Annotated in this window: 44 protein-coding genes, 3 tRNA genes and 1 pseudogene; 35 read left to right on the forward strand and 13 right to left on the reverse strand. The window is 71.6% G+C overall.

Going from position 1 to position 57671, the window contains the following annotated elements; translation table 11 throughout:
• Together ACSIH6_RS21165 and ACSIH6_RS21170 are read left to right on the forward strand one after the other, a co-directional pair.
• Positions 1-615, forward strand: a pseudogene (locus ACSIH6_RS21165) (STM4015 family protein); the annotation flags it as partial.
• A gap of 153 nt (positions 616-768) precedes the next feature.
• Positions 769-1743 carry an STM4015 family protein gene (locus ACSIH6_RS21170; protein ID WP_435110044.1) on the forward strand — a complete coding sequence of 325 codons (975 nt, stop codon included), beginning with the start codon at positions 769-771 and terminating at the stop codon, positions 1741-1743.
• Positions 1744-1791: 48 nt separating this feature from the next.
• On the opposite strand, the gene ACSIH6_RS21175 is transcribed toward ACSIH6_RS21170, so the two are convergent.
• On the reverse strand, positions 1792-3270 hold the full coding sequence (locus ACSIH6_RS21175; RefSeq protein ID WP_435110045.1) for a hypothetical protein: 1479 nt from the start codon (positions 3268-3270) through the stop codon (positions 1792-1794).
• A gap of 400 nt (positions 3271-3670) precedes the next feature.
• Between ACSIH6_RS21175 and ACSIH6_RS21180 the strand changes: the two genes are divergently transcribed.
• Together ACSIH6_RS21180 and ACSIH6_RS21185 are read left to right on the forward strand one after the other, a co-directional pair.
• The gene (locus ACSIH6_RS21180; protein WP_435110046.1) at positions 3671-3898 is read left to right on the forward strand and encodes a hypothetical protein; all 228 of its coding nucleotides are present in this window, start codon (positions 3671-3673) and stop codon (positions 3896-3898) included.
• Between the two features lie 254 nt (positions 3899-4152).
• Positions 4153-6336: an NB-ARC domain-containing protein gene (locus ACSIH6_RS21185; protein ID WP_435110047.1), complete on the forward strand. Its 2184-nt coding sequence runs from the start codon at positions 4153-4155 to the stop codon at positions 6334-6336.
• A gap of 195 nt (positions 6337-6531) precedes the next feature.
• Here the strand turns inward: ACSIH6_RS21185 and ACSIH6_RS21190 are convergent, their stop codons facing one another.
• A complete protein-coding gene (locus ACSIH6_RS21190; RefSeq protein ID WP_435110048.1) occupies positions 6532-8259 on the reverse strand; it encodes a hypothetical protein in 1728 nt (575 codons plus the stop codon).
• A gap of 355 nt (positions 8260-8614) precedes the next feature.
• On the opposite strand from ACSIH6_RS21190, the gene ACSIH6_RS21195 reads away from it, so the two are divergent.
• Both ACSIH6_RS21195 and ACSIH6_RS21200 read left to right on the forward strand, forming a co-directional pair.
• On the forward strand, positions 8615-9238 hold the full coding sequence (locus tag ACSIH6_RS21195) for a DUF5956 family protein (RefSeq protein ID WP_435110049.1): 624 nt from the start codon (positions 8615-8617) through the stop codon (positions 9236-9238).
• 171 nt (positions 9239-9409) lie between these two features.
• Positions 9410-10456 carry an STM4015 family protein gene (locus ACSIH6_RS21200; protein ID WP_435110050.1) on the forward strand — a complete coding sequence of 349 codons (1047 nt, stop codon included), beginning with the start codon at positions 9410-9412 and terminating at the stop codon, positions 10454-10456.
• A gap of 123 nt (positions 10457-10579) precedes the next feature.
• Here ACSIH6_RS21200 and ACSIH6_RS21205 read toward each other — a convergent pair whose 3' ends face one another.
• Both ACSIH6_RS21205 and ACSIH6_RS21210 read right to left on the reverse strand, forming a co-directional pair.
• Positions 10580-11434, reverse strand: a complete 855-nt coding sequence (locus tag ACSIH6_RS21205) for a hypothetical protein (RefSeq protein ID WP_435110051.1) — start codon at positions 11432-11434, stop codon at positions 10580-10582.
• A 274-nt stretch (positions 11435-11708) separates the two neighbouring features.
• Positions 11709-12875: a DUF695 domain-containing protein gene (locus tag ACSIH6_RS21210; protein ID WP_435110052.1), complete on the reverse strand. Its 1167-nt coding sequence runs from the start codon at positions 12873-12875 to the stop codon at positions 11709-11711.
• A 208-nt stretch (positions 12876-13083) separates the two neighbouring features.
• Here ACSIH6_RS21210 and mnmA point away from each other — a divergent pair, with 208 nt between their 5' ends.
• The 7 genes from mnmA to gatA all read left to right on the forward strand — a co-directional run bounded on the left by mnmA (position 13084) and on the right by gatA (position 22842).
• Entirely contained in the window at positions 13084-14172 is a 1089-nt protein-coding gene (gene mnmA / locus ACSIH6_RS21215; protein WP_435110053.1) for a tRNA 2-thiouridine(34) synthase MnmA, read from the forward strand.
• Between the two features lie 213 nt (positions 14173-14385).
• Positions 14386-14994: a DedA family protein gene (locus ACSIH6_RS21220; RefSeq protein ID WP_435110054.1), complete on the forward strand. Its 609-nt coding sequence runs from the start codon at positions 14386-14388 to the stop codon at positions 14992-14994.
• A 58-nt stretch (positions 14995-15052) separates the two neighbouring features.
• Entirely contained in the window at positions 15053-16096 is a 1044-nt protein-coding gene (locus ACSIH6_RS21225; RefSeq protein WP_435110055.1) for a methionine synthase, read from the forward strand.
• Between the two features lie 40 nt (positions 16097-16136).
• Complete coding sequence (gene ligA / locus ACSIH6_RS21230; protein WP_435110056.1) at positions 16137-18536, forward strand: NAD-dependent DNA ligase LigA; 2400 nt, start codon at positions 16137-16139, stop codon at positions 18534-18536.
• A gap of 309 nt (positions 18537-18845) precedes the next feature.
• Positions 18846-20894, forward strand: a complete 2049-nt coding sequence (locus ACSIH6_RS21235) for a putative bifunctional diguanylate cyclase/phosphodiesterase (protein ID WP_435110057.1) — start codon at positions 18846-18848, stop codon at positions 20892-20894.
• A 146-nt stretch (positions 20895-21040) separates the two neighbouring features.
• A complete protein-coding gene (gene gatC / locus ACSIH6_RS21240) occupies positions 21041-21340 on the forward strand; it encodes an Asp-tRNA(Asn)/Glu-tRNA(Gln) amidotransferase subunit GatC (protein ID WP_017566322.1) in 300 nt (99 codons plus the stop codon).
• Between the two features lie 2 nt (positions 21341-21342).
• Complete coding sequence (gene gatA, locus ACSIH6_RS21245; RefSeq protein ID WP_435110058.1) at positions 21343-22842, forward strand: Asp-tRNA(Asn)/Glu-tRNA(Gln) amidotransferase subunit GatA; 1500 nt, start codon at positions 21343-21345, stop codon at positions 22840-22842.
• A gap of 267 nt (positions 22843-23109) precedes the next feature.
• Here the strand turns inward: gatA and ACSIH6_RS21250 are convergent, their stop codons facing one another.
• From ACSIH6_RS21250 to ACSIH6_RS21270, 5 genes are all read right to left on the reverse strand, one after another.
• The gene (locus tag ACSIH6_RS21250; protein WP_435110059.1) at positions 23110-24372 is read right to left on the reverse strand and encodes a thioester domain-containing protein; all 1263 of its coding nucleotides are present in this window, start codon (positions 24370-24372) and stop codon (positions 23110-23112) included.
• A 782-nt stretch (positions 24373-25154) separates the two neighbouring features.
• Complete coding sequence (locus tag ACSIH6_RS21255; protein ID WP_435110060.1) at positions 25155-26093, reverse strand: Clp protease N-terminal domain-containing protein; 939 nt, start codon at positions 26091-26093, stop codon at positions 25155-25157.
• On the reverse strand, positions 26090-26341 hold the full coding sequence (locus ACSIH6_RS21260) for a hypothetical protein (RefSeq protein WP_150252797.1): 252 nt from the start codon (positions 26339-26341) through the stop codon (positions 26090-26092). The genes ACSIH6_RS21255 and ACSIH6_RS21260 overlap by 4 nt, the downstream gene beginning before the upstream one ends.
• Before the next feature lie 261 nt (positions 26342-26602).
• On the reverse strand, positions 26603-27838 hold the full coding sequence (locus ACSIH6_RS21265; protein ID WP_435110061.1) for a thioester domain-containing protein: 1236 nt from the start codon (positions 27836-27838) through the stop codon (positions 26603-26605).
• 409 nt (positions 27839-28247) lie between these two features.
• Complete coding sequence (locus ACSIH6_RS21270) at positions 28248-29417, reverse strand: thioester domain-containing protein (RefSeq protein WP_435110062.1); 1170 nt, start codon at positions 29415-29417, stop codon at positions 28248-28250.
• A gap of 297 nt (positions 29418-29714) precedes the next feature.
• On the opposite strand from ACSIH6_RS21270, the gene gatB reads away from it, so the two are divergent.
• The 10 genes from gatB to ACSIH6_RS21320 all read left to right on the forward strand — a co-directional run bounded on the left by gatB (position 29715) and on the right by ACSIH6_RS21320 (position 44251).
• Positions 29715-31211 (forward strand): Asp-tRNA(Asn)/Glu-tRNA(Gln) amidotransferase subunit GatB, encoded by a 1497-nt coding sequence (gene gatB, locus ACSIH6_RS21275; protein ID WP_435110063.1) that lies wholly within the window; start codon positions 29715-29717, stop codon positions 31209-31211.
• Between the two features lie 591 nt (positions 31212-31802).
• The gene (locus ACSIH6_RS21280) at positions 31803-34508 is read left to right on the forward strand and encodes a putative bifunctional diguanylate cyclase/phosphodiesterase (protein ID WP_435110064.1); all 2706 of its coding nucleotides are present in this window, start codon (positions 31803-31805) and stop codon (positions 34506-34508) included.
• A gap of 81 nt (positions 34509-34589) precedes the next feature.
• Positions 34590-34835, forward strand: a complete 246-nt coding sequence (locus ACSIH6_RS21285) for a hypothetical protein (RefSeq protein WP_435110065.1) — start codon at positions 34590-34592, stop codon at positions 34833-34835.
• Positions 34816-35472: a hypothetical protein gene (locus ACSIH6_RS21290; RefSeq protein WP_435110066.1), complete on the forward strand. Its 657-nt coding sequence runs from the start codon at positions 34816-34818 to the stop codon at positions 35470-35472. Before ACSIH6_RS21285 ends, ACSIH6_RS21290 begins: the two co-directional genes overlap by 20 nt.
• Positions 35473-35886: 414 nt before the next feature.
• Entirely contained in the window at positions 35887-37647 is a 1761-nt protein-coding gene (locus ACSIH6_RS21295) for an acetolactate synthase large subunit (protein ID WP_435110067.1), read from the forward strand.
• A gap of 20 nt (positions 37648-37667) precedes the next feature.
• Positions 37668-38192: an acetolactate synthase small subunit gene (ilvN, locus tag ACSIH6_RS21300; protein ID WP_150252803.1), complete on the forward strand. Its 525-nt coding sequence runs from the start codon at positions 37668-37670 to the stop codon at positions 38190-38192.
• Positions 38193-38296: 104 nt separating this feature from the next.
• A complete protein-coding gene (ilvC, locus tag ACSIH6_RS21305) occupies positions 38297-39292 on the forward strand; it encodes a ketol-acid reductoisomerase (RefSeq protein ID WP_435110068.1) in 996 nt (331 codons plus the stop codon).
• Between the two features lie 166 nt (positions 39293-39458).
• Positions 39459-41048 (forward strand): phosphoglycerate dehydrogenase, encoded by a 1590-nt coding sequence (gene serA, locus ACSIH6_RS21310; protein WP_435110069.1) that lies wholly within the window; start codon positions 39459-39461, stop codon positions 41046-41048.
• 775 nt (positions 41049-41823) lie between these two features.
• Positions 41824-42888, forward strand: a complete 1065-nt coding sequence (locus tag ACSIH6_RS21315; protein WP_435110070.1) for a 3-isopropylmalate dehydrogenase — start codon at positions 41824-41826, stop codon at positions 42886-42888.
• Between the two features lie 247 nt (positions 42889-43135).
• Positions 43136-44251, forward strand: a complete 1116-nt coding sequence (locus ACSIH6_RS21320) for a branched-chain amino acid aminotransferase (protein WP_435110071.1) — start codon at positions 43136-43138, stop codon at positions 44249-44251.
• Between the two features lie 55 nt (positions 44252-44306).
• Here ACSIH6_RS21320 and ACSIH6_RS21325 read toward each other — a convergent pair whose 3' ends face one another.
• Both ACSIH6_RS21325 and ACSIH6_RS21330 read right to left on the reverse strand, forming a co-directional pair.
• Positions 44307-44705 carry a type II toxin-antitoxin system VapC family toxin gene (locus ACSIH6_RS21325; RefSeq protein WP_435110072.1) on the reverse strand — a complete coding sequence of 133 codons (399 nt, stop codon included), beginning with the start codon at positions 44703-44705 and terminating at the stop codon, positions 44307-44309.
• Entirely contained in the window at positions 44706-44978 is a 273-nt protein-coding gene (locus ACSIH6_RS21330) for a hypothetical protein (protein WP_435110073.1), read from the reverse strand.
• Positions 44979-45286: 308 nt separating this feature from the next.
• Between ACSIH6_RS21330 and cimA the strand changes: the two genes are divergently transcribed.
• On the forward strand, positions 45287-46897 hold the full coding sequence (gene cimA / locus ACSIH6_RS21335; RefSeq protein WP_435110074.1) for a citramalate synthase: 1611 nt from the start codon (positions 45287-45289) through the stop codon (positions 46895-46897).
• Between the two features lie 309 nt (positions 46898-47206).
• Here cimA and ACSIH6_RS21340 read toward each other — a convergent pair whose 3' ends face one another.
• Positions 47207-48025 (reverse strand): DUF3152 domain-containing protein, encoded by an 819-nt coding sequence (locus ACSIH6_RS21340; RefSeq protein ID WP_435110093.1) that lies wholly within the window; start codon positions 48023-48025, stop codon positions 47207-47209.
• Positions 48026-48362: 337 nt separating this feature from the next.
• Between ACSIH6_RS21340 and ACSIH6_RS21345 the strand changes: the two genes are divergently transcribed.
• The 8 genes from ACSIH6_RS21345 to ACSIH6_RS21380 all read left to right on the forward strand — a co-directional run bounded on the left by ACSIH6_RS21345 (position 48363) and on the right by ACSIH6_RS21380 (position 53996).
• Positions 48363-49163, forward strand: a complete 801-nt coding sequence (locus ACSIH6_RS21345) for a fumarylacetoacetate hydrolase family protein (protein ID WP_435110075.1) — start codon at positions 48363-48365, stop codon at positions 49161-49163.
• 90 nt (positions 49164-49253) lie between these two features.
• Positions 49254-50315, forward strand: a complete 1062-nt coding sequence (locus tag ACSIH6_RS21350; RefSeq protein ID WP_435110076.1) for a GDSL-type esterase/lipase family protein — start codon at positions 49254-49256, stop codon at positions 50313-50315.
• A 142-nt stretch (positions 50316-50457) separates the two neighbouring features.
• Positions 50458-51903, forward strand: a complete 1446-nt coding sequence (gltX, locus tag ACSIH6_RS21355; protein WP_435110077.1) for a glutamate--tRNA ligase — start codon at positions 50458-50460, stop codon at positions 51901-51903.
• A gap of 134 nt (positions 51904-52037) precedes the next feature.
• Positions 52038-52109 (forward strand) — tRNA-Gln (locus ACSIH6_RS21360).
• Between the two features lie 51 nt (positions 52110-52160).
• A tRNA-Glu gene (locus ACSIH6_RS21365) sits at positions 52161-52233 on the forward strand.
• Between the two features lie 110 nt (positions 52234-52343).
• Positions 52344-52419, forward strand: a tRNA-Glu gene (locus ACSIH6_RS21370).
• Positions 52420-52639: 220 nt separating this feature from the next.
• The gene (locus ACSIH6_RS21375; RefSeq protein WP_435110078.1) at positions 52640-52903 is read left to right on the forward strand and encodes a hypothetical protein; all 264 of its coding nucleotides are present in this window, start codon (positions 52640-52642) and stop codon (positions 52901-52903) included.
• Between the two features lie 175 nt (positions 52904-53078).
• Positions 53079-53996 (forward strand): helix-turn-helix transcriptional regulator, encoded by a 918-nt coding sequence (locus ACSIH6_RS21380; protein ID WP_435110079.1) that lies wholly within the window; start codon positions 53079-53081, stop codon positions 53994-53996.
• 171 nt (positions 53997-54167) lie between these two features.
• Here ACSIH6_RS21380 and ACSIH6_RS21385 read toward each other — a convergent pair whose 3' ends face one another.
• Entirely contained in the window at positions 54168-54854 is a 687-nt protein-coding gene (locus tag ACSIH6_RS21385) for an IclR family transcriptional regulator (RefSeq protein WP_435110094.1), read from the reverse strand.
• A gap of 153 nt (positions 54855-55007) precedes the next feature.
• Between ACSIH6_RS21385 and leuC the strand changes: the two genes are divergently transcribed.
• From leuC to ACSIH6_RS21400, 3 genes are all read left to right on the forward strand, one after another.
• The gene (gene leuC / locus ACSIH6_RS21390; RefSeq protein ID WP_435110080.1) at positions 55008-56414 is read left to right on the forward strand and encodes a 3-isopropylmalate dehydratase large subunit; all 1407 of its coding nucleotides are present in this window, start codon (positions 55008-55010) and stop codon (positions 56412-56414) included.
• Between the two features lie 25 nt (positions 56415-56439).
• A complete protein-coding gene (gene leuD, locus ACSIH6_RS21395) occupies positions 56440-57036 on the forward strand; it encodes a 3-isopropylmalate dehydratase small subunit (RefSeq protein ID WP_435110081.1) in 597 nt (198 codons plus the stop codon).
• Between the two features lie 349 nt (positions 57037-57385).
• The gene (locus tag ACSIH6_RS21400) at positions 57386-57667 is read left to right on the forward strand and encodes an HU family DNA-binding protein (RefSeq protein WP_013151244.1); all 282 of its coding nucleotides are present in this window, start codon (positions 57386-57388) and stop codon (positions 57665-57667) included.
• Positions 57668-57671: the final 4 nt, after the last annotated feature.

A 57671-nucleotide genomic window follows, 5' to 3' on the forward strand; every position in this document is an offset into this window, starting at 1 on the left:
CCGTTCGTGGCCGCCTTTCCCCGGTTGGAGGAGCTGACCGTGAAGGGTGCAGACGGTGAGCGGGGCCAGCTCGGGCTGCACGTGCCCTCGCACGCCTCGCTGCGCTCCCTCACCCTCCAGAGCGGTGGCCTGCCCGGCCGGGTCGTGCGCGAGGTGGTGTCCTCGGGTCTGCCCGCGCTGGAGCACCTGGAGCTGTGGCTGGGGGTGTGGGACTACGGCGGCGACACCTACCCGCAGGACCTGGCGCCGGTGCTCGCGGGTGAGGCGTTTCCCCGGCTGCGGTACCTGGGAGTGCGCAACGCCGAGGGGGCGGACGGGTGGGTTATGGCGCTGGCCGAGGCGCCCGTCGTCAAGCACCTGGAGGTGCTCGACCTGTCGTTGGGGATCTTCACGGACCGGGGTGGCGAGGTGCTCGTGGACCAGGCCGATGCCTTCTTCGGGCTGCGCGAACTCGACCTGCACCACCACTTCCTGAGTGAGGAGATGGAGGAGCGTGTGCGGGCCGCGTTCGCCGGATCCGGGGTCGAGATCGATCTGTCCGACCGGCTGGAGCCCGACCAGGACGAGGACGAGTACGAGGACGAGCTCTACTACTACACCGCGGTGTCCGAGTAGCCGGACCGCTCACGGCCGGGGCCGGGATGGCCACCGGTGGCCAGCCCGGCCGGGAGTGGCTCCAGGCGCCTCGACCGCTCTCCGCCCGTTTCCGTCTGTCGCCCGCGACTGCTAGGTATGGGGGACATACCCACCCCTCCGAAGGGATTTCCTATGCCCGAACTCACCGAGTTCGCGGGTCTGTCCGTGGTCGAGTTCCCCGCCAGCGGCACGGAGGAGGAACGGATCGAGCAGATTCGTAGACAGGGCGGGGACCCGCACGCTCCCGCCTCCACGGCCTGGCGGCTGCGGTACGACGGCGAGGTGATCGAGGAGTACGTCGCCCGTTTCCTGTCCCTGGTGGACGCCGAGCAGGTACGGGCGCTGGTCATCGGCGACTGGGAAGCCATGGCCGGAGGCCCGGAAGGGTTCTTGGAGTCGCTGATCGCACACGCCGGGTCGCTGCCGAACCTGCGTTCCGTTTTCGTCGGCGACATCACCGGCGACGAGTGCGAGCTCTCCTGGATCACCCAGGGCGACATGGCGCCGCTGCTGGCCGCCTTCCCCCGCCTGGAGGAGCTGACCACGAAGGGCGCCGACGGCGTAGACGGCCCCCTCCACCTGCACGTGCCCTCGCACGAGGCGCTGCGTTCCCTCACCCTCCAGAGCGGCGGCCTGCCCGGTTTCGTCGCCCGCGAGGTGGCGTCCTCGGGTCTGCCCGCTCTGGAGCACCTGGAGCTGTGGCTGGGGATGGAGGACTACGGCGGCGACACCTCCCCGGCGGACCTGGCGCCGGTGCTCTCGGGAGAGGTGTTCCCCCGGCTGCGTTACCTGGGGGTGCGCAACGCCCAGAAGCTGGACGAGTGGATCCCGGTACTGGCCGGGGCTCCTGTCGTCAAGCGTGTGGAGGTGCTCGACCTGTCCCTGGGCTGTCTCACCGACAAAGGCGGTCAGGTGCTCCTCGAACACGCTGACGCCTTCGCCGGTCTGCGCGGGCTCGACCTGCACCACCACTTCCTGAGCGAGGAGATGGAGGAGCGCTTGTACGACGAGTTCGACGGGCTCGGGGTCGACGTCGACCTGTCCGACCGGCAGGAGCCGGAGGAGTACGCCGAGAGCCTCTGGTACTACACCGCGGCGGCCGAGTAGCCGGACCGGGCCGGAGAGCGATCGAAGGAGCCTGTCGGGACTTCCTCCTCACCACAGGTCGTCGAAGAGGCCGCCCCGGTCGTCGTCCTCTCCGGTCTCCTCCTCCGGCTGGTCGGTCTTCCCGCTCTCCTGCGTTCCCTGGGCCTTTTCCGTCTCCGGCACCCCCTGGGCGTCCTGCGCGGGTGGGGCGGCACCGGAAGGCGGAACCACCACTGGAGGCGGCATGACCGCTGTTCCCCACTGCCGTGAGGGTGCGTTCTCCCCGGACTCCCCGGACTCCCCGGACTCCTCGGAAGGCGCAGCGGCCTTTCCCGGAGAGAGTTCCTCGTCCGGTGCCGTCTGCTTGTCCGGAAGGGAGGGCGCTTCCGCCGGTCCCGGCCCGGGAGGCGCGTGGTCCGGAGGGAGCGCCGACGGTTCTCCGGTGGCGGGAGGCTGAGAGCTGGGCTCGGCCGCACCGGCGGCGGGAGGACCACTGGTGGGACCAGACCCGGGATCGTGGCTGGGACCGGAACCGAGATCGGAGCCAGGACCGGGGACGGGGACGCCAGGGTGCCCTTCCGCCGGAGACGGCATGCCCGGTGCGGGTTCCCCCGGGACGGCCGGAGAGGCCTCCTTCCAGGCCTCCCCGTGCTGCGCCGCCTGCTCCGGAGGCACGGAGGGATCAGGAGCCCCGGGTGTCTGCTGGGACGCTTCGTCCGCCGGGGGAGTGCCGTGTCCGCCCGGAGGGGGAACGGGCTCCGTGATAGGCGGGGTGGGGGCGGGGGCTGGAAACGGCAGAGGAACTGCCGGTACTCCCCATGGCGGTGTCGGGCCCTGATACGGGTCGGCGGCAGGTGGGGGAGCGGCGGGGGCGGGTGCAGGAGGCGGCATGGGAACCACCGGTACTCCCTGCGGTGGCGTCGCGTCCTGACGCGGTCTGGGATTGACGGGAGGTCGACGCCGCCGCTGGGCCGCCCACGCCACTTCCTCCTCGACCTGCCTTCTCTTGGTGTCCACCGACTCGACGAGGCTCAGGAGGGCGACCACGGCCAGGACCAGCAGGACCAACCAGTAGCCGGTCTCGTTGTGGCTGTCGATCCGGTACGCGGAGCTGAACACGCCCTGGTCGTGCCCTTGCTCCTGCGCGTCGGCCGCCACCCGCGCGTGCAGGGCCATCTGGTTCGCGATGACCGACACGAAGGCCACCACAGCGCAGCACAGCGCGGTGACCTGGCTCGCGAGCGCGTTCCGCCGCGTCTGGAAGTGTCCGGCGGCGGCGCCGACCAGGATCGCGATCACCGAGAGCACCGGGAGGAACAGGAAACCCGTGCGCAGGTCGTCGAGCTGGGCGCGCGTCAGTTGCTCCCCGTTCGTGCCGGAGAAGTCGGGGTGACCGTTGAACACCATGTCCCAGCCGGTGTAGACCGCTTGCTGGCCGCCGAAGTCGCCTGAGCAGGACACCGTCAGAAAGGGGAAGAAGAAGCAGAGCAGGGCGAGGCCGAATCCGCCAGTGCTGATGTGCCTGGTCGGACGAGGGGATTCCGGCATGTTTTTCCCGTTTTTTGGCGCGGCTACAAGATAATTTACCTTACCCTCCGTGCAAATCCGGCAAACCGGAATGGAGCTTCAAGGAGTGGGGGTGAGAATCCCAGCGGCTTTTCCTCGCCTTTCCGGGTTTTTCCAGGTTCCCGTGCGTTCTCCGGTGCGGTGCGGGTCAGTGCCAGGAGCGGGGGCCGAAGGAGAACTCCGGTCCGCCGGTGGGGGTCTCCGTCCCGCGCTGTACGCCCCGGTCCCGGTGCGGGACGTGCCGCTGGTCGCGCGCCGGACCGCTCCCGCCCCGGTGGGAGGACGTCCGGAGGCGTACCGCAGCACGTCGCTGTGTGTACCCGCGGGCGGGTTGGGCAGTGGGATCCCGGCAGCGGAAAGACACGACACCGAGGAGGCTGTCATGGCTGAGCCCGAGAGCCCGCTCAAGGACAAGAACTACAACCTGGTCTGGGCCGTCCACCAGTCGCTGGAGAACGTCTGGCGCCTGGAGGGCTACATCAAGGACGCCGAGAAACAGGGCGACGACGAGCTCGCCACGTGGTTCCGCCGGATCCAGGAGAACAACCAGAAGGCCGGTGAGCAGGGCAAGAAGATGCTCATCGAGCGCATCAAGAAGGAAAACGGCTGAGGCACCGCGAAAGCGGTTCCACCAGCCGAGGCGGTTGACTCCGCCCCTTCCCTGACCCCGGTGCTGAAAGGCGCCCCCTGTTCCGACGGGGGGCGCCTTCCTGTGTGCCGGAGCTCCACGCGTGTCGGCGCGCACCGGCCCCAAAGCCCCTCCGGGGGTCGGCGCCCCGGGCCGGATCCGGTCACGGGGAACGCCCGCAAGCCCGTCTGTGTAGGGTGACCGCAGGCCGGTCACCCTTCCCACGCAGGAGACGTATGAGCGCCGAAACCCCCGGGCCTCACCAGACGCGTAACTCCCAGCGGGACAACCACGGGCAAACCGTCCAGGCGGACACCATCCACGGTGACGTGAGCATCGTCGTCTCCCCTGACGCGCCCGTGGTCCCCATGCAGGTGGAGTCCCCGACCGCGGACTTCGTCAACCACGAGGGACCGCAGAACTGGGTGCGCGGCCTCCTGGACCCGGACGCGCCCCCCAAGGTCGTGGTGTACCAGGGTCCCCTGGGCATCGGCAAGACCTCCCTCCTGGCCAAGATCGCCTACGCCACCGACTCCTACTTCACCGGCGGCCAGCTGACCTTCTCCTACACGCGCGGACGTCAGGAGGACAGCGGCGCGGCGCTGGCCCAGTTCCTGCGCGCCCTGGGCGTCGACAAGCGCGCGTTGCCCGAGGACCCACGGGACTGGCACGGCGAGTACCGCACCCGCACACGCGGCAGGCGGCTCCTGGTCCTGGTGGAGGGCGCCTGGGAACCCGCGCAGGTGCGCGCCCTGGTCCCCTCGGGCCGCGGCAGCCTGGTCCTGGTCTCCAGGGACGGCCCGGAACTGGGCGAGCTGGCGATCGACACCGGCGCCCGGATCCGCGACCTCGACCCCCTCGGCCGTGACGCCTCCCTGGAGCTGCTGGAGCGCAGGACCGACCACCCCCTGTCCGAGGAGGACCCCGACGCGGTGGGGACGCTGCTCAAGGTGTGCGGCGGCCTGCCCCTGGCGCTGGTCCTGGTCGGCGGTCAGCTCCAGTGCGGAGGGCCCGGGAGCGCGAGGGCACTGGCGGCCCGGATCGGGGGCGCCCGAGGGGTACTGCGTGCCATCGGCGACGACGAACGGAACCTCGACGTGCTCTTCAAGACCGCCTACGACGCCCTGCCCGCCCCGGCCGCCGCCCTCTACCGGGCCCTGGGCACGTGGCCCGGTCCCAGGTTCGACCGGTCCCTGGTCGACGCGGTGCCGGTGGGCGGTGCGGAGGACGCGGGCACGGGAGACGGAGGCACGGGCAACGGCGCTCTGCGGGAGCTGATCACGGCGAACCTGGTCGAGGAGGACCGCGGCGGGCTGCGCTTTCGCCACGACCTCGTCCGCACCCACGCGCGCGAACGCGCCGAGGCCGAGGAAGGCGAAGCCGACCGGCGGCTGCGGCTGACGGGCATGCTCGACGCCTACATGGTCGTCCTGGGCTTCGCCGAGCGGCACGCGCGCGGCGGGCGGCTGCGCGCGGTCGACCTGGAGTCCCTGCTGGAGGGCGCGCGGGACCCCTTCGACGGAACCGGGTCCGCGCGCGAGTGGCTGCTGAGGGAGCGCCCCACCCTGCTGGCCGTCGTCCTGGGCTGCGCCGACCTGGGCCTGCACGACCACACCTGGCGGTTCGCGGAACTGGCCACCGCCCTCTACCTGGACCAGCGCTTCCTGCACGACTGGGCCGCCACCGGTGAGGCCGGTGCCGACGCCGCCCGCGTGCTCGGCCACACCGTCGCCGAGGCCCGCCTGTGCTCGCTGACCACCCGGCCCCTGCTGGACCTGGGGCGCGAGGACGACGCGCGCGCCCGGTCCGTCCGCGCGGTCGAGCTGGCCGAGGACCTCACGGACGACCTGCTCAAGGGGTCGGTCTGGGAGTTCCACGCCCGTTTCCTGGAAAGGAGCGACCCCTCCGCCGCCGTGGAGGCCTTCGACCGCTCGGTACGCCACAACGAGGCCAGCGACAGCCCGTCGGCGGTGCGCGGGGTCGCTCTGGCGATCCTCTTCCGCGGGAGCGCCCGTACCGCGGCCGGGCAGGCCGAGGCCGCGGTCGCCGACATCCGCGACGCGCGCGAGCGGCTGCTGTCGCTGCCGGAGGGGGCGGACGACCGCATGGCCGCGCGGGCCCGGACGGCCCTGGGGCTGGCCCACGCCTCCGCGGGGCGCGTCCGCGAGGCGGTGGCCGAACTCACCGGAGCGGTGGCCGAGTTCAGGAAAAAGGCGCAGGAGTCGGGCCGGGAGGACCTGGGTTACTACGAGGCCGAAGCCCATGAGGCCCTCGCCGACGTGCTGGAGGGCCTGGGCGCCACCGGTGACGCCCGTACCCACCTCGCGGCGGCCGGGCGGCTCCTCGAAGGGCTGGGCAGCCCCCGGGCCAGGGAGATCGCGGCGAGGCTGGCGGAGGGCGGCGGGACCGGATCCCCCTGAGGACGCGTCCGCCAGGAGGTTCTTGATCCGGGCGCACCCTGCCCTGTCCGCCGTGATCTTGTACCTATAGCGAGGTTCGAGCGCCCAACCGCGCTATAAGTACAAGATCATCGCAGGTTAGAACCCCTGCGTTGCACCAGCAACATTTCCGGCCAGGTCGTACTCAGCACCTAAGGGTGGACGCTCCGGGCGGGATCACCTTGGGCCGGATCGCCCTGGGCCGGGGTCCGGGGGGCCGGACGGCGGCAGGGACTCGACCGCGCACTCCTTGGGCACCGAGCCGACCCAGACCTTGACATGGTCGGGGACCTGCGCGGACGAGCGCAGGAACGTGTACACCGCACCCGCGGCCAGGGCGGGCGGAAGCGGCGGCCGGGACCGGACCAGGAACCGGCGCCCGTCGCGCACCACGAGGAGGGTGCCCAGGCTGGTCGCGCAGGCGACCGCCAGAGCGCCCGGGTAGGCCCTCAGCGTCCGCGCGGCCCAGGAGTCGGCGGACGCCGCGCCGTGGTCCGCCTCGCCGGGGGGAGCGTCGCGGCACACCACCGACGCCGAGTTGGCCAGCGCGTCGCGCTCCTCGGTCTCGTAGGCGCACAGGTGGCGGAAGGTCCCGTGCGGTGGGTCGGGGACCGTGCGCGACGCCGCGGGGAAGCGTTCGAGGGACACCTCCTGAGGACCCTCCAGCCGTCCGTGCACCTCGAACGACCGCGGCGTACCGGTCGCCGGGTCCGCCACGGGCGGGGGGAGGCTCCGCCCGGTGTCCTCCCCGACCCGGTCCGACGGACGCGGTTCCAGCCCCAGCAGGCCGTACAGCAGCTCCGTCAGACGCCGCCAGCCCTGCCCCGGGTGGGCGAAGGCGAGGTCGGCGGCCTCGCTGTGCAGACCGGGGCGGTGGCCGTCGATGGCAGTCTCCACCTGGCGGCGCAGGTCCTCCGGGGCCAGCCGGGCGGCGGTCCGGGCCAGCTCCGACACCGCCGTGCCGGGCACGGACTCCGAGCCCATCGCGGCCAGCAGCACGGGGTGGTCCATGGCCGCGCCGTACAGGGTGACGCTGCCGTGGTCGCCGACCACGCAGTCGGCCGCGACCATGGCCGCGCCCCACCCGGAGTGCGGCGGGATGAGCAGCAGGCCCGCGTCCAGCGCGTCGGCGAGCATGTGCCGCACCTGCCAGGGGCTGTGCGCGAACCACACGTTGGGGTGCAGCACGGCCGCGACCCGGTAGCCGTCGTGGGGGAGCGCGCCCAGGAGGGAGCCGGGGAGCAGGGGACGGCTGCCGATCAGCCCTTCGGGGCCCCAGGTGGAGGTCGCGACCACGAGCCTCTGGTCCGGCCGCACGCCCATGTGCTCCCGGTAGCGGTCGCGCATGCGCCGCCCGGCCAGGAGGCGGTCGCGTGCGGGGTCGCCGACGACCACGGCGTGTTCGGCGAGCGGGACGCGCGCGGCCCGCAGCTGTTCGCGCTGGGCCGGGTGGGACAGGACGAGATGGACGTTGTCGGCGTCGTGGAACTCGGGCCGGGGCACCCCGGACAGGCGGACCTCGCCGCTGCGGTGGTCGGGGACGTACTTCTGGAACCCGACGCCGTGCGGCAGCACGACCACGGGGCAGGAGAAGCCGGTGAGGTCGGCGTTCTCGGTGGCGGTGAGCACCAGCGCGGGCTCGACCTCCAGGCGCGACTCCCAGGGGACCAGGCACACCTGGTGCTCGGCGAGCAGCCGCTCGGTCCCGGCGTTGAACGCGGAGGTGCCGTCGTAGGCGAACACGAACAGCACGCGGGTGTCGCCGCGGAACAGGGTGAGGCTCTCCAGGACCCGTACGGCGGAGGTGAACGTGCGGGCGAGGGCCAGCACGACGGGCCCGTCGAAGGTCCGCCAGCGCGGAGCCTCGCCGCCGGAGTTGGCTTGTACGTACGGGGAGTCGGTCAACAGTTGTCCCTACGACCGCCGGGATCTGTGCCACCAGGGTAGTGGGCGGCTTCGCCTCCGTGCCCGTGGTCCGTTTCCGCCCGGGTCGTGGCCGGTCCCCGCGCGCGGCTTCTCCGCCTCGGGGAAACGGGGCTCTGCCCGCCCGTGCCGTGGACGGTCTCCACGCACATGGCCGACTCCACGCACATGGCCGCTCCGCCTCGGGGGAGCGGGCTCCTGTCCCGCAGGGGGAGGCCCTCCGCGGGCGTGGCCGCTCCCGGCCACGCGGCCGGTCCTTCGCCCCTGGTTCCGTGCTTCCACCGCGCGGTACAAACGGGCGAGACGACTCCCGAGATCCCGGGAAAGGGTGCTGTCCATGAGCGACGGGCGTGAAGACGACCGCCGGGCCTCCAGGGCGTGGGAGGAGACCAAGGCGGAGCTGGTCCACTTCCACGTGGGCGGGCGTCGGAAGGACCTGAGCGGACGCTCGTGGTCGGAGTACCCCGTCCTTCCCCGGCCCCCGCACGAGGCGGACACCGGCGAACACCCCGAACTCCGCGGAAGGGCGTTCGTCGAGGTTCCCGAAACCGGCTGGCACGCCCTTGTCGCCTGGGCTATCGGCCCCGAGCACGCCGTCCGGTGCCCGGAGCCGCGGACGCCCTCCCCGGTGCACGTGACCTGCGAGAGCGGTGGCAGGCGCGTCCGGCGGTGGGAGGAGAGGACCCGCACGGACCGGGCGGGCGTCGACAGCGACATCGACGACTTCCTGACGGAGGCCGGGGTGCCGCACCAGCCGTGCGGGTACCGGTGGTTCGCCGAACTGCCCGAGGGGATCCGCGACGGCGACCACCTCTTCGGCTCGTTCTCGTCGCACCTGGCGTCGGTGGGCTCGGACGAGCAGGACCCGCCGGGGATGCGCGGGGCCATGAGGGGCCTGGCCCGGCGCCTGTACGGGGACCCCTGCCGGTCCGCGCCCCCGGACTCGCTCGACGGACCCTGACGGGGGCGCGGGGGCGGTCGTGCGCGGCGCGGCGGAGCGAAACACGGGACGGCGGGGTGCGAGCGGTCGCGCGGGGCCCGCCCCAGGTGACGGCTCCGAGCGTGCCTGTCTGTCGCCCGGGACTGCTAGGCATGGGGAAACCATCCCCACCTCCCCGGAAAGAGAGCCCCCATGGCCGATCTCACCGAGTTCGCGGGCCTGCCCGTGGTCGAGTTCCCCTTCGACGAGGACAAGGAGATACGGGAGGGGTGGGAGGGGTGGCGCCGGGAGTTTCGGCGGATCCAGGAGTCCGCCGGTGACCCGTCCGCCGCCTCCGCCGCCTGGCGGCTACGGATGGGGGGCGAGGACTCGGACGGAGACGAGGGCGAGGAGGCCGCGTACTTCGCCCGCTTCCTGGCCGAGGTGGACGCCGGGCAGGTGAGGGCGCTGATCATCGGCGACTGGTTCGATTCCGGCGAAGGAGGCCTGTACGAGGCCGTGGACCTGCTGGTCGAGCACGCCGACGCGCTGCCGAACCTGCGCTCGGTCTTCGTCGGCGACATCTCCGTCGACGAGTGCGAGCTCTCCTGGATCAACCAGCCCGACATGGCGCCGCTACTGGCCGCCTTCCCCCGTCTGGAGGAGCTGACCGTGAAGGGTGCCGCCAGCGTCCTGGGCGGCGTCCTCGGTCTGCGCGTGCCCTCGCACACCTGCCTGCGTTCGCTCACCGTCCGGAGCGGCGGCCTGCCCGGTCAGGTCGCACGCGGGGTGGCGTCCTCGGGTCTGCCCGCGCTGGAGCACCTGGAGCTGTGGCTGGGGATGAAGGACTACTACGGAGACACATCCCCCGAGGATCTGGCGCCGGTGCTCTCGGGTGAGGCGTTTTCCGGGCTGCGTTACCTGGGGGTGCGCAACGCCGAGAAGGTGGACGAGTGGATCCCGGTACTGGCCGAGGCGCCCGTCACCGAACGTGTGGAGGTCCTGGACCTGTCCCTGGGCGTCCTCACCGACAAGGGCGGTCAGGCGCTCCTCGACCGCGCCGACGCCTTCGCCGGTCTGCGCGGGCTCGACCTGCACCACCACTACCTCAGCGAGGAGATGGAGGAGCGCGTGCGGGCCGCGTTCGCCGGGAGCGGGGTCGAGGTCGACCTGTCCGAACGGCTGGAGCCCAGCTACTTCCCCGGATACGGGGAGAACGCCGAGGGCTACTGGAAGTACTACACCGCGGCGGCCGAGTAGCCGGGCAGCGGGGTGGCCGGACGCCGCTCTCCGCGCGCACGGGGGCGGGCCGCAGGATCGTGGCGGACCCCTGACCTCCGGAGCCCCGCTCCCGGCGCGCACGGCGGGAACGGGCACGCCACCTCACGCGGTGACGGCCTCCACCAGGGCGCTGCGCTCACCGGGCTCCTCGGGGCGCAGCGCCCGGGACACCCCGACCAGGTCGGTGGGCGTGCCCGGCTCGGGGCGCAGGCCCGCCACCGTGCCGTCGTCGAGGTGTGTGCGCAGCTCGCTCGGGTGGCCGTCGGAGTGGTGCACGACCACCGCCTCCTCCCCAAGGTCGCGGCACCACGTGCCGGGGAAACCGCAGCCCGCGCGCAGCGCGGCGTTGGCCGAACGAGTTCCGTCCCAGGTCAGCACGTGCAACGGCGCCCCGTCCTCGTCGCGGTAGGTCAGGCGCAGGCCGCCTTCCACCTCGTGCACCTGGGTCAGTGACCAGCCCGGGTGGTCCAGCACCGCGATGGTCTGCTCGAAGGACATGATCTGCGCGCGCGAACGCTCGTCGGCCGCCCGCGCGAGCACCGCGTCGCCCACGGCGGGCAACGCCGCGAGCAGACCGGCGACCACCGCCACTGCGGGCAGCACCCCCGGCCGCCAGCGGTCGGACGGCCGGTCCACCAGCATCGACGCGCCCATGCCCAGCGTCGCGACGGCCCCGGACAGGAAGGCGGTGTTGGCGGTCGTCCCCCAGGGCAGCGGCATGACCTCCGGGGCCAGGAACGTGACGACCACGGGCGTGGCCATGGCGGTGGCCGTCACCAGCGCGGCCGACGCGGAGGGGTGGTTCACGCCGGACCTCTCCAGCCACTGGGACCCCAGCCAGAACATGAGCAGGATGACCCCGGCGACCACCGGCGCGAGTAGTAGCACCCCCTGGCCCGCGCCGCTCATCGTCAGGGCGCGGGCGGTGTCCCAGACACCCACGGGGAACAGGGACATCAGCGGAGCCCCCACCAGGCACAGGGAGAGGATCGCGCCGACCGCGGCGACCCGAGGCCGGCCCGAGGGTGCTCGTGGCAGCACACCGTCCAAGGCCGCATCATCCTCCCGGCGGGAATGACACGTTACGCCTGTTGTGTCTTGGGAGCCAGGTGTGCAAAGCGGGATTTCGGCTTGACCCCGACGGCCCCGGAGTCGGCGGCGGACCAAGAACCGGTGATCCGTTCCCCTCGCGGCGGTGAACCGCCGCCCCGGCCGATTCCCCCGCTGCGCCCTACTCGCCCAGTTGGCGGCGGAACGGCCTGCGCGCGGCGTTGAACTGCGCCCAGGACGGGTCGAGCTGGCTGCGCAGCTTGACCTCCCCCTCGGACCAGTCCGTCAGCACGGCCTCGAACTCGGGCAGCACACCCGAGTCCGGGTCCAGGTAGTAGCGGTAGTCGCGCCTGCCGCCCACGGTCTGGCGCATGAACAGTGCGCCGTTGCCCCCCAGCACACCCGAGATCCGGGCCTCCAGGTCGTCCAGCGCCGAAGCGGAGGCGCCGGTGGGCAGCTTGTCCTCGTCCGTGTGCGTGTACGGCACGACCACCTGCACGAACAGCGTGAACGCCGGGAAGTCGCGGCGGGTCAGCGGGTGGCGGAGCAGGATCTCCACAGCGCCCTGGAGGGGGATGCGCCCGTGCAGCGTCGCCCAGCCGCCCGAACCGCCGAGCATGTCCGCCATCTGCCGCACCACGGCGGGCATCGACGTGGGCGGCAGCGGGTCCAGCGGCGGCTCGTCCAGCGGCGCCGTCTCGCCGATCCACCGCACCCGGTCGTCCTCGCCCAGCGCCAGCAGGGTGACGTGCTCGGCCACGGCCGCGCGCGTGCTCTCGGGCAGGAACATGTTGTCGGGGTGGTACACGCCCACCTCGATCTTGCCGGTCGCGTGGTCGACCCGCATGGACACCGACACGTGCGACAGGTCGAGCTCGTGGTCGTCCAGGTTGACGGTGGTGGACAGCTGGTCGTGGTCGGCGGGCCGCACCGGCTGGAACAGCCACCGGGAGTCCTCGGGGGCCGAGCGCGCCCAGCGCTCGGACAGGATGCGCGCCTCCTCCGAGCCGCCGGGGCGCAGCGTCAGGGCGTAGGCGGGGCCGTCGGTCAGCCGGGACGGGTCGTCCAGGGCGGCCAGCTGCTCCAGGAGCTTGCCCGGGTCCACGTCGGCCGACAGGTCGAGGTCCTCCAGACCGCTGCTCGGCTTCGGGGCGCGGCCCACCTCCCACTCCATGTCCGGGTGGATCGAGCGGACCAGCGCGGTGACGCGCTCGGACACCTCGGCGGGCACGGGCTGGTCCGACTCGACCGCGCTGGCCAGGGCCTCGCGTTCGGCGGGCCAGGCGTCCCAGAAGGCGGTGACTGAGGAGGTGGAGTCGGCGGAGCGGCGACGACGGAACAGAGCCATGTCCCGATTTTCGCAGAAGCGGACGACCACACTCGCCGTCGCGGCCGGGGTACCGCCCATCGGACGGCTCCCCGTCCCGGGGGCGGCAGCCGAGTCCCCGTGCCGGGCGCTGCCGCGCACCGGCCGGATCTCCCCGTACCCCAGCGCGTGTTCCCGTCCCCCAGCCGGGGATTTCCTGTCCCCCACGAGCGCATACCCTGGACCCACTATGACTTTGCGTGTACTCGCCGCCATGTCGGGCGGGGTCGACTCCGCGGTCGCCGCGGCCCGTGTGGCCGAGGCCGGCCACGACGTCACCGGTGTCCACCTGGCGCTCTCCAAGAATCCGCAGTCCTACCGCACGGGCGCGCGCGGCTGCTGCACCGTGGAGGACTCCCACGACGCGCGGCGGGCCGCCGACGTCATCGGCATCCCCTTCTACGTGTGGGACATGTCGGAGGAGTTCGACCGCGAGGTCGTGCAGGACTTCGTGGCCGAGTACGAGGCGGGCAACACCCCCAATCCCTGTCTGCGCTGCAACGAGAAGATCAAGTTCGAGGCGGTGCTGGACCGGGCCGTCGCCCTGGGCTTCGACGCCGTGGCCACCGGACACCACGTCCGCAAGGTCGACGGGCGCCTGGTGCGCAGCGTGGACGCGGCCAAGGACCAGTCCTACGTGCTGGGCGTGCTCAACGCCGAGCAGCTGGAGCACGCGGTGTTCCCGCTGGGGGACTGCACCAAGGACGAGGTGCGCGCGGAGGCCGAGCGGCGCGGCCTGTCGGTGGCGGACAAGCCCGACAGCCACGACATCTGCTTCATCGCCGACGGTGACACGGCGGGCTTCCTCAACCGGCGCATCGGCGAGCGGCCGGGGCCGATCCGGGACGAGGACGGCACGGTGGTGGGCACGCACAACGGCTCGCACACCTTCACCGTGGGCCAGCGCAAGGGCCTGGGCCTGGGCGGCGCCGCCCACCCGCGGTACGTGCTGTCCATCGAGCCGGTCGACAACTCCGTCACGGTGGGGCCGCGGGCGTCCCTGCGGGTGGACGCCATCACGGGCGTGCGCCCCGTGTGGAGCGGCAGCGAGCCCCTGACCGAGCCGACCGACTGCCACGTGCAACTGCGCGCCCACGGGGAGGTCTACCCGGCGAGCGTGTGGCAGCGCGAGGGTGACGGGGGTCCCGAGCTGATCGTCCGGCTGGCCGAGCCCGCCACCGGCGTGGCCACCGGGCAGGCCGTGGTGGTCTACCAGAGCGACACGGTGCTGGGGTCGGCCACGATCTCCGCCACCTCCAGGACCGGGGCCGCGGTCTGACGGACCGCCCGGCTCGGCGGCCCGGGGGCGGGGGCCGGTGCGGTGACCCGGGGACGGCCTTCCGGGGGCGCTCCGAGGGGCGGTCCGGGACGACCGTCCGGGACCGCGGCGACGGCCGGAGTGGGACGTCCCACCTGGTTCGTTGCCCGCGATCCCTTGCCGAACTTAGGTAAGGCATAGCATAGTTGCGGGGCGAGGTGAGGGGGCCTGCCCATGCCGGAGTTCGATTTCCTCGACGGCCAGCCGTTCTGGATCGTCTACTTCACGCTGCTCGGCGTGGTCCTGTGCCGTGCCCAGGCCACGTACTGGATCGGCCGCGGCCTGGGCGCCGGGGTGACCCGCAGCCGGATGGGCGCCAGACTCGGCCCTCGGCTGGACGCCGCCCGGCGGCGCATCGACCGCTACGGCGCGCCCGTGGTCACCCTGAGCTTTTGCACCGTCGGCGTGCAGACCGCCGTCAACCTCGCCGCGGGCGCCATGCGCATGCGCTTCCCTCGCTACCTCGCCGCGATGTTCGTCGGCTCGCTGATCTGGGCGGGCCTGTGGGGCGTGGTCATCGGCGGCCTGGTGGGCACCTGGTTCTCCCTGTTCCTGGACTCGCCGTGGGCGGCCCTCGGCGTGGCCGCGCTGGCCGCGGCGGTCGTGGCCGCGATGGTGCTGCGATCCCGCCGCTCCCGCACCCCCGACGGAGCCTCCGAGGAGTCAGGGGGCCCCGCTGAGGGGGCCTCCGGCGCAGCCGAGGGCAGGAGCGCCGCCGAGGACGGCGCCGACACGCCCGGGAACGACGGTGCCGCCGACTCCCGCCGCGCCTCCGCGGGTTAGCGTCGGCGTGTCCCGCCGGTAGCGCCCCCCGCCCCTCGTTGCCCTAACCTTGGGCGATGTGAGCGAACAGCACCCCTACCCCTGGCCCGCCGCGTCCTCCACCGGGGTCGGGTCCTGGCCGGGAGAGGACCCCGACGAGGCGATGCGCACCGTCCTCGGCGAACTCCCCGACCTGCCGCACCTGCCCGAGCTGCCCGCGCGCGGCGTCGGCGCCGACATGGTCGGCCGCACCGGCGGCCTCCTGGTGGAGTTCCCCATGGAGGTCCAGCCCAGCGGCTGGCGGGTCGCCGACAGCCCCGGGCGCGACCTGGGCCGCGCGGCCAGCCTCATGTCCTACGACCTCGACGCCCTCACCGAGCACGCCCACGGCTTCACCGGCACCCTCAAGGTGCAGGTCGCCGGGCCGTGGACCCTGGCGGCGTCGGTCGAGCTGCGCAACGGGCAGCGCCTGGTCTCCGACCCGGGGGCCTGCCGCGACCTGGCCGAGTCCCATCTGGAGGGCGTCCTGGCGCACCTGGCCGAGGTCCGCAGGCGGGTCCCCGGCGCCCGGCTCCTCGTCCAGGTCGACGAGCCCTCCCTGCCCGCGGTCCTGCTGGGCGCCCTGCCCACCGCCAGCGGCTACGGCCGTCTGCCCGCCGTCGACCGGGTGCGCGTCGAGGCCGTTCTGCGCGTCCTCTTCACCGCGATCGCCGACACCGGGGCCGTCCCCGCCGCGCACTGCTGCGCCCCCGGCGTCCCCGTCGACCTGTTGCGCCGCAGCGGCGCCCGGGCGCTGAGCGTCAACGCCCTCCTCCTCACCCGCGACCACGACGAGACGGTCGGCACGGCCGTGGAGGCGGGCACCGGACTCCTGCTCGGCGTGGTCCCCTCCACCGACGACGCCGCGCCCGCGCGGGCCGCACGAATGTCGGACCCCGCCGCTACTGTCGATCCTGTTCGCGAGTTGTGGAACCGGCTGGGATTCTCCCCCGACCTGCTCTCCCGCGCGGTGGTCACCACGCCCACGTGCGGGCTGGCGGGCGCTTCGCCCGGCCACGCGAGGGCGGCCCTGAGCGCCTCCCGCGCCGGTGCCCGGGTCCTGCGGGACGAACCCCGAAGGTAGCGCCCGCAGCAGGCGAGCACGAGAGCGAGAAAGGTACCGAGTGAGCGCGCCCGACACCACCACCGACATCCCCGACGAGGTTCGCGCCCGGCACACCGAGCTGTGCCAGGAACTGGACGACCACAGTTACCGGTACTACCTGGGCACACCGGTGGTCTCCGACGCCGAGTACGACGCCCTCATGCGCGAGCTGGTCGGCATCGAGGACTCCTACCCCGCCCTGGCCACCCAGGACTCGCCCACGCAGAAGGTCGGCGCGCCCATCAGCGTCGACTTCGCCGCGGTCGAACACCTGGTGCGTATGGAGAGCCTGGGCAACGCCTTCGACGTCGACGAGCTCAACGCCTGGGCCGACCGGGCCAGCGCGGAGGTGCCCGTCAACGGCTACCTGTGCGAGCTCAAGATCGACGGCCTGGCCGTGGACCTGGTGTACGAGCGGGGCCGCCTCGTGCGCGCCGCCACCCGCGGCGACGGCCGCGTCGGCGAGGACATCACCCTCAACGTGCGCACCATCGGGGTCGTCCCCGAGCGCCTGGACGAGAGCGTGCGCCCCGCGCCCGAGCTGCTGGAGGTGCGCGGCGAGGTCTTCCTGCCGGTGGAGGACTTCGGAAAACTCAACGAGCGCATCACCGCCTCGGGCGAGCACACCCCCTTCGCCAACCCCCGCAACGCCGCCGCCGGGTCGCTGCGCCAGAAGGACCCCCGCGTCACCGCCACCCGGCCGCTGTCGATGATCGTGCACGGCGTGGGCGCCTATGTTCCCGCCGGGGGAAGTGAAAGCGGCGGGAACGGGGTGCGGGACGGCGGCGGGGACGTGGCCTTCACCAGCCAGTCGCAGGCCTACCGGCTGTTGGGGGAGTGGGGGCTGCCGCTCAGCGACCGCTACCGGGTCGTCACCACCATGGACGAGGTCCGCGAGTACGTGGGGTACTACGCGGCCCACCGCCACGAGCCCGCCTACGAGATCGACGGCATCGTCATCAAGGTCGACGATTTCGCCCTCCAGCGGCGCCTGGGCTCCACCAGCCGCGTCCCGCGCTGGGCGATCGCCTACAAGTACCCGCCCGAGGAGGTCACCACCCGCCTGCTCGACATCAAGGTGGGCGTGGGCCGCACCGGGCGCGTCACCCCCTACGGCGTCATGGAGCCGGTGGTCGTGGCCGGTTCCGAGGTCGAGTTCGCCACCCTGCACAACGCGCGCGAGGTCGAGCGCAAGGGCGTCCTCATCGGCGACACCGTCGTGCTGCGCAAGGCGGGCGACGTCATCCCCGAGATCGTCGCCCCGGTGCTCGACCGCCGCGACGGCACCGAGCGGGCCTTCGCCATGCCCGAGACCTGCCCCGAGTGCGGGACCACGCTCGGCCAGCAGAAGGAGGGCGACGTCGACCTGCGCTGCCCCAACGCCCGTTCCTGCCCCGGCCAGCTGCGCGAGCGCCTGTTCTTCGTGGCCAGCCGCAAGGCCCTGGACATCGAGGCGTTGGGCTACGTGGCCGCCACCGCACTCACCCAGCCGCTGGAGCCCGCCCAGCCGCCGATGCGCGACGAGGGCGACCTGTTCGACCTCACCGTCGACATGCTGCTGCCCATCCGCACCCACGTGCTCGACCCCGACACCACCGAGCCCAAGACCGATCCCAAGACCGGCGAACCCAAGGTGGTGTCCTTCTTCGCCAACAAGAAGGGCGAGCCCAAGAAGACGGTCGAGAAGCTCTTCGAGCAGCTGGAGGAGGCCAGGTCCAAGCCGCTGTGGCGGGTGCTGGTGGCGCTGTCCATCCGGCACGTGGGCCCGCGGGCGGCCGAGGACCTGGCCCGCCACTTCCGCTCCATGGACGCCATCCGCGCGGCCAGCGAGGAGGAGCTGGCGTCGGTCGACGGCGTCGGCCCGACCATCGCCGCCTCCATCCGCGAGTGGTTCGCGGTGGACTGGCACGCCGAGATCGTCCGCAAGTGGGCCGACGCCGGGGTGCGCATGGAGGACGAGGACGACGGGTCCAGGCCACGCCACCTGGAGGGGGTCACCGTCGTGGTGACCGGGTCCCTGGAGGGCTTCAGCCGCGACGGGGCCAAGGAGGCGATCGCCGAGCGCGGCGGCCGGGCCACGGCGTCGGTGTCCAAGAAGACCGGGTTCGTGGTGGTCGGCGACAGCCCCGGCTCCAAGTACGACAAGGCCGTCAAACTGGGGGTGCCGGTCCTGGACGAGGAGGGCTTCCGCGTCCTGCTGGAGGCCGGTCCCGACGCGGCCGCGGTCAAGCGCATCAACCCCGCGCCCGAGGAGCTCGGGGTCGAGGACGCCCCAGGGACCACCGGGCCCGAGGCCGAGACCGAGGCCGGGGCCGGGACTGGGCCCGAGGCGGACGCCGTCTCCGGAACAGCCGAAACGCGAGCAGCCGAAACCGCCGCCGATACCGAGACGGCGGAGGCTGTCAGGGGCGACACCTGAGGAAGGCGGACCGCAACCGCTGACCACGGCCGCGGGACCCGGGGCGTACCGGGCCCGCGGCCGTGTCGGACCCGCATACCTTTTTGGGGATCTCTCACCACACGCGGCCCCGCCTTGGTTAACTGATAGTTCCTGGCAAGCGACAGTTGGTGACGAAACCACGTAAGGTGGACGGTAACGCACAGGATGCGGGTGTATCCAAAACCAGGATTCGGTCATGAGGGGTGGCCGGGTGCTGGGAACCCCGAGCAGGAGCGGCGGCACCGTCCGGCGCCGCCGTACTCCGCGGCCCCCTCACAAGGACCAGGCATGAAGGATCCCAACAGCACACGGGACATCGGTCCCCGGGTCGGGACACCGCTCTGGCTGTACATGCTGGGCGCCACGGCCGCCGGGGCGGTCCTGCTGGTCGTCTCCGGCCTCGGGCTGGGGACGGGCGAGCTGCGCGCGCTCGCCGTCGAACCGCTCATCTGGGTTCTGCTGTGCATGATCGTCCTCGGCGAACTGCGCCCCCTCTCCCTCCCGGGCCAGGCACCCGGTGACGGCGTGCCCACCTCGCTGCCCTTCTCCCTCGCCCTCGTCATCCTCCACGGCCTGCCCGTGGCCGCCCTGGCCCAGGTCGCCGCCACCGCGGTCTCCGGGTTCGCGCGCGGCCACGCCCCCCACCGCATCGCCTTCAACGCCGCCCAGTACACGCTCTCGCTCGGCGTCGCCGACGCCGTCCTGCGCCTCCTACTGCCCGGAGCCGTCCAGGGCACGTGGCTGCCCGCCGCGGGCGAGCTCCTGGCCGTCGCCCTCGCCGGGGCGGGCTACTTCGCGGTCAACCGTGTCCTGGTCCTGTGCGCGGTGGCCATGCACGAACGCGTCCCCCTCCGGCAGGTCATGTCCAAGGGCCTGGCCCAGCAGGTGCACGTCAACGGCGTTCTGCTCAGCCTCGCCCCGCTCGTGGTCGTGGCCGCGACCCACTCGGTGCTCTACGTCCCGCTGTTCGCCCTCCCGCTCGGCGCGCTCTACACGAGCGCCATGCTGTCGGTCAAACGCGACCACCAGGCCAACCACGACGAGCTCACCGGCCTGGCCAACCGCAAGCTCCTCACCCTCCGCGCCCACGAGGAGATCGCCCACGCCCAGCAGCGCGGCGGCAGCGTCGGCCTGCTCCTGCTCGACCTCGACCGGTTCAAGGAGGTCAACGACACCCTGGGCCACCCCACCGGCGACCGCCTCCTCCAGACCGTCGCGCGCAGGCTCACCCACAGCGTCCGCCCCGGAGACCTCGTCTCCCGCCTGGGCGGGGACGAGTTCGCCGTCCTGCTGCCCCAGGTCCGCGACAGCGCCTCCGCGTGCGAGGTGGCCTTCCGGCTGCGCGGCGCCCTCGCCGAACCGGTCCGCCTGGACGGCATGGACTTCGACCTCCAGGCCAGCATCGGCATCGCCCTGCACCCCCACGACGCGCCCGACTTCGCGCTCCTCATGCAGCGCGCCGACGTGGCCATGTACGTCGCCAAGGCCGACCGCACCGGCGTGGAGTCCTACGACCCCGGCAAGGACCGCAACTCCACCGCCCGGCTCAGCCTGTACACCGAACTGCGCCGGGGCCTGTCCGAGGGCGCCCTGGAGATGCACTACCAGCCCAAGGTCGACCTGGGCGACGAACGCCCCATCGGCCTGGAGGCCCTGGCCCGCTGGCGCCACCCCAGCCGCGGACTGCTCGCCCCCGAGGAGTTCATGCCGGTCGTGGAGCAGTCCAACCTGCTGCGCGCCTTCACCGGCCAGGTCCTGGACATCACCCTGGCCCGCGCGGCCCGCTGGCACGCCGAGGGCCTCGACCTGCCCGTCGCCGTCAACCTCGGCGTGCGCGAACTGCTCGACCCCGCGCTGCCCGCCACCGTCGCCTCCGCGCTGCGCGAGCACGGCGTACCGGCCGACCGGCTGGTCCTGGAGATCGGCGAGCACGCGCTGATCACCGACACCGACGCCGCCACCGCGGCCGTCCGCCGCCTGCGCGACCTCGGCGTCGGCCTGTCCCTGGACGACTTCGGCACCGGCCACTTCACCCTCGCCCAGCTCGCCGGGCTGCCCCTGGACGAGGTCAAGATCCACGAGTCCTTCACCGCCCGCCTGGTGGACCGGTCCGACAACGGCCACACCGTCGTCCGCGCCGCCATCGCCCTGGTCAAGGCGCTGGGCATGCGCGCCACCGCCGAGGGCGTCCAGAACGCCGAGCTCGCCCGCGCCGCCCGCGACACCGGCTGCCACGCCGCCCAGGGCCACCACTTCTCCGCGCCGCTGACCGCGCGGGAGGTCGTCGACTGGGTCGCCGCCCACGACGGCGGGACCGCGGCGGGCACCCGCGTCTGACCGGGGAGCCGCCGAGCGGCGCGGGCCCCGTGGAACCCGTGCCGCCCGGCCGCCCGGCGTTCGCGGACCGACCGGCGCCGGGACCGGCACCGGAGCCATAGGATTGGTCCCGATAGTCCTTCCGCCGAAGAAACGGTTCGCATTCCATGACCGCCATCACCCGCGATGAGGTCGCGCACCTCGCCCGGTTGTCGCGGCTGGCGCTCGACGAGAGCGAGCTCGACACGCTCGCCGCCCAGCTCGGTGACATCCTGACCGCCGTGGCCAAGGTGCAGGAGGTCGCCCAGGGCGACATCCCGCCCAGCTCGCACGCCCTGCCGCTGACCAACGTCTACCGCCCCGACGAGGCCAGGCCCGGCCTCGCCCACGACCAGGCGCTGGCCGGCGCCCCGGCGGTGGAGAACCAGCGCTTCCGGGTTCCGCGGATCCTCGGAGAGGGTGAGTAGTGGTGAGCGACGTCATCAGCCTGACCGCCGCCGGACTCGGCGAGGCCATCCGGGAGGGAAGGGTGTCCTCGGAGGAGGCCACCACCGCCTACCTGGACCGGATCGAGTCCGTGGACGGCGAGATCAACGCCTTCCTGCACGTGCGCCGCGAGACCGCGCTGGAGCAGGCCCGCGCGGTGGACGCCCGCCGAGCCGCCGGTGAGGAGCTGGGCCCGCTCGCCGGTGTCCCGGTCGCCCACAAGGACGTGTTCACCACCAAGGACATGCCCACCACCGCCGCCTCGAAGATTCTCGAGGGCTGGCAGCCGCCCTACGACGCCACCGTCACCGCGCGCCTGCGCGAGGCCGGGCTGGTCATCTTGGGCAAGACCAACATGGACGAGTTCGCCATGGGATCCTCCACGGAGAACTCCGCCTACCAGGTCACCCGCAACCCGTGGGACACCGACCGCATCCCGGGCGGCTCCTCCGGCGGCTCCTCCGCGGCCGTGGCCGCGTTCGAGGCGCCCCTGGCCACCGGCACCGACACCGGCGGTTCCATCCGCCAGCCCGCCGCCGTGTGCGGTCTGGTCGGCGCCAAGCCCACCTACGGCGGCGCCTCCCGCTACGGGATGATCGCCTTCGCCTCCTCCCTGGACACCCCGGGCCCGTTCGCGCGCAACGTGCTCGACGCCGCCCTGCTCCACGAGGCCTTCTCCGGGCACGACCCGCGTGACTCCACCTCCATCGACGCCCCGGTCCCGCCGGTCGTGGACGCCGCCCGCCTGGGCGACGTCGACGGACTGCGCGTGGGCGTGGTCAGCGAGCTGGACAGCGACGGCTTCCAGCCGGGCGTGCGCCAGCGCTTCCACGAGACGCTGGAGCTGCTGGAGTCCCTCGGCGCGAAGATCGTGGAGCTCTCCTGCCCGAGCTTCGACGCCGCCCTGTCGGCGTACTACCTCATCGCGCCCAGCGAGTGCTCGTCCAACCTCGCCCGCTTCGACGCCATGCGCTACGGCCTGCGGGTGGGCGACGACGGCACGCGCAGCGCCGAGGAGGTCATGTCGCTGACCAGGGCCCAGGGCTTCGGCCCCGAGGTCAAGCGCCGCATCATGCTGGGCACCTACGCCCTGTCGAGCGGCTACTACGACGCCTACTACGGCAGCGCCCAGCAGGTGCGCACGCTGATCAAGCGCGACTTCGACGCCGCGTTCGAGAACGTGGACGTGCTGGTCTCGCCGACTACGCCGACCACGGCGTTCCCGATCGGCGAGCGCTCCGAGGACCCGATGGCCATGTACCTGGCCGACCTGTGCACGATCCCGTCCAACCTGGCCGGGAACGCGTCGCTGTCGGTGCCGTGCGGCCTGGCCCCGGAGGACGGCCTGCCCGTCGGCTTCCAGATCATGGCCCCGGCCTTGGCCGACGACCGCACCTACCGGGTCGCGGCGGCGGTCGAGCGCGCGCTGACCGAGCGCGACGGCGACCTGCTGGCCCGCAGCCCCTACGCGGTCGCCCGCTAGGAGCCAGCGGCCGCGACAGCGGCATCCGAGCGCCCGCCGTCCCCGGGGAGGGACGGCGGGCGCTTTGTCCACAGGCCTGAACCGGGTCTGGTGCGGCCTCTGCGCGCGGCTCTAACGTGGATATCGGGGGGTCCCCAAGGTCTCCTGGCTTCGTGCTGCCCTCGCCCGCTCCGGCGGTTGCCGTGGGCGCCAACGCCGTGGGCCCGCCCCGGAACTGTTCCGGGACGGGCCCACGGTCACGGCCGCCCCACGGCGGCCGGAGGGGAACTAACCCTCCAGGTCCTGGCTGTTGGCGGCCTTGCGCCTGCGGCTCAGGTAGAGGGCGCCGCCGCCCGCGCCGAGCGCGGCCACACCGGCGGCGACCAGGCCAGCGAGCGCGCCACCGGTCACCGGCAGGGTCGGCTCGTTCTGGTCGTCGGCGGGCTCGGACGGCTTGTCAGCGGGCTCGGAGGGCTCGTCGCTCGGGGTCGGCTCCGGGCTCTCGGGCTCGCTCGGCTCCTCGGAGGGCTCCTCGCTGGGCTCGTCGGTGGGGGGAGGCGTCTCGCCGCCGCCGGTCCAGTCGACCGAGGCCGAGGCGGAAACGGTGACCTCGCTGTCCTCGGCGGTGATCAGGGTCTGGGTCGGCTGGTGCTCCTCCTCGCCCTTGAACAGGCGGCCGGACTGCACGGTGGCCGTGGTCTCCAGGGAGAAGGAGGCGGTGCCCTCCGCCGCGCCCTCCGGAACGGCCATGCCGACGGTGTCACCGTTGTTGACCCTGCTGACGGGCTGGCCGGTCTCCAGGTTGATCAGCTCGACCTCGACACCCTCGGGGGCCTGGACGCTGACCTCGATGCCGTCCTCGTCGCTGGTCTCGACGAGGAACTCACCGATCGTCTCGCCAGGGCTGCCGGAGGCCTCGCTCGGGGTGATGCTGAGCGTGGGCTCGGGCTCCTGCTCCAGCTCCACGGCCTCGTCCACCAGGTAGTCGTAGACCGCCTTGACGCCGTTCGGGTCGTTCGCGGTCACATCGGAACCGTTGCTGAAGTGCCAGATGGCCGCCTGGGTGGCGGCGATCGCCTGCTCGTCACCGAAGTGGCGGGCGTTACCCCGGTTCAGCCCCGCGTTCTCGGCGAGCTGGGCGGCGCTGATGGTCGGGTAGCTGTTCTGGAGGATCCAGTGCACCTTGCCCGGCTCTGCGAAGTCGCCCTTGCCCGGGTAGTTCGCCCAGTCGTCCTCCAGGTACCAGGCGTTGTCCTTGATCTTGGTCTCAAGGTCGATGCAGTAGGCGGTGAGGACGGTGCCGTCCTCCAGACGGAGGTCGAAGAGGCTCGTGCTCTCCATCTCGGTCTTGATCTCACCGCCCTGCTCACGGTCGACCCGTACGTCCGCGCCGGACGCGGCGGTGGCGGGGTACTGGGCGCGGACGGAGCCCTCGTAGGTCTCCACGGGGTCGGCGGAGGCCGGGGCGGCGAGCCCGAAGGCGAGGAGCGCGGCGGCGGAGGCGGCGAGAGTCGCGCGCCCGATGGATTGGGGGAGGGACACGTACGTCACGTCTTTTCCTGTGGGGATGTCACGGTGCCAACCGAGCCGTTCGCCATGACCGTTCGCCGTGCGGCGGACGGTGGCGGTCGGCTGTCGGGGGTGGCCAGGTCAACAGCGGTGTGCGGAGTGCCACGGAAGGGGCGGGGGACCGTCCGGCCGAGGGGACCTCTCCGGCGCGGTCGGTTGCGGGGACGGGCCCGGACCCGAGCCCGGGCCACAGCGGAAAGCTGTTAGCGCCCGTCCGATATTAGCGATATGTCCTGTCCCCTCCAACCCCGTGTCGCCGGGGCCGCGTATCGGGCCCGAAGAGGGCCGAGGGGCGTGCACAGAGAGGACGCCGAGTTCCCGTTCCGGGTTGTCCACAGGCGGGAACCGGATCTGGTGCGGCGTGTTCGCGCAGGTCTAATGTGGATAGCGGGGGTCCCCAGGGGCTCCGGCTCTGTGCTGCCCCGGGCCCGCACACCCCCTCCGCCGCCCGTTCCGCCTTCTCAGAAGGACCGCCGCGCGGCCAGCCGGGCCCCTTCGCGCACGACATGAATTCCCGGAGAACACGTGGCCCCGCCCCGCACGACCGGACGGCTGTCCGCCTCGGACGTCCGGGTTTCCGCCCGCCCCCGTACAGCTCCGCTCGCGTCCACACAGCGGACCGGCCGTATCCGTACGGTCGGACTGCTCGTCCTCGCACGGCTCCGCCCGCATCCGCACGGCGGACCGGCTCCGGTCGGCCGGTCCGCCGTGCGGGCCCCGGACCAAGGCCCCCAGGCTCCCGGCCCCAAGCCCGGCAGGGCCCGCTACGACGCGGCGGCCTGGGCGATGGACTGGGCGTGCCCCCGGAGGTTCTGCCAGGCGATCCACTTGACCACACGGTTGGCGATGACCCGGTGCTTCAGGCCGTTGCGCCAGGCCCGGCGCAGGCGCAGCCTGGAGCGGTCCCCCAGCGGTTCGATGAGGATTCGCAGTGCGCGACCGCTGTCCTCCTGCGTCCAGACAACCTCAAGGCCGGGGACGCTGTGCGTGATCGATTCCCTGACCGCCTCTTCCGTGAGGCTGTTGGTCAGCTCCACGGCACCGTCGTCGAGCTGCCGCGACGAAACGGAGGCCGGGTCCCACTCGCCCCGGCGCTCCGGGTCGCTGACCAGTTCCCAGACCCGTTCGGGCGACACGGGCACCTCAAGGTCGTAGTTCGTGTACTCCCAGCCCTCGGGCGGCTGGTCGGAGGCGTCGGCGCCGTCCGCCGAGGACGGCTTCGGAGGCTGCGGTCTCTCCGCCAGCTCGCCGAGGTCGCGGCGGATCTTGTCGGTGTCCGCGCCCAGCCGGTCCAGCACTCGCCGCACCCGGCCGCCCTCGTCGTCGATCAGCGCCGCGAGCAGGGCCGCGTCGCCCCCGGCCAACGGGATGTCGTACTCGAGTTCCTCCAGACGGGGAGTGAACCGAAGCCACCCCTTCGGATCCTCGCCGGACGGAGCCGGTACGGGTACGTCGACCCCCAGCAGGGCGAGGTCCTCGCGGAGGATCTCGTCGATCGCCGAGCGCGCTTCGGTCAGGCCCACCCCGGAGTCCATGAGCAGACGGGCACCCGGACCGCCGGTGACCAGCACTCCCAACAGCAGGTGCTCGAAGCCGACTTCGGCGTGGCCCGCGCGGGCGGCCTCGCGGCTCGCGGCCCCAGAGGTCGCGATCCGGTCGAAGCCCCTGTTGATCAGGCCCTGTTTCGCCGACGGGTTCGTCATCGTTGACCTCTCTTGCTTTCGGTTGCATCGACGTGGCTCAGCCGTTTTCCGTACTTCTTGTGGACGGCCTGACGGGTCACCCCGAGCGCGGCGGCTATGGAGCTCCACGACTCACCCGACCGCAGTGCCTGTTCGACCTGCCGCAGCTCCAGGGAGTCGACCACCGCGCGCAACGAGGCGACGGCGCGCAGTCCCTGCACGGGGGTCGAGGTGTCCGAGGCGGTGGCCGCCAGCTGTACCGCATCCATGGGTGTCAACCTAGGTTGCGCGCTCTCTCGTTGTCAACCTGGGTTGCGCGACTTCTGTTGTCAGCCTGGGGTGCGCGCGTGTCAGCGCACACCCGCGCGGCAGGCGGGTTCCGGGCCCTGACCCGGCTCCGGACCGCCCCGGCACACGGCCCTCCGCCCACCTTCCCTCGCCGGACAACGGACAACACGAAGGGCCCGCCCCGTGGTCTCCCACGGAAGCGGGCCCTCAAGCTCCACCGTCCTCGGACGGCGGGAGGGGGATTAGCCCTCCAGGTCCTGGCTGCCAGCGGCCTTGCGCTTGCGGCTCAGGTAGATGGCGCCACCACCGGCACCCAGGGCGGCCACACCGGCGGCGACCAGGCCAGCGAGCGCGCCACCGGTCACCGGCAGGGTCGGCTCGTTCTGGTCGTCAGCGGGCTCGGACGGCTTGTCGGCGGGCTCGGAGGGCTCATCGCTCGGGGTCGGCGCCGGGCTCTCGGGCTCGCTGGGCTCGGGGGACTCCGGCTCGCTGGGCTCGTCGGTGGGGGGCGGGGTCTCGCCGCCGTCCACGGTCCAGTCGGCCGAGGCGGACGCGGACACGGTGGCCCGACCGCCCTCGGCGGTGATCAGGGTCTGGGTCGGCTGGTACTCCTCCTCGCCCTTGAACAGGCGGCCGGTCGCGACGGTCGCGCTGGCCTCCAGGGAGAAGCTGGCCTGGCCCGCCTCGGCGTCGGCCGGAACGGAGAAGCCGACGGTGTCGCCGTTCTCGACCGTGCCACCGTTCTCGATGACCTCATCGGTCTCCAGGTCGACCAGCGTGACGCCCTCGGGGACCGACAGGTCGACCGGGATGGCGCTGGCGTTGGTCTCGATGAGGAACTCACCGACGGTCTCGCCTGCGGTACCGGAGGCCGTGCCCGGGGTGATGCTCAGGGCCGGGGCGGGCTCGGCGGTCTGCGGCAGCTCCTTGGCGTTCTCGACCAGGTAGGCATAGACCGCCTTGATTGCGTCGGAGTTGCCCTGCTCCTCGAGGTTCACGCCGTTGCTGAAGTGCCAGATCGCGGCCTGGGTGGCGCCCAGGGCGTCTCCGTTGCTCAGCCCCTCAACACCGGCGTCCGCGCCCAGCTCCTCGGCGCTCAGAGCCGGGTAGGCGTTCTGGAGGATCCAGTGGACCTTGGCGGGCGCGGCGAACTCGCCCTTGCCGGGGTAGTTGGCCCAGTCGTCCTCGCGGTACCAGGCACCGCCCTGGATGTTGGTCTCGAAGTCGATGCAGTAGGTCGTCAGGACCGTGCCGTCTTCGAGCTTGAGGTTGAAGAGGCTGGTGCCGATGGTGCCGCCGCTGGTGGCGACGTCGCTGCCGTCCTCGGCGTTGTCGAGGTACTGGGCGCGGGCGGAGCCCTCGTAGGTCTCTGCGGGGTCCGCGGCCGCGGGGGCGGCCAGGCCGAAGGCCAGGAACGCGGCTGCGGTGGCCGCCAGGCCGGTGCGGCCGACGGTGTGGGGGAGGGAGGAGTTGCTCAAATTGTGTCCCGGTGTGTTCTAGGGGTAACCGGATGGAAAAATGCCTGCCCAGAGGACGACGGGAACCAATGGGACGGACAGCGGTGGCCACGGCGCGACGGTCTCCGGAGAAGAACCGGTGCCGCCTGCTGCGTTCACCCGTTCCGGGGGGTCACCACGTCGGGGTCGGATCGTGGCGCCGTGTGGGGTGGGCGCGATCTTCCGGTGGGGCTCGCTGTGACGCGGGAGCCGGTCGCGCTCGCCGTGGGTGCCAGCGCTCGCCTGATACTAGCGATCCCCTTCGCCACTTCCAAGCTGGTTCGCGGAAAATGTGACCGGATACGGGCAGGAAAAAATTCCTCGCAGGTAGATCCGCATTATGTCCAAAAGCTATGCAACGAAAGCGGGAGTTCCGCGTCCCCGAACGCGGTCAGTCGCGTCGTTTGCGTCCCACGACCAGGATGATCAGGCCTGATACCACCAGAGCCCCCGCGATGATCAGCAGACCGGACAGCCAGGTTCCGGTGACGGCCAGATCATCCTCGGGGATTCGGTCCTCCGCTGTGGGAGATACCTCCTCGGTGGGAACCTCCTCCTCGACGGCCTCGTCGAGGGCGGGGGGGTCCTCCTCCGGCACGGGCTCCGGGCTCGCCCCGGCCACCGGCTCCTCGGTCTGCTCCGGGTGCCACGTGAACGTCGCGGTGGCCGAACTCGTCGCCGAACCCGCCTCCGCGGTCACCAGGGACCGGGTGCGCACGCCGTCCCTGCCGGTGAACAGGCGCCCCTGCGGCAGAGGGAAGTCCCGGCCGTGCAGGTGCAGGGTCGCCACGCCCGCCGGGACCGAGGGGTCCACGTCCAGGAACACCTGCTCGCCGTCGCTCGTCTGCGTGACCTGCTCTCCGTCGGCGTCGACCAGCCACGACGCCGGGGCGCCGCGCACCGACACCGACACCGGCTCCGCTCCGGAGCTGTGCACGGTCAACGGCCCCAGCGGCTCCTCGGGGGCGACCGCCTCCACGTGGGACGGCGACACCGCCAGAGAGCGGGAGGAGGTGTTGTCCGCCGCGGACGCGCTGCCCTCCAGCAGGTGGCCGTACAGGGCCATGACCGCCGGGTCGTTGGCGGCGGGGTCCGGCTGCACCCCCTCCAGCACGTGCCACAGGGCGGCCTGGGTGCCCGCGATCGCCCGGGCCTCGTCCAGCTGGGACAGGTCCGATCCCTCCAGCAGGGACTCCATGCCGACCGCCGGATAGGAGTGGGAGACGATCCAGTGCGCCCTGTCGGCGGGATCCGTTTCCTGTGGGGTTTCGGTCCACTCCGGAACGTCGGACCACGCTGACTCCACGTAGGCGGCGTACGGCTGGACCTCCTCGTCCGCGGTCACCGTGTAGGCCCGGACCGAGGCGTGCTCGGCCACACGCAGACTGAACAGCGCCGTGTCGACCTCCCGGCCGTCGGCGAGCACGAGCAGCGCGCCCGCGACGGGGTCGCGGTCCACGCGTGAGAAGTCGTCGGCGCTGGCCGCCGGGGCACCGAGCAGGGTGCCGATCAGGGCCGAGGCGGAAAGCAGCGCGGCGTACCGACGCAGGATGCCGGACATGCTCGTGCGCTCCCGTGAGAAGGCGGCGGCCACAGTGCGGGGCCACCGGCGAAATCGTCTTCCTGGGTCACCCAGGCTAACGGTCCGGCACCCGGGGCAGCGGACATTCCCCTGACAGCGTCCCAATCGTGTACTGGCCGTGATGTCCGGTGACCCGGTCGTGACTCCGCTGTAGGGCACCCCACTCCCGCGCGCTCGGTAGGCTGAGCTGGAAGGTATGTCGTCTACGGAAGCGGGTTTGCGGCGATGGCCCACGCGGTACGTCCCAGCTCTGCCACGAACAGCGGTCCTGCGCCGGTGGCCTACGAGCAGGCACTGGCCAGGTACGAGCCCGTGCTCGGCCTGGAGACCCACATCGAGCTGGGCACCGCCTCCAAGATGTTCTGCTCCTGCCCCACCGCGTTCGGCGCCGACCCCAACACACAGGTGTGTCCGGTCTGCCTGGCGCTGCCCGGCTCCCTGCCGGTCGTCAACGAGAAGGCGGTCGAGGGCGCCATCCGGCTGGGCCTGGCGCTGAACTGCTCCATCGCCCCCTGGGGCAGGTTCGCCCGGAAGAACTACTTCTATCCGGACATGCCGAAGAACTACCAGATCTCCCAGTACGACGAGCCGATCTGCGTCGACGGCCACCTCGACGTCACCGTCGACACCCCCGACGGCCCGCGCGTGTTCCGCGTGGACATCGAGCGGGTCCACATGGAGGAGGACACCGGCAAGACCTCCCACGTGGGCGGGGCCACCGGCCGCATCCACGGCGCCGACTACTCCATCGTCGACTACAACCGCGCGGGCATCCCGCTGCTGGAGATCGTGACCAAGCCCGTCGCCGGCACCGGCGAGCTGGCGCCCCTGGTCGCCCGCGCCTACGCCGCCGAGCTGCGCGACCTGGTCCGCTCCCTGGGCATCTCCGACGTGCGCATGGAGGAGGGCTCCATGCGCTGCGACGTCAACGTCTCCGTCAACCCGCGCGGCGCCTCGGAGTGGGGCACCCGCAGCGAGACCAAGAACGTCAACTCGCTGCGCTCGGTCGAGCGGGCCGTGCGCTCGGAGATCGAGCGCCAGGCGGGCGTGCTCGACGCCGGGCAGAGGGTCGTGCAGGAGACCCGCCACTTCCAGGAGAACACCGGCCGCAGCATCTCCGGCCGCTCCAAGGAGGAGGCGCAGGACTACCGCTACTTCCCCGACCCCGACCTGGTGCCCGTCGCGCCCTCCGAGGAGTGGGTGGAGGAGCTGCGCGCCACCCTGCCGGAGCTGCCCGCCGCCAAGCGCGCCCGGGTCCGCGACGAGTGGGACCTCACCGACACCGAACTGCGCGACCTGGTCAACGCCGACGCCATCGACCTGGTCGCGGCGACCGTGGCCGAGGGCGCCCCGTCGGCCGAGGCGCGCAAGCTGTGGCTCAACGAGCTCTCGCGCCGCGCCACCGAGCAGGAGGTGGAGCTGGCCGCCCTGCCCATCACCCCGGCGCAGGTCGCGCGCGTCATCGCCCTGGTGGCTGAGGGCACGCTCACCAACAAGCTCGCCCGCCAGGTGGTGGAGGGCGTGCTGGCCGGTGAGGGCGAGCCCGACGCCGTGGTCGAGGCCCGCGGCCTCAAGGTGGTCAGCGACGACGGCGCGCTCGGCGCGGCCGTGGACGAGGCCATCGCCGCCAACCCCGACGCCGCCGACAAGGTGCGCGGCGGCAAGGTCGCCGCGGCCGGTGCCCTGGTGGGGGCCGTGATGAAGGCGACCCGCGGCCAGGCCGACGCGGGACGTGCCCGCGAACTCATCCTGGCCAAACTCGGCGCGAGCTGATCCGTTCCGGCGGCCTCCGTACGGCACCGGGCCTCCCCGCCCGGTGCCCTTCGGCCTTCCCCCGCGGCGGACGCACTCCGAAGGCGGACGCCGCGGACGGCCGTCCCTGGGAGGCCACGCTCCTTGTTGCCCGGTTCGTCCTGTTCTGTCGGTGCGGGGTGGCACCCTGCATGGGCCGTGGTCGGCCGGGTGGACGGGAGGGGCCCGGGGCCCTTCCGGGAACCGCACCGCGCTCCGGAATCGGGGGCGGGTGTCCCGCGGAGGCCGCGACGCGCCGGGACGGGTACCGGACGGGTGAGGCGTGAGTATCACTGTGGGTGATGGTTCCGTCGTCATCTCTCATCCGGTCCTCAATCGCTGTGTGACCTTGGTTGCGTAGGGTTGCGACGCACGGGGACGTGTACGGTCCCCCGGGCCGTTCCGCCACCGGCCCGTCCCAGTCCCGCGAGATCCTGGGCGGCAGACGCGGTGCCGGGTGCTGTGCCGCGCCCGGACTCGAACGACGCGAGGTGGGTGCTCCATGTCCGAGGAGAGAGCGTGACCGCGGCGGTACGCCGCGTCGACCGTGACGCGCCCACTGGGAGGTCGGTAATGGGAACCCGGGCACGCCGCCTGTGGATCGTGGCCTTGGTGGCGCTGTTCCTGCTCTACCTCGTGGGGACCCTCATCCCCTCGGCGCAGAGCAGTGTGACCGCCGCGCTCGGCGAGTGGCCCACGTCCGTCGCGGCCGGTGCCGCCGGGCTGTCGCTGCTCTACGCCTCGCGCCGCTGGGCGGCCACCGGCGCCGACCGGGACGCCCACGCCGACGGCGCGGACGGACCCTCCGCCCTGCGCCACCTCGGCTTCGCCGCGCTCGCCTGGTGCGCGGGTGGCGTCACTCACGGTCTGATCCGCCTGTTCAGCTCCGCCACGGTCCTGTCGCTCACTCTGGGTGACCTCTTCGCCCTCGCGGCCCTGCCACTCTTCGTGATCGGCTTCACCAAGTTCGCGCCGTGGCCGGGCGGCCTGCGGACCGCCGTGCGCCACGTCACCGACAGCTACGTGTGCGCCGCCGCGGTCTTCTCCGTGGTGTGGCTGCTGCTGTTCTCCCCGCTCTACCAGGAACTCGGTGAGGGCGCAGGGTTCCTCGGCTTCGCCCTGGTCTACCCGGTCGCCGACATCGTCGTGCTGTGCCTGCTCGTACCGCTGGTCTTCATGTCGCCGCACAGCACGCGGCGCGCGGTGCTGGTGGCCATCGGCGCACTCATCGTCATCGCCGGGGCGGACATCCTCGGCGCGCTCACCCGCCTGACCGGCCCGCCCGTCCTCGGCGGGGTCGAACACCCGGTCAGGTTCCTGGGCTTCGCCCTGCTGGGCGCCCTGCCGTGGCTCGTGGAGCACCGGCCCGGCACCGACCCGCGCCGGATCACCGGCCGGGGGCTGTACCGGTTCGCGCCCGAGCTCGCCGCGATCGGCGCCGTGTTCGTGGCCGCCGTGGTGCTGACCGTGGCCGGGGTTCGCCTGGCCGGGGTGGCGCCGGTGCTGCCGCTGGCCGCGGGCACCGCCGTGGTGGTGCTGCTGGTGCGCATGGTGGGCATGCTGGAGGAGAACGCCACCCTCTCCCGCATGGTGCGCAACCGCGAGGTCCACTTCCACGAGCTGGCGCGCAACAGCGGCGACGTGATCCTCGTGCTGGACCGCGACGGCGGCGTGAACTACGTCAGCCCGGGCACGGCCGAGGCCTTCGGCTACCGGCTCGACGACGTGCTCGCCGCCCCGGTCACCGCGCTCATCCACCCCGAGGACCTGGGGCGTACCAAGGCGGTCACCGACCTGTTCTCCGAGCGCGGCGCGCAGGGTGTGCACATGCGGCTGCGCGTGCGGGCGGCCGACGGGACCTGGCGGCACACCGAGTCCACCATGTCCCTGTACGAGCAGCCCGGCGAGCCCGACCGGCTGCTGGTGACCACCCGCGACATCAGCGCGCAGGTGGCGCTCCAGGACGAGGTGGAGCACCTGACGTTCCACGACGGTGTGACCGGCCTGCCCAACCGGGCCTACCTGGAGGAGCGGGCCAGTGACGTCCTGGCGCACCGGGCGATCAACGAGGAGCCCGAGGGCGAGGTCGCGGTGATCTTCCTGGACCTGGACGGGTTCACGGCGGTCAACGACTCCGCCGGGCACGTGCGCGGCGACCACCTGCTCGGCCAGGCGGCCCGCAGGCTGCGCGGCGAGGTGGACTCCGACGCGACCCTGGCGCGCTGGGGCGGCGACGAGTTCGCGGTCCTGGTCGAGAACGTGTCCCGGGCCCAGCGGGTGGTGGACCTGGCCGAGCGCCTGGGGCGGGTGATCGCCTCGGAGCCGTTCCCGGTCGCCGACCGGGACATCATGCTGACCGCCAGCATCGGCGTGGCCTTCGCCGAACCGGTCACCGACAGCGGCGAGCTGCTGCGCAACGCCGACGTGGCCATGACCCGCGCCAAGGAGCGCGGGGCGGGCCACGTGGAGGTGTACGCCGCGCACATGCACGACACGGTGGTCTCGCGCCTGGAACTCCAGATCCGCCTGCGCGAGGCGCTGGCCAAGGACGAGTTCTTCCTGGAGTACCAGCCCGTCGTGGACCTGGGCAGTTCCCAGGTGACCTCGGTGGAGGCGCTGGTGCGCTGGGACCGCGACGGCGAGACGGTCGGCCCGGAGGGCTTCATCGGCGCGGCCGAGGAGTCGGGCCTGATCGTGCCGCTGGGCGAGCGGATCCTGCGCGAGGCCTGCGGGAAGGTCGCGGTGTGGCGGGTCTCGGACTGGGACATCGGCCTGTCGGTGAACCTTTCGGTCAAGCAGGTGCTGTCGCCGCGCTTCGTGGAGTCGGTGGCGGGGGTCCTCGCCGAGACGGGGCTTCCGGCCGAGGTGCTGACCCTGGAGGTCGACGAGGAGGTCCTGCTCGACGACGGCGGGGAGGCCGTGCAGCGCCTGGGCGAACTGCGAGAGCTCGGCGTGCGACTGGCCATCGACGACTACGGGATGGGCTACGCGTCCCTGGCACACCTGCGCAGGCTGAGCGTGGACGCGATCAAGATCGATCCGTCGTTCGTGGCGGACCTGGGCCGTGACGACACGGTCACGCTGCTCACGCACACGATCATCCAGCTGGGGCGCGACCTGGGCGTGCAGGTGGTGGCCGAGGGCATCGAGCGCCCCGAGCAGCTGGAGCAGCTGCGCGCGATGGGCTGCGACCACGGCCAGGGGTTCCTGGTGGCCCGGCCGATGCCCGCGAGTGGTGTGGAGTCGCTCGTCGGCGGCGAGGCCGGAGTCAGCCTCTAAACGCATCCGCACAGGAACGGCATAAGCGGACGTTACGCCTTCTGCCTGCGGAGATGGCGACACGCCCGTTAATTTTCCGGCATGCCCTCACAAGAACACGAACTTCCGGTCGATCTCATCCGCAACGACCCCAAGTTCGCCGCGGAGCTCCTCCAGGAGGTCACCGGAAAGCCGCTGCCCGAGCACACGCATGTGCGCTGTGACGCCTCCGAGGCGACACGGGTCGCTCCCTCGCAGCTCATTACCGACTCGTTCGTGGTCTGCGAACGACCGCCGCTGCCGCACGAGAAACAGGACGGGCCTGCCGGTGCTGGGGATCATCACTGAGCCCCAGAACAAGTGGGACCCGCGCAAGTCCTACAGCTGGCCCTGCTACGTCGCCAACATCCGCCACCGGCTCAAGTGCCCGATCGCGCTCCTGGTGCTCACTCCGACCACCGCCCTCGCGAAGCGCTACGCCCCGCCCATCGACCTGGGCTGCGGGGAGATCCGCCCCGTGGTCCTGGCCATGGACACGCTCACACCCGTCACCGACCAGAGTGTGGCGGCGGCGCATCCGGTGCTGACCATCCTCGCTCTGGCCTCGAACCCGACGGATGACAAGGACGCCCTCGAAGCCCTGTCCGTGGCTCTGAAGAGCCTCGATGCGTCCGCGTCGTCGCTGTACTCTGACTATGTGCTCGCGGCACTGTCCGCGACCGCCCTGGGCTCCCTGGAGGAGATCATGACCGTGCGTGACTACGAATTCCGGACCGAACTGATCGGCCGCCCCTTCCGTGAGGGCGAGGCCAAGGGCCGGGCCGCTGGCCGGGCCGAGGCGATCCTTGGCGTACTGGACGCCCGGGGGATCGCGGTGCCCGACGAGGTGCGCGACCGGGTCACAGCGTCCTCGGACCTGGACGAGCTGGACCGGTGGGTCCGCCGGGCGGCGAAGGTCGACAGCGCGGAGGACCTCTTCGCCTGACCGGGTGGACGGGCGGGGCGCGCTGCCCGCGCACCCCGTCCCACTCCTCGGACCCCGGACGCCGCCCGTGCGGTGTGCGTCACACGCAACCGGGGTGACTTGTCGGCATTCGCCCAGTTCACAGGGGTTGTCGTGTCATCAGGTGAGGCCGCATTCTGACATTTCCGTCTCAATTGCTGAGACAATATGTCGTTCTGGTTGACGGGCGGCCTCTCCGTCGGCCAATGTGGTGAACGTGCAGAGCAACTCCCTGATTCTCGTACTTGGTCGGCGCGCAGCCCGCTGAGTTTCTTCTGCTGCGCGCCACCCCTCAACCGCCGTCGGCGGTGGGGGTTTTTTTATTGCCAGGCCCAGAGCCAGACCCACCAGGCCAGAGCCCCCGTGCCGCTCTGACCCTCGCTGAAGGATCTTGAGATGACCGAGCAGATGACCGGCGCCCAATCGCTGATCAGGTCGCTGGAGCAGGTCGGCGTTGACACTGTCTTCGGGATTCCCGGCGGCGCCATCCTCCCGGCCTACGACCCGCTCTACGACTCGGCCACGGTGCGCCACATCCTCATGCGCCACGAACAGGGAGCAGGTCACGCCGCCGAGGGCTACGCCTACGCCACCGGCCGCCCGGGGGTGTGCATGGCCACCAGCGGACCCGGCGCCACCAACCTGGTCACCCCGCTCGCCGACGCGCACATGGACTCGGTCCCGATGGTCGCCATCACCGGCCAGGTCGCCTCCCCGATGATCGGCACCGACGCCTTCCAGGAAGCCGACATCTGCGGCATCACCATGCCGATCACCAAGCACAACTTCCTGGTCAAGGACGTGCGCGAGATCCCGCGGATCGTCGCCGAGGCCTTCCACATCGCCTCCAGCGGACGCCCCGGCCCCGTCCTGGTCGACATCTCCAAGGACGCCCTGCAGAACTCCGCCGAGTTCGTCTGGCCCGAGCGCCTCGAACTGCCCGGCTACCGCCCGGTCACCAAGCCGCACGGCAAGCAGGTCCGCGAGGCCGCCCGCATGATCGCCGAGGCCCGGCGCCCGGTGTTCTACGTCGGCGGCGGCGTCCTGCGCGCCGGAGCCTCCGCCGAACTGCGCGTCCTGGCCGAGCTCACCGGCGCCCCCGTCGTCTCCACCCTGATGGCCCGCGGCGTCTTCCCCGACAGCCACCCGCAGTCGGTGGGCATGCCCGGCATGCACGGCGACGTCGCCGCCGTCGGCGCCCTCCAGAAGGCCGACCTCATCGTCGCCCTGGGCACGCGCTTCGACGACCGCGTCACCGGCCGCCTGGACAGCTTCGCCCCCGACGCCAAGATCGTCCACGCCGACATCGACCCGGCCGAGATCTCCAAGAACCGCCATGCCGACGTGCCCATCGTCGGCGACTGCCGCGAGGTCCTCGCCGATCTGGTCGTGGCCGTGCGCGCCGACCAGGAGAAGGGCCGCCAGGGCGACTACGGGGCCTGGTGGCAGCAGCTCAACCGCCTGCGCAACACCTACCCCAAGGGTTACGAGGCCCCCGAGGACGGCAGCCTGTCCCCGCAGGCCGTCATCGAGCGCCTGGGCAAGGTCGTCGGCCCGGAGGCCACCTACGTCGCGGGCGTGGGCCAGCACCAGATGTGGGCCGCCCAGTTCATCGACTACGAGCGCCCCGGCTCCTTCGTCAACTCCGGCGGCCTGGGCACCATGGGCTTCTCCGTCCCCGCCGCGCTCGGCGCCAAGGTCGGCGACCCCGACCGGACCGTGTGGTCGGTCGACGGCGACGGCTGCTTCCAGATGACCAACCAGGAACTGGCCACCTGCGCGATCGAGGGCATCCCGATCAAGGTCGCCGTGGTCAACAACGGCAACCTGGGCATGGTCCGCCAGTGGCAGACCCTGTTCTACGAGGGCCGCTACTCCAACACCGACCTCCAGACCTCCCCGCGCGACGAGAAGGTCCGCATTCCCGACTTCGTCCGCCTCGCGGAGGCGTACGGTTGTGTCGGCCTGCGCTGCGAGCGAGCCGAGGACATCGACGCCACCATCGAGAAGGCCATGGCGATCAACGACGCCCCCGTCGTCGTGGACTTCACCGTCAACCACGACGCCATGGTCTGGCCGATGGTCGGTCCCGGCGTCAGCAACGACAACATCCAGTACGCGCGCGACATGGCGCCGAACTGGGAACACGAGGACTAAGAGGAACAGGCGAAACCACCATGAGCAGTCACACGCTTTCCGTTCTGGTGGAGGACACCCCGGGTATCCTCGCCCGCGCCTCCGCCCTCTTCTCCCGTCGAGGCTTCAACATCGACTCGCTCAGTGTGAGCAACACCGAGTACCCAGGACTGTCCCGGATGACAATCGTGGTCAACTGCGACCTCCACCCCTTGGAGCAGGTGACCAAACAGCTCAACAAGCTGGTCAACGTCGTCAAGATCGTGGAGATGGACACCACCGCGTCGGTCCGGCGCGAGCTCCTGCTCGTCAAGGTCAAGGCCGACGCGTCCAGCCGCACCCACGTGCTACAGACGGCCGAGCTGTTCCGCGCGCACGTCGTGGACGTCAGCCCGGACGTCGTCGTCATCGAGGCCACCGGCGACCCCGCGAAGCTCGATGCCCTGGTCAGGAACCTGGAGCCGTTCGGCATCCGGGAACTCGTCAAATCAGGGCTGGTCGCCCTGGGACGCGGACCCCGGTCGATCACCGACCGATCCCTCCGCACGGTCGAGCGCAGCGCGTAGCGGTGTTCTCCGGTTCACCGCGTCCGCTGGTGAACCCGGGGCCCGGGCACGGACGGGACCCCACCGCGTCCCCCACGAAACCGAGAAACAAGGAGCAACCCCAAGTGGCAGCACAGATGTACTACGACGACGCCGCGGACCTCTCGCTCATCCAGAGCAAGAAGGTCGCCGTGATCGGCTACGGCAGCCAGGGCCACGCGCACGCGCTGTCGCTGCGCGACTCGGGTGTGGATGTGCGGATCGGCCTCGCCGAGGGGTCCAAGAGCCGGGCCAAGGCCGAGGAGGAGGGCCTGCGCGTCCTCAGCCCCGCGGAGGCCACCCGCGAGGCCGACGTCGTCATGATCCTGGTCCCCGACCACATCCACCGGGACCTGTACGCGGCCGAGATCGCGCCGAACCTGGAGGCGGGCAACGCCCTCTTCTTCGGCCACGGCTTCAGCATCCGCTACGGCCTCATCACCCCGCCCGAGGGCGTGGACGTGGCCATGGTCGCCCCCAAGGGCCCGGGCCACCTGGTCCGCCGCCAGTACGAGGCCGGGCGCGGCGTGCCCTGCCTGGTCGCGGTCGAGAAGGACGCCAGCGGGCAGGCCTGGGACCTGGCGCTGTCCTGGGCCAAGGGCATCGGCGGCACCAGGGCGGGCGTGATCAAGACGACGTTCACCGAGGAGACCGAGACCGACCTGTTCGGTGAGCAGGCCGTGCTCTGCGGCGGCACCGAGGAGCTGGTCAAGGCCGGTTTCGCCACCCTGGTCGAGGCGGGCTACCAGCCGGAGATCGCCTACTTCGAGTGCCTGCACGAGCTCAAGCTCATCGTCGACCTCATGTACGAGGGCGGCATCTCCAAGATGAACTGGTCGGTCTCGGACAACGCCGAGTACGGCGGCTACACCCGCGGCCCGCGCCTGATCACCGAGCAGACCCGCCAGGAGATGCGCAAGATCCTCGGCGAGATCCAGGACGGCTCCTACGCCAAGGAGCTCATGGACGAGTTCGACGCCGGGCAGCCGACCTTCACCAAGCGCCGCGAGGCCGAGCAGAACGAGCAGATCGAGAAGGTGGGCGCCGAGCTGCGCCCGCTGATGAGCTGGCTCAAGGCCTAGGTTTCCCGGGAAGACCCGGTGAACCACGGGGACGGGCGGCCCTTGTCCACCCGTCCCCGTCAGGCTTCCCTACCCCGCCGGTAGACTTTCGTCCAGCCGTCACCCCCGATCCGGGCAGAGCCCACCACCTGCGCGGTCGGGCCGCACCACCCGAAAAGGAACCGTTGTGCCCAAACCCGCCGTACTCGTAGCGGAAAAGCTCTCGCCCGCCGGAATCGCGCTGCTCGAGGAGGACTTCGAGGTACGCCACGTCGACGGCGCCGACCGGTCCCAGCTCCTGCCGGCCCTCGCCGACGTCGACGCCCTCATCGTGCGCAGCGCGACGCAGGTGGACGCCGAGGCGATCGCCGCCGCCTCCCGCCTCCAGGTGGTCGCCCGGGCCGGTGTCGGTCTGGACAACGTGGACGTGGAGGCCGCCACCAAGGCCGGCGTCCTGGTGGTCAACGCGCCCACCTCCAACATCATCAGCGCCGCGGAGCAGGCCATCAACCTGCTGCTGGCCAGCGCCCGCAACACCGCCCCGGCGCACAACGCCCTGATCAACGGCGAGTGGAAGCGCTCCAAGTACACCGGCGTCGAGCTCTACGAGAAGACCGTCGGCATCGTCGGCCTCGGCCGCATCGGTGCCCTGGTCGCGCAGCGCCTGTCGGCCTTCGGCACCCAGGTCATCGCCTACGACCCCTTCGTGCAGCCCGCCCGCGCGGCCCAGATCGGCGTGGAGATGACCACGCTCGACGAGCTGCTGGAGCGCTCGGACTTCATCACCATCCACCTGCCCAAGAACAAGGACACGCTGGGCCTGATCGGTGACGAGGCCCTGAGCAAGGTCAAGCCCAACGTGCGCGTCATCAACGCCGCGCGCGGCGGCATCCTCGACGAGGACGCGCTCTACCGGGCCCTCAAGGACGGCCGCGTGGCGGGCGCGGGCATCGACGTGTTCGCCAAGGAGCCGTGCACCGACAGCCCCCTCTTCGAGTTCGAGAACGTGGTCGTGGCCCCCCACCTGGGCGCCAGCACCGCCGAGGCCCAGGAGAAGGCGGGCACCCAGGTCGCCCGCTCGGTCAAGCTGGCCCTCTCCGGCGAGTTCGTCCCCGACGCCGTGAACGTGCAGGGCACCGGCGTGGCCGAGGACGTCAAGCCGGGCCTGCCCCTGACCGAGAAGCTCGGCCGCGTGTTCACCTCCCTGGCGGGCACCATCGCCAGCCGCATCGACGTCGAGGTGCGCGGCGAGATCGCCTCGCACGACGTCAAGGTGCTGGAGCTGGCCGCCCTCAAGGGCGTGTTCGCCGACGTGGTCGAGGACACCGTGACCTTCGTCAACGCCCCGCTGCTCGCCAAGGAGCGCGGCGTCGAGGTCAACCTCGTCACCAGCGACGACAACACCGACTGGCGCAACCTCATCACGGTCCGCGGCGTGCTCGCCGACGGCACCCGCGTGTCGGTCTCGGGCACCCTGACCGGTCCCCGCCAGGTCGAGAAGCTGGTGGAGATCAACAACTACACCATGGAGATCGGCCTGGCCGAGCACATGGTGTTCCTGTCCTACGAGGACCGGCCCGGCGTGGTCGGCACGGTCGGCGCCCTGCTGGGTGACGCCGGTGTCAACATCGCGGGCATGCAGGTCATCCGGGACCAGGAGGGCGGCAAGGCGCTGATCGCGCTCACCGTGGACTCCGCGGTGCCCGACGAGACCCTCGCCTCGATCTCCGCCGAGATCGACGCCGACATCAGCCGCCAGGTCGACCTGGAGGACTAGGGACCGAGGAGTCCCCTCCGGGTGGTGGCGACAGGGGCCGTACCGTATCCGGCGCTCACGAGTGCCGCGTGTGGTGCGGCCCCTCGTGCTGTCCGGGGACCGCGCGGCGCGGTGAGCTGTGTGCTCTTCGCGGCTTTTCATCACCTTTCTGGCGTTATGGCGTGGACCCGAGGCCCGACGTGGGCAGGCTCTGACCAGCTGCGATACCAGGTTGTCTCGCATCCTGAGAAGGCCTGGCCATATAGTTGGACATCCGATATTCTGAGGCCCTAGGAGTCAGCGGCACCGGTTCCACAGCCGGACGCCGCCGCCCGGCGCCGCGAGCGCCCCCACCCGGGGCCCGCGCGGGTGTTCCACGGCAGTCGATCCCGCCGGGAAAGCTCCTTTTGGCCGTGGACACCGCCGCCCACGTTCCGCGCTCCGCCGCCGTTCGGCGTGATCCGCCCCGAGCCCCGGTCCCGTAGTGCACACCACCGCAGAGCATTCCCTGGCCGCGCCGTTCCCGGCTCCGGTCACGCAACGCATCCGGAGGATCGCATGTACGACATGATCGAGTACCCGTCCGCGCCCGACTCCCAGGACGAGATCAACCGCGCCCTGCAGGACGCCCTCAACCGGCGGGCCTGAGGCCCGGTTTCGGCAACGGTCGCGCGAACCCCCGGCCGGAGGCACCCGCACTCCGCCGGGGCGGTAGGGTTGTCTCATTCAGTGTTCATCCTGGTCTCACCATATGAGAAGCGGCCGGTGGGGCCGTGTCGAAGCAGAGGCAGTCCGTATGGCAGCGCGCACCGTGAAACTGGCGGTCATTCCCGGCGACGGGATCGGTCCCGAGGTCATCGCCGAAGGGCTCAAGGTGCTGGAGGTCGCGGCCTCCCAGCACGACCTCGCGGTGGAGACCACCGAGTACGAGCTGGGCGCCAGGCTCTGGCACCGCACCGGTGAGACCCTGCCCGACTCGGTCGAGGCCGAGCTCGCCGGGCACGAGGCCATCTACCTCGGCGCCGTCGGCGACCCGTCGGTCCCCAGCGGCGTCCTGGAGCGCGGCCTGCTGCTGCGTCTGCGCTTCGACTTCGACCACTACGTCAACCTGCGCCCCGTCCGCCTCTACCCGGGGGTGGACAGTCCGCTCGCCGGTGTGGGCCCCGAGGACATCGACATGCTGGTGGTCCGCGAGGGCACCGAGGGTCCCTACGCGGGCGCCGGGGGCGTCCTGCGCAAGGGCACCCCGCACGAGATCGCCACCCAGGACAGCGTCAACACCCGCTTCGGGGTGGAGCGCGTCGTGCGCTACGCCTTCGACAAGGCCGCCTCCCGCCCCCGCCGCAAGCTCACCCTGGTCCACAAGGACAACGTCCTGACCTTCGCCGGTGAGCTGTGGCAGCGCGTGGTCCGGGAGGTTGGCGCCGAGTACCCGCAGGTCGCCGTGGACTACTGCCACGTCGACGCCGCGTCGATGTTCTTCGTCAACCAGCCCGCCCGCTTCGACGTGGTGGTCACCGACAACCTCTTCGGCGACATCATCACCGACATCGGCGCCGCCATCACCGGCGGCATCGGACTGTCCGCCAGCGGCAACATCAACCCGGACAACACCTTCCCCAGCATGTTCGAGCCCGTCCACGGCTCCGCGCCCGACATCGCGGGCCAGGGCAAGGCCGACCCCACCGCCACGGTGCTCTCGGCCGCGACCATGCTGGAGCACCTCGGAGTGCCCGAGGCGGCCCGCCGGATCGAGGCGGCGGTCGCCACGGACCTCAAGACCCGCGCCCAGAACGGCGCGGTCCGCTCCACCTCCCAGATCGGCGACGACCTCGCCGCGCGAGTAGCCGAGCAGGGCTGACGCACACGCCGGAAGCCCTGCCCTTTCCCGAGGCGCGGCTGACGGCCCTGTTCACCTTCACCGTCGACGGGCGCGCCCGGGTTCCCGAGCGCGCCCGTCGCCGTGTCCGCGTGCGGCTCCGTTCCCCGAGCGGTGCCGCCCTCGCGTGCATCACTCCTGCTCTGGCACCGGGTGCGCTCTTCAGACAGACTAGATCCCAGGCTGGCGATGCTGCCGGCCTGATGCACCCGAGAGGACCACCGACACCATGAACAACGACACCACCACAAGCGGGTTGACGTTCGACATCCAGCTCTCCGACAGGCGGAAGACCCCGCAGGAACGAGAGGCACTGCTGGAGAGTCCCGGGTTCGGCAAGGTGTTCACCGACCACATGGTGAGCATCCACTACACCGAGGGGAAGGGGTGGCACGACGCGAAGCTGGAGCCGTACGGTCCGCTGAGCCTGGACCCGGCCACCGCCGCCCTCCACTACGCCCAGGAGATCTTCGAGGGCCTCAAGGCCTACCGGCACCCCGACGGCTCGCTCGCCTCCTTCCGCCCCGAGTCCAACGCGGCCCGCTTCAACCGCAGCGCGGCGCGCATGGCGATGCCCGAGCTCCCCGAGGAGCTCTTCCTGAAGTCCATCGAACTCCTCCTGGAGCACGACGGCGACTGGGTGCCGACCAAGGAGGACTTCAGCCTGTACCTGCGCCCGTTCATGGTCGCCACGGACGTCGGCCTCGGCGTCAACCACCCGTCCCGCTCCTACGTCTACCTGCTGATCGCCTCGCCGGTCGGCTCCTACTTCTCGGGCGGCGTCCAGCCGGTGACGGTGTGGCTGTCCAGGGACTACACGCGTGCCGCGCCGGGCGGCACGGGCGCGGCCAAGTTCGCGGGCAACTACGCGGCGAGCTTCCTCGCCCAGGCGCAGGCCGTGGAGCAGGGCTGTGACCAGGTGGTCTGGCTCGACGCCCGCGAGCACCGCTGGGTCGAGGAGATGGGCGGCATGAACCTGTGGTTCGTGTTCGGCTCGGGTGAGAACGCGCGGCTGCGTACGCCCCCGCTGACCGGGACCCTGCTGCCGGGCATCACCCGCGAGTCGCTGCTGACCCTGGCCCCCGACCTCGGCATCCCGGCCGAGGAGGCGCCGATCTCCACCGACGAGTGGCGCGAGGCGGCCGAGTCCGGAGAACTCACCGAGGTGTTCGCCTGCGGCACCGCGGCCGTCATCACCCCCGTCGGCCGGGTGAAGGGCGACAACGGCGAGTTCACTGTCGGTGACGGCACCCCGGGTCCGGTCACCATGCGCCTGCGCGAGGAGCTGGTGGGCATCCAGACGGGCCTGCGCGCCGACAAGCACGACTGGATCACCCGGTTCTAGCGTGACCCCGGCGGGCCGTCCTCCCCGGGCGGCCCGCCCCCCACGTTCGGGGCCTTCAGGCTCCCGGACTGGCTACGGGGAGTCCCACCTGCTCGGCGGCGGCCAGCAGGCGCTTGTCATAGGTGACGAACGCGGTGAGATGATCGCGGTAGGCCACGTCGGCGGTCGCCAGATGGATGGCGTCAAGCGAGCGCAGCATGGGATCAGAGTATGAGGCCGCCACGGAACGGACGGTCTCGTCGATGTCGTAGAAGCCGATCCTGTCCATGACGGGGATCGCGTACTCCACGAGGTCTGGTGCGCTCCTGCGAAGAGCACGGGGCAGCTCCACCTGGAGCAGCGCCGACGCCACGAGCGGTGTGCCTCCTCGTTCGGCGAGCCACGTCTTGAGGATGGGACTCTCGTCCTCCGCGCGTACGAGTTTGATCGCGGCTGAAGTGTCCAGGCAGATCATTTAGTAACGTTCCTCGTCCCGCAGCCGTTCCATGAGGGTTCCGGCCTCCTCGGCCGAATGCGCTGAAACCCTGGGGCTGGGCATGGGTGTGGTGAGCCGTGGAGGCCGGAACTTACCGGAGGCGATGAGCTCGTTCAGAGGGTGAGGTGCTTTGGGGGCGATGCTGACGACCACCGCGTCGTCGCCGGTGATCTCGATCTCTTCGCCACGTCTGGCCCGCTCGACCCAGGGCAGCATGTCTTCAGGCAGTTCGTGCGCGGGAACAGTGCTCATGGGCTCAGCTTAAGGGGCGCTGTTGTGACTGTCAGGGTCTTTCGGCGAGGGTTACGCGGAACGCCGGATATGTCCGGTGTGAGAAACCGCCGTCTCGAATGGTGGGACAATCCGCCGTTGAGCACCGAGAACTCCGCCACCGTGTGGCACACTGACCTCATGCCGTCTCAGGTGCTCATTATCGTGAGGCGCGCTGGCTGACCATCGGACGCCGCCAGCGCGCTGACCTCTCGTGTCCACGAGGGGTCTTTTTTGTTGGCGGGGCCCGGTCGGCCACACCACAGCATCCACCTTCGGGAGTTCCACCCATGAGGGACGACAGTTTCCACGTCTTCGACACCACGCTGCGCGACGGGGCCCAGCGCGAGGGGATCAACCTGCGGGTCTCCGACAAGCTGGCCATCGCCAAGCTGCTGGACGACTTCGGGGTGGCGTTCATCGAGGGAGGGTGGCCGGGGGCCAACCCCAAGGACACCGAGTTCTTCCAGCGGGCTTCACGAGAGCTGACGCTGGAGCACGCGCAACTCACCGCGTTCGGCGCGACCCGCCGTGCCGGTGTGCGGGCCGCCGACGACCCACAGGTGGCCGCACTGCGCGACAGCGGCGCACCGGTCGTCACCCTTGTCGCCAAGAGTGACGACCGGCACGTCGAGCGCGCGCTGCGCACGACCCTCGACGAGAACCTCGCCATGATCGCCGACACGGTGTCCCACCTGCGCGAACACGGCCAGCGCGTGTTCGTGGACTGCGAGCACTTCTTCGACGGATACCTCCACAACCCCGACCACGCGCTCGACGTGGTCCGCGCAGCCGCCGGGGCGGGGGCCGACGTCGTCGTCCTGTGCGACACCAACGGGGGCATGCTCCCCACCGACATCACCCGCATCGTCACCGAGGTCCGCGAGGCCACCGGCGTCCGCCTGGGCATCCACGCCCAGGACGACACCGGCTGCGCCGTCGCCAACACCCTCGCCGCCGTGGACGCGGGCGCCACCCACGTGCAGTGCACCGCCAACGGCTACGGCGAGCGGGTCGGCAACGCCAACCTCTTCTCCGTGGTCGGCGCGCTCACGCTCAAGCGCGGCCGCGAGGTCCTCCCCGAGGGCTGCCTGGCCGAGATGACCCGCGTGTCCACCGCCATCGCCGAGATCGTCAACCTCGCCCCCGACACGCACCAGCCCTACGTGGGGGTGTCGGCCTTCGCCCACAAGGCGGGGCTGCACGCCTCCGCGATCAAGGTCGACCCCGACCTGTACCAGCACACGGATCCCGAGCTGGTCGGCAACACCATGCGCATGCTCGTCTCCGACATGGCCGGGCGCGCCTCCATCGAGCTCAAGGCCAGGGAGCTGGGCCTGGACCTGTCCGGAGACCGTGCCCTGTCGGGGCGGGTCGTGGAGCGGGTCAAGGGCCTGGAACTGTCGGGCTACAGCTTCGAGGCCGCCGACGCCTCCCTGGACCTGTTGCTGCGCGAGGAACTGGGGCAGCCGGTCCGCTACTTCGACGCCGAGTCCTGGCGCGTCATCACCGAACGCCGCCCCCGGGTCGGCTCCAGCCCCCTGTCCAGCGACTACGAGAGCCTCACCGAGGCCACCGTCAAGCTGCTGGTCAAGGGCGAACGCGTGATCGCCACCGCGGAGGGCAACGGCCCCGTCAACGCCCTGGACCGGGCACTGCGCAGCGCCATGGAGAGCGTGTACACCGCGCTGGCCGGACTGGAGCTGACCGACTACAAGGTCCGCATCCTGGAGGGCAGCTCCGGCACCAACGCCATCACCCGCATCCTCATCACCTTCAGCGACGGGTCGGGGGAGTGGACCACGGTCGGCGTGGGACCCAACGTCGTCGACGCGTCCTGGGTCGCCCTCGAACAGGCCATCACCTACGGGCTCCTCCGCCAGGGCTATCCGCAGGGCTGACCGGCGGCCCTCCCCGGGAATCGGGGCCCTGGCTCCCGGGGGACCGGACAGGGTGTGAGGGGACGGGGCGGCAGCCGCCCCGTCCCCTCGCACCGCCCTCGTCCCCGCGCCGCCTCGCCGTGCCAGTCCGGAACTTGTTCGCGCCGGTCGCGGCGTGCGCCCGTCCACGGTGTGCGCAGGCTGCCTCCGGCCGCGGCCGCCCTTCACGGCGGCCTGGCGTCGCTTTTCGTACTCGAATCGATACTGGGAGTAACTCAATCTGCGTGCGCGGTCGGGCGGAAAAGCACGCACGCCCTCGGGGCGGGTCCCTCAGCCCTCGGGGTCGTTCTCGGGGTGGACCCAGCCGTTGGGCTCGCATCCCTGGAGGCCCAGGGTCTGTTGCTGCATTACGGGGGCCGGTTCGCCCTCGCCGGGGCAGTCCACGTGGCCGTGGCCCAGGGTGTGGCCCACCTCGTGGTTGATCAGGTAGATCCGGTAGGTCTCCAGGTCGTCCTCGAAGTGGGGGACGCCCGACACCCAGCGGTTCTGGTTGATGATCGCCCGGTTCCCGTTCGCGCAGGACACGTACCCGTCGGTGTTCAGCGGGGCGCACAGCCGGTCCACGGTCTCCGGTGCCGCCAACAGCACGCGGACGTCGGCGTCGTCGCCGTCCACCCGCTGCATGGCGCGCTCGCCGTCGTCGCCCCAGCTGCGCGGGTCGCCCAGGATCTCCTCCACGGCGGCCGCGAAGTCCTCGGACTCCCCGGGCAGCCCCTTCTCGACCTCCACGGCGAAGGTGGTCACCGGGCCGTCGCCCATGACGTCGCTCTCGCCCTCCAGCACGGAGAACTCGCCGTCGGCGCTCTCGACCTCCTCCTCCACGGAGCGGAGCAGCGGCGCCTCTTCCTCCCCGGCCCGCTCACCGGGGTCGGCGGAGGACTCCGACTCGGGGGCGGCGGCCCCGTCCGCCGAGTCCCGGTCCTCCACGGAGGTGCGCCGGTCGCCGCCCTCCTCGGGAACCCCGTCGCCGACCGGTCCGGACGCGGAGGTCTCGGCGGGGTCGCCGAGGTCGGGCCCGTACCCGGGCACGCTCACCATGAGCACGGTGGAGGACCCGGAGACCAGGCACAGACCCAGCGCCAGACCCATCGGGTACCGGCGGCGCTTGCGGTGCCGGGCACGGGGACGACCCCTGGGCGAAGCGGGCGTGGGCACGGGAATCAGCCTCTCGACGGCGGACGACGGACCCAGCATGCCAGAGTTCGCCCCAAGGAAAGGCCAAGGCAGTGTCCGGGAAGGCCAGGTGTGGGAGGGCATGGAATGTCCTGTGCCCTTTCGGGGCTATCGCGTGCACCCGTACCGTCCGGGGCGCGGTCGTGGTGTGTCCTTCGACTCCCCCCGGACGGGGCCCGTCCGCTCCCGGCCACCCGCCGCGCCGATACCCTTCAACCGCAAGCGAGACAACAGGGCTGCTGGGAGGCATCAGGTGCGCATCGCGCGGTTCGCGTCCGGTGACGAGGTCGGGTTCGGCCTGGTAGAGAAGGATTCCGACACAGGGGAGGAGTTCGTCGCCCGGCTGAGCGGCCACCCCCTCATCGGCGACATCCAGCTGACCGGCGAGCGGGCCAAGCTCTCCGACGTCCGGCTGCTGTCACCGGTGCTGCCGACCAAGGTGGTCTGCATCGGCAAGAACTACGCGGACCACGTCGCGGAGATGAAGGACGTCACGGGGGAGTCCACCGACGAGCCCGTCGTCTTCCTCAAGCCCTCCACCGCCGTGACCGGGCCCCACGACCCGATCTTCCGCCCCGCCGTCTCCGAGCGGGTGGACTACGAGGGCGAGCTGGCCATCGTCATCTCCCGCCCCTGCCGCGAGGTGCCGCGCGAGCGCGCCAAGGACGTCATCTTCGGCTACACCGTCGCCAACGACGTCACCGCCCGCGACCTCCAGAAGAAGGACAAGCAGTGGACGCGGGCCAAGGGCTTCGACTCCTTCTGCCCCATCGGTCCCTGGATCACCACCGGGATGAGCATCGAGGAGGCGCAGGACCTGGCCGTCACCACCACCGTGGACGGCCGGACCCGCCAGGACGGGCGCACGTCGCAGTTCATCCACGACATCCCGGGCATCATCGCCTACGTCACCTCCTTCATGACGCTGCTCCCCGGTGACGTGGTCCTCACCGGCACCCCCGCCGGGGTGGGCCCGGTCGAGGTCGGCCAAGAGGTCGCGGTGACGGTGGAGCGGCTGGGCACCATCACCAACCGCGTGGTGGCCCGCGACTGAGGGTTTTCCCGTCCGCACCGACCCCGTACGCGGACCGGGTGGTCGGCGGCGCCCGCGCCGCCGACCCGCGCACGAGTGGAAGGCAGTCCGTTGACCATCCCCCGACGCCGCCGCACCGGCTTCCTCGTCCTGGCCGGCGCGCTCGCCCTCGTGCTCCTGGCCGCGGGGACCGCCTACTGGACGGCCGCGCGCACCGACGACGGCGGGGGCGGCGCCGGCACACCGACAGGGGGACCCGTGAGCGAACCGCGCCGCGTCATGCTGGCGGGCGACTCGATGACCCAGGGCGCCAACGGCGACCGGACCTGGCGCTACCACCTGTGGAACCACCTCTCCCCGCACGTGGAGGAACTGGACTTCGTCGGCCCCTACAGCGACCCCGCGACCCGCGACATGATCCTGCCGGTCCCCACCACCGAGGACGAGGCGACGCCGAGCCCGGACGGCGACCCCGCCGAGGACTACCAGGAGGACGGCACGGAGCAGGACGGCACGGAGCAGGACGGTGCCGACGGGGGCGCTCCCGAAGCGGGCCCCTCCACGCCGGGCTCCGACGAGCCGCCGCCGGAGGACGGTGTCGTCTGGCCCGGCGCGGACGGCGACCCGGACACCGCCGAGTACCGGGACCCCGACTTCGACCAGGACCACAACGCCCTGTGGGGCCGCACCCTCCGCGACGCCTCCTCCTCCATCCGGGAGGACGTCCGCGTCCACCGCCCGGACGTGCTGTGCGTCATGCTCGGCGTGAACGACCTGCTGTGGCCGGTCACGATGGAGGAGATGGAGTACCGGCTGCGCGGCTACGTGGAGGCGGCGCGCGAGGCGAACCCGCACCTGCGCGTCGTGCTCGCCGAGACGCTGCCCATCGCCCTGGCCGAGTCCGACGAGGGCTTCGCCCTGCGCGTGTACGCGTACAACGTCCTGATCCGCGAGGTCGCCGCCGACATGTCCACGGAGCGCTCGCCGGTGATCAGCCTGGACGTGGCGGGCGGAGAGGACTGGGACGTGGCCGCCGACACCTACGACGGCACCCACCCCAACGCGCGCGGGGAGGTCAAGATCGCCGCGGCCTTCGCCGACGCCCTCGCGGAGGGCTACGGAATCGGCCGGGCCTACCCGCGCCCGCTGCCCACGGCCTCCGCCGGGGGGTGAGGCGGAGCGGGGACGCCGACCACCGCCCCGGCCCGCCTCCCGCCTTCCGGCTGGGGGGAGCGGTCCCGCGCGCGTGACGGGGACCAGCGGGGGGACCAGCGGGTTTCCCCGGGCCCCCGCCCACCGCGGATACCCTGGGCGCGTGACTGAGACTTCGATTCGTACCCGCTTCGCCCCGTCCCCCACGGGCATGTTCCACGTCGGCGGCGCGCGCTCCGCGCTGTTCAACTGGGCGCTGGCACAGCAGCGGCCCGAGGGCCGCATGGTGCTGCGCGTCGAGGACACCGACGCCGCACGCAACCGCCCCGAGTGGACCGAGGGCATCATCCGCGCGCTGGCCTGGCTCGGCATCGGCGAGGACGACCCGCACTTCGAGGGTCCCTACTTCCAGTCGGAGTACGCGGGCAAACACCGCGAGACCGCGCAGGAGCTGTACAAGAACGGCCGCGCCTACTACTGCGACTGCACCCGCGAGCAGGTGCAGGAGCGGCGCGACAACCCCAACCTGGGCTACGACGGGTTCTGCCGCGACCGGAACCTGGCGCCCGGCCCGGGCCGGGCCCTGCGCTTCCGCGTGCCCGAGGGCGGCCCCACCGTCGTGGAGGACCAGATCCGCGGCCGCGTGGAGTTCGAGCACTCCGCCATCGAGGACTTCGTGATCGCCCGCGCCGACGGCTCGCCGCTGTTCGTGCTGGCCAACGTCGTCGACGACGTCGAGATGCGCATCACCCACGTCGTCCGAGGCGAGGAGCACCTGTCCAACACCCCCAAGCAGCAGCTGCTGTGGGAGGCGCTGGGGCTGACCCCACCGGTGTGGGCGCACCTGCCGGTCATCGTCAACGAGCAGCGCAAGAAGCTCTCCAAGCGCCGCGACAAGGTCGCCCTGGAGTCCTACCAGGAGGAGGGCTACCTGCCGGAGGCGATGGTCAACTACCTCATGCTGCTGGGCTGGGCGCCGGGCGACGACCGCGAGATCATGCCGTGGTCGCAGATGCAGCCGCTGTTCCGGGTGGAGGACGTCAACAGCTCCAGCGCCTTCTTCGACGAGAAGAAGCTGCGCGCCTTCAACGGCGAGTACATCCGCGCGCTCTCCGCCGACGAGTTCGCCGAGCGCTGCCAGCCGTGGCTGACCGGCGACGCGGCCCCGTGGGACCCGGCCGACTACGACCCGGCGGTCTTCGCCGCCGTGGCCCCGCTCGCGCAGAGCCGCGTGGCGGTGCTCAGCGAGATCGTGCCGAACGTGGACTTCCTCTTCCTCCGCGAGCCCGTGGAGGACGAGAAGAGCTGGGCCAAGGCCATGAAGCCGGGCGTGGGGCGGGAGATGCTCCAGGCCGCCCTGGCGCGCTTCGCCGACCCGGAGCTGCCGTGGGCCGCCGAGGACCTCAAGGCCGCCACCGAGGAGGTCGGCGCCTCGCTGGGCCTGAAGCTGGGTAAGGCGCAGGCTCCCGTGCGCGTCGCGGTCACCGGCCGCACCGTCGGCCTGCCGCTGTTCGAGTCGCTGGAACTGCTCGGCCGCGAGCGCGTCCAGGAACGGCTGGCCGCGGCCCTGGCGAAGCTGGCCGCGCAGGAGGGCCCCGCCGGGTCCTGAGGCGGACGGGGTGGTCGGAGCCACAGCCCGGCCGCCCCGATTCCGGTTCGCGAGTACTCCGAATGTCCGCTAGAGTTGTCCACGTCGCCGAGGGGGACGGGGAAGCGAAAGCGAACCGGGTCCTCCCAAAGCATTGGGATATGGTGTAATCGGCAGCACGACTGATTCTGGTTCAGTTAGTCTAGGTTCGAGTCCTGGTATCCCAGCTCCGGTCAGCGTTGAGGCGCTGACCGCGCGGGTCGCAGACCCGAAAGCGCGCCCCCGTCGTCTAGTGGCCTAGGACGCCGCCCTCTCAAGGCGGTAACGGCGGTTCGAATCCGCTCGGGGGTACACAGAGGGAGAGGCTCTCACCATGTGGGGGCTTTCTTTCTGACCGATGCATGCCATCGGTGTCCGGTTGGGGCGGGTATCGTAGTAGAAGATCCGCCCGGACCAGTCCGGCCCCCGTCGTCTAGTGGCCTAGGACGCCGCCCTCTCAAGGCGGTAACGGCGGTTCGAATCCGCTCGGGGGTACCACCAGGTGAGGCTCCATCCACGAGGATGGGGCCTTTCGTGTTGCTCGGTGGTCCTTGAAGACCCTCCTCCCGGGGTCGCGGAGGGCGGATCCGCGGCGGTGCGGCGTCCCTGGGATACTGGGTGGGCGCAGTCTCCCGGCCGCCCAACCCCTGTCGGAGCGTATGAAGAGCGACCATCCCTCCCCAGCCGTCCGGACCGGACCGGCGCCTCCGGACGCGCCGTGACCGGCCGTGAGCTCGGTCCGGGCAACCACCAGGACAAGGAACTCCGTGATGTCCTCAAGGACCTGTGCGAACAGGGGTGGGTGCTGAGGCAGGAGGGACACTGGGGGCGCCTGTACTGCGACTGCGGCTGCACCCGCATCCAGGTCCCCGGGACGCCGCGCAACTCCGGCCGGGCCGCGCGCCGTATCCGGCAGGAGGCGCGGCGCTGCCCGATGCCACCGGACGACCCCCGGCGGGGCGCGGGCGGGTTCCGCGAGTGAGGCCGGTCCGGTCGGAGGCGGTTCCGGTGGGTGCCGACCGTGGTGGGGTCCGGCCGTTCCGGGTATCCTTGTGTTGACGTTTGCCAACGGCTGAGCGGCATCCGGCGGGTTCCGGGGCGCGGCGGCCGTTGACCGTGGCCGGTAGCCCGGCACACACCGGAGGAAGGCGAGGCCGATGGCCGAGTACGAGTTCGTCTTCGTCGTGGACGGGTTCGACCTGGACGACCACGACACCGTCCAGGCCCTCAGCGAGAGCTTCGACGCCGTCGTCTCCTTCTGGCACGGCTCCCCGCGCCTGTCCGTGGCCGCGCTCGGCCCGGACGCGGTCACGGCGGCCAGGTCGCTGGTGGAGCGCGTTCACGTGACGGTGCCCGGTGTGCGGATGGTCCGCCTCGACAGGGAGCTGGTCGGGGTCTCCGACATCGCCGAGATCACCGGCCGGAGCAGGCAGAACGTCGACCAGTGGGTCCGCGGGCAGCGGCACGACGGCGTTCCCTTTCCCGCGCCGGAGGCGGCCGTGGGACGCTCCCTGGTGTGGCTGTGGTCGGAGGTCAACGCGTGGCTGAGCGGGATCGGCCTGGACGACGGTCAGCTGCGGCCCACGCGGACGGAGATGACCGAGATCGACTGGCTGCTCCAGACCTCGCGCAAGGTCGAACTCGCCCTGGTCCGCCACGCCAACAGCCCCGACGCGCGCCGGGTGGCCAGGCTGCTGGCCGCGCACGCCCGCACCACGCGCGAGTTCATCCACTACCTGGTGAAGAACCCGCGGGTGCGCGACGCCCGCGGCCGCTACACGGTGCTGGTCTGCTCGCCCCGCGACGAGGCGGTGGACGTCTTCCGCAGGCTGGAGGCCTTCGAGCACCCGGTCGTGCTCGCCACGGTGACCAACCGCATCCACGCCCTGGTCATGGTCGACGGGGAGGGCGAGCGCGGTGACGCGACTGAGCTGGTGCCCGGGATGACCGTGCGCGACTGGCTGGGGATGATCGCCCTGTCGCCCGAGAGCGAGTTCACCGTCGCGTCGGAGGGCGCGTCCACCAAGACCGCGCCCATCACCGCGCGGTCGCCGATGGACCTCGTCGGCGCCTGAGCCCGGGGCCCGGCCCCCGGCGGCGGACCGTCACGGAAGGATCTGCCCCCGGGAAAGAGCGTCACCAGAGGCTCCACGCCGCTCCCGGGGGGTGAATCGTCACCGAGCGTTTCACCTCGATGCCCTCGGGCGGGCCGTCTCCCGGACGGCACCCTCGGGCGGGCGGTCCGGCTAGTGCCCGCCCTCGTAGCTGTGCAGGGACTCGCTGACCTTCTCCGCCGCCGACAGGACCGCCTGGGAGTGGATGCGGCCGGGGGAGCGGGTCAGGCGCTCTATGGGGCCCGACACCGACACGGCGGCGATCACACGTCCGCCGGGGCCCGACACCGGCGCGGACACCGACGCCACGCCCTGCTCGCGCTCGGCGACGCTCTGGGCCCACCGGCGGCGGCGCACCTGGGCCAGGCTGGCCGCCGTGAACCGCGCCCCCAGCAGGGAGCGGCGGATCCGGTCGGAGTCCTCCCAGGCCAGCAGGACCTGGGCGGCCGAACCGGCGTTCATGGGCAGCTCGCTGCCGACCGGCACCGTGTCGCGCAGCCCGCTGCTGCGCTCGGAGGCGGCCACGCACACCCGCAGGTCCCCCTGACGGCGGTAGAGCTGCGCGCTCTCCCCGGTCAGGTCGCGCAGCTGCACCAGGACGGGGGAGGCCACGGCCAGCAGCCGGTCCTCGCCGGTCGCTATCGACAGCTCACCCAGGCGCGGGCCCAGCACGAAGCGTCCCTGGCTGTCGCGGGTGACCATGCGGTGGCGCTCCAGCGCCACCGCCAGCCGGTGGGCCGTCGGCCGGGCCAGGCCGGTGATCTGTACCAACTGGGCCAGGGACGCCGGTCCCGACTCCAGGGCGTCGAGGACGGACATGGTCTTGTCCAGGACACCGACGCCGCTGGATGAGCTAGAGTTGTCCATGGCTTGATATTGCCGTCTCGAAATATGGAATGCAAGTCAGGCCGAAGTCCGCGCAGGGCTCCACACGAGACGCGCCCGAGACGACAACGAGAGAGGCGACCGCCCATGGCACGCACGATGGCCGAGAAGGTCTGGGAGGAGCACGTCGTCCGACGTGCCGACGGCGAGCCGGACCTGCTCTACATCGACCTCCACCTCGTCCACGAGGTGACCAGCCCGCAGGCCTTCGAGGGCCTGCGCCTGGCGGGCCGGTCCGTGCGCCGCCCGGACCTGACCATCGCCACCGAGGACCACAACGTCCCCACCCAGGACCTGCTGGCCCCCATCGCCGACCCGGTCTCCCGCAAGCAGGTCGAGACGCTGCGCAAGAACTGCTCCGACTTCGGCGTGCGGCTGCACCCGATGGGCGACATCGAGCAGGGCGTGGTGCACGTGGTCGGCCCCCAGCTGGGCCTGACCCAGCCGGGCATGACCATCGTCTGCGGTGACAGCCACACCAGCACCCACGGCGCGTTCGGCGCCCTGGCTTTCGGCATCGGCACCAGCCAGGTCGAGCACGTCCTGGCCACCCAGACCCTGCCGATGGCCCCCTTCAAGACGATGGCCGTCACCGTGAACGGCGCGCTGCGGCCGGGGGTGTCCGCCAAGGACGTCATCCTCGCGGTCATCGCCAGGATCGGCACCGGCGGCGGCCAGGGCTACGTCATCGAGTACCGGGGTGAGGCCATCGAGGCCCTGTCCATGGAAGCCCGCATGACCGTGTGCAACATGTCCATCGAGGCGGGCGCCCGCGCCGGGATGATCGCCCCGGACCAGACCACGTTCGACTACATCCGGGGCCGGGCGCACGCGCCGCGGGGCGAGGACTTCGACGCCGCGGTCGAGCACTGGAAGAGCCTGCGCACCGACGAGGGCGCGGTCTTCGACGCCGAGGTCGTGCTGGACGCCGACGAGCTCAGCCCGTTCGTCACCTGGGGCACCAACCCCGGCCAGGGCGTGCCGCTGGACGCCTCCGTGCCCGACCCCGCCTCGTACGAGGACCCCTCCGCCCGCGCCGCGGCCGAGAAGGCCCTGGCCTACATGGACCTCGAGGCCGGAACGCCGATGCGCGAGGTGAGGGTGGACACCGTCTTCCTGGGCTCGTGCACCAACGGCCGCATCGAGGACCTGCGCACCGCCGCCGAGATCATCCGCGGCCGCAGGGTGGCCGAGGGCGTGCGCATGCTCGTCGTCCCCGGCTCCATGCGGGTCAAGGAGCAGGCCAACGAGGAGGGCCTGGGCCGGGTCTTCGAGGAGGCCGGTGCCGAGTGGCGCGAGGCGGGCTGCTCGATGTGCCTGGGCATGAACCCCGACCAGCTCAAGCCCGGCGAGCGCAGCGCCTCCACCTCCAACCGCAACTTCGAGGGCCGCCAGGGCCGCGGCGGACGCACCCACCTGGTGTCGCCGCAGGTCGCCGCCGCCACCGCGGTGCGCGGCACTCTGTCCTCGCCCGCCGACCTGGCCGCCCTCTAGCGCGTCCCGTTAGGAGAGACCTCTCATGGAGAAGTTCGACGTCCACACCGGTCGGGCCGTGCCGCTGCGCGCGAGCAACGTCGACACCGACCAGATCATCCCGGCCGTCTACCTCAAGCGGGTCAGCCGGACCGGCTTCGAGGACGGCCTGTTCGCCGAGTGGCGCAAGTCCGACCCCGACTTCGTCCTCAACCGCCCCGAGTACCAGGGCGCGTCCGTTCTGGTGGCCGGGCCGGACTTCGGCACCGGCTCCTCGCGCGAGCACGCCGTGTGGGCGCTCCAGGACTACGGCTTCAAGACCGTGCTGTCCTCGCGCTTCGCCGACATCTTCCGCGGCAACTCGCTCAAGGGCGGCCTGCTGACGGTCCTGCTGGAGCAGGAGGTCATCGACCGCGTCTGGGCGGCCGTCGAGGCCGACCCCGCCACCGAGGTGACCGTGGACCTCGTCGAGCGCGAGGTGCGGGTTCCGACGGCGGGTGTGCGGGAGTCCTTCGAGCTGGACGACTACACCCGCTGGCGGCTCCTGGAGGGTCTGGACGACATCGCGCTGACCCTGCGCCACACGGACGCGATCGGGGAGTTCGAGGGCACCCGCAAGTCCTGGCTGCCGGTGACGCTCTAGACACTGATCGGCTTCTGGGCCGGGGATTCGTGTCCTGTGTGACGCAGGACACCCCCGGTCCAGAAATATTTTACCTTTACCTACTGTGAGCGCCTGCTTACGGGTCTTCCGTCCTTAAGCTCAGCGTGTCTCATGCCCGGAATCCGGTTATACGTAGGCATTTGAGGCTCGCAGAAGGGGTCAAAAGGGACTGAAGTCAGAGGCGGTTCCGGTCTGGACCGGAGCCCCGTAGGAGCTGCCGCGCAGGTGGGGATGGACCCGACACGCCCTGCCCGTAGGCGTTTGTATTTGTGTAAGGGCCTCTGCTTCCCCTAATTTCGTGCGAGCAAGGGGGAACCGGAGGAACCTTATGAACAAGCGTGACCTGATCGACGCGATCTCCGATCGACTCGGAGACAAGAAGACCGCGACCGAAGCGGTCAACGCTGTGCTTGACACCATTCAGGCCACCGTGGCGTCGGGCGACAAGGTCGCCATCACCGGCTTCGGCGTTTTCGAGAAGTCCGAGCGCGCGGCCCGTACGGCCCGCAACCCCGCCACCGGCGCCACCATCAACGTCCCCGCGAGCTTCGTCCCGAAGTTCCGCGCTGGCGCTGACTTCAAGGCTCTGGTCAACGGCGACAAGAAGTAACCCG

The organism is Nocardiopsis synnemataformans (assembly GCF_965343085.1).
In the GTDB taxonomy this organism is placed as follows: Bacteria; Actinomycetota; Actinomycetes; order Streptosporangiales; family Streptosporangiaceae; genus Nocardiopsis; species Nocardiopsis alborubida.

Bases quoted from the DNA above. Each gene is read 5' to 3' on its own strand.
- ACSIH6_RS21170 (WP_435110044.1), top strand. From the start codon at position 769: ATGCCCGAACTCACCGAGTTCGCGGGTCTGTCCGTGGTCGAGTTCCCC.
- ACSIH6_RS21175 (WP_435110045.1), bottom strand. From the start codon at position 3,270: ATGCCGGAATCCCCTCGTCCGACCAGGCACATCAGCACTGGCGGATTC.
- ACSIH6_RS21180 (WP_435110046.1), top strand. From the start codon at position 3,671: ATGGCTGAGCCCGAGAGCCCGCTCAAGGACAAGAACTACAACCTGGTC.
- ACSIH6_RS21185 (WP_435110047.1), top strand. From the start codon at position 4,153: ATGAGCGCCGAAACCCCCGGGCCTCACCAGACGCGTAACTCCCAGCGG.
- ACSIH6_RS21195 (WP_435110049.1), top strand. From the start codon at position 8,615: ATGAGCGACGGGCGTGAAGACGACCGCCGGGCCTCCAGGGCGTGGGAG.
- ACSIH6_RS21200 (WP_435110050.1), top strand. From the start codon at position 9,410: ATGGCCGATCTCACCGAGTTCGCGGGCCTGCCCGTGGTCGAGTTCCCC.
- ACSIH6_RS21205 (WP_435110051.1), bottom strand. From the start codon at position 11,434: ATGTCCCTGTTCCCCGTGGGTGTCTGGGACACCGCCCGCGCCCTGACG.
- ACSIH6_RS21210 (WP_435110052.1), bottom strand. From the start codon at position 12,875: ATGGCTCTGTTCCGTCGTCGCCGCTCCGCCGACTCCACCTCCTCAGTC.
- mnmA (WP_435110053.1), top strand. From the start codon at position 13,084: ATGACTTTGCGTGTACTCGCCGCCATGTCGGGCGGGGTCGACTCCGCG.
- ACSIH6_RS21220 (WP_435110054.1), top strand. From the start codon at position 14,386: ATGCCGGAGTTCGATTTCCTCGACGGCCAGCCGTTCTGGATCGTCTAC.
- ACSIH6_RS21235 (WP_435110057.1), top strand. From the start codon at position 18,846: ATGAAGGATCCCAACAGCACACGGGACATCGGTCCCCGGGTCGGGACA.
- gatC (WP_017566322.1), top strand. From the start codon at position 21,041: ATGACCGCCATCACCCGCGATGAGGTCGCGCACCTCGCCCGGTTGTCG.
- ACSIH6_RS21255 (WP_435110060.1), bottom strand. From the start codon at position 26,093: ATGACGAACCCGTCGGCGAAACAGGGCCTGATCAACAGGGGCTTCGAC.
- ACSIH6_RS21260 (WP_150252797.1), bottom strand. From the start codon at position 26,341: ATGGATGCGGTACAGCTGGCGGCCACCGCCTCGGACACCTCGACCCCC.
- ACSIH6_RS21270 (WP_435110062.1), bottom strand. From the start codon at position 29,417: ATGTCCGGCATCCTGCGTCGGTACGCCGCGCTGCTTTCCGCCTCGGCC.
- ACSIH6_RS21280 (WP_435110064.1), top strand. From the start codon at position 31,803: ATGGGAACCCGGGCACGCCGCCTGTGGATCGTGGCCTTGGTGGCGCTG.
- ACSIH6_RS21285 (WP_435110065.1), top strand. From the start codon at position 34,590: ATGCCCTCACAAGAACACGAACTTCCGGTCGATCTCATCCGCAACGAC.
- ACSIH6_RS21295 (WP_435110067.1), top strand. From the start codon at position 35,887: ATGACCGAGCAGATGACCGGCGCCCAATCGCTGATCAGGTCGCTGGAG.
- ilvN (WP_150252803.1), top strand. From the start codon at position 37,668: ATGAGCAGTCACACGCTTTCCGTTCTGGTGGAGGACACCCCGGGTATC.
- ACSIH6_RS21315 (WP_435110070.1), top strand. From the start codon at position 41,824: ATGGCAGCGCGCACCGTGAAACTGGCGGTCATTCCCGGCGACGGGATC.
- ACSIH6_RS21320 (WP_435110071.1), top strand. From the start codon at position 43,136: ATGAACAACGACACCACCACAAGCGGGTTGACGTTCGACATCCAGCTC.
- ACSIH6_RS21325 (WP_435110072.1), bottom strand. From the start codon at position 44,705: ATGATCTGCCTGGACACTTCAGCCGCGATCAAACTCGTACGCGCGGAG.
- ACSIH6_RS21330 (WP_435110073.1), bottom strand. From the start codon at position 44,978: ATGAGCACTGTTCCCGCGCACGAACTGCCTGAAGACATGCTGCCCTGG.
- cimA (WP_435110074.1), top strand. From the start codon at position 45,287: ATGAGGGACGACAGTTTCCACGTCTTCGACACCACGCTGCGCGACGGG.
- ACSIH6_RS21340 (WP_435110093.1), bottom strand. From the start codon at position 48,025: ATGGGTCTGGCGCTGGGTCTGTGCCTGGTCTCCGGGTCCTCCACCGTG.
- ACSIH6_RS21380 (WP_435110079.1), top strand. From the start codon at position 53,079: ATGGCCGAGTACGAGTTCGTCTTCGTCGTGGACGGGTTCGACCTGGAC.
- ACSIH6_RS21385 (WP_435110094.1), bottom strand. From the start codon at position 54,854: ATGTCCGTCCTCGACGCCCTGGAGTCGGGACCGGCGTCCCTGGCCCAG.
- leuC (WP_435110080.1), top strand. From the start codon at position 55,008: ATGGCACGCACGATGGCCGAGAAGGTCTGGGAGGAGCACGTCGTCCGA.
- leuD (WP_435110081.1), top strand. From the start codon at position 56,440: ATGGAGAAGTTCGACGTCCACACCGGTCGGGCCGTGCCGCTGCGCGCG.
- ACSIH6_RS21400 (WP_013151244.1), top strand. From the start codon at position 57,386: ATGAACAAGCGTGACCTGATCGACGCGATCTCCGATCGACTCGGAGAC.